The sequence below is a fragment of the Pelagivirga sediminicola genome, from assembly GCF_003072125.1.
GTDB classification, from domain to species: Bacteria; Pseudomonadota; Alphaproteobacteria; order Rhodobacterales; family Rhodobacteraceae; genus Roseovarius; species Roseovarius sediminicola.
Genome location: NZ_QCYH01000001.1, coordinates 453719 through 509586, shown reverse-complemented (window position 1 = coordinate 509586; position 55868 = coordinate 453719). Strand labels below are relative to the sequence as shown.

The window sequence follows — 55868 nt, the reverse complement described above, 5'->3', positions numbered from 1 at the left end:
AGCGGCCATGTTGTCGGCGTTCTGTCCGAGCGCGACATCGTGCGCACGCTGGGACAGCGCGGGGCCGGGTGCCTGAACGACAAGGTCGATGAGATGATGACGACCGATCTGGTCTGCGCGACGCGGCAGGACACCGGCGAAAGCGTCCTGCAGCGCATGACGGACGGCCGTTTTCGCCACATGCCCGTGCTGGAGGACGGCAAGCTGATCGGCGTCATCACACTGGGCGACGTGGTCAAGGCGCGTCTGGCCGAACTGGCGATGGAGAACGAATCCATGCAAGGCATGATCATGGGCCGATAGGCCGGAACGCCCCCGGCAGATGGCACCGACCGTTGCACGCGCGAAACGGCTCGGCCCGCTCGCGCGCGCGGTGCCACATGCGGGCTTGCGCTCGATGGTATTGCCGTGCTGTCTGTCGGGAGCGAAACTTGGAGGGATGCGATGCGCATTGGCCTTTACCCCGGCACGTTCGATCCCATCACGTTGGGCCACATCGACATCATCCGCCGCGCCGCGACGCTGGTCGACAGGCTTGTCGTGGGGGTTGCGATCAATCGCGACAAGGGTCCGCTTTTCTCGCTGGAAGAGCGCGTCGCGATGATCGAGGCCGAGGCCGCGTGCCTTGCGCAGGCGGGCGGGGTCGAGATTACCGTGCATCCTTTCGAAAACCTGCTGATCGACTGCGCCCGTGACGTGGGCGCGCAGATCATCGTGCGCGGCCTGCGCGCCGTGGCCGATTTCGAGTATGAGTTCCAGATGGTCGGCATGAACCGCGCGCTCGACAGCAATATCGAAACGGTGTTCCTGATGGCCGATACCGGGCATCAGGCGATCGCGTCCAAGCTGGTCAAGGAGATCGCGCGGCTGGGCGGCGACGTGTCCACCTTCGTCACGCCCAATGTCAATACCGCGTTGCTGGACAAATTCGCCTGAACCGGGCGCGGCGGCTCACCGCCAGAAGGCCATCCACTCGATCAATTCGCCCAGTTTCGCCCCGACGAAGATCAGCCCGTCCCAGTCCTGCAGCCAGTAATCCAGACCCAGCGCCAGAACGATCAGCACGAACAGCCACAGCGCGATCCGGTCGGTCATGTGCAGTGCCTTTTTCTGCGCCCATAGCGGCCGTTGATGCGGCCCCGAACCGTGTGACATTCCGGGGCCGCATTGTGCAACATGGCGTGCAGGATCAGCCCAGCCGGCCCATCAGCGCGGCCACATCGGCCATGCGGCACGAAAAGCCCCACTCGTTGTCATACCATGCCAGAACCCGCACCAGCGTGCCGCCGATCACCTTGGTCTGATCGGGCGCGAAGATGCTGCTTTCCTCGGTATGGTTGAAATCGATGCTGACCTTGGGCGCGGGGTCATAGGCAAGGATGCCCTTCATCGGACCGGCGGCCGCTTCGGCCACGATGGCGTTGACGTCCTCTTCGGTCACGGATTTCGAGGCGACGAAAGTCAGGTCCACCGCCGATACGTTCGGCGTGGGCACGCGGATGGCCGAGCCGTCCAGCTTGCCCTTGAGCGCGGGCATCACCTCGGCCAGCGCCTTGGCCGCGCCGGTGGAGGTCGGGATCATCGACATGGCGGCAGCGCGCGCGCGATACAGGTCCTTGTGACGGCGGTCCAGCGTCGGCTGATCGCCCGTGTAGGCGTGGATCGTGGTCATGATGCCGCTCTCGATACCGATGCCGTCATGCAGCACCTTGGCCAGCGGGGCGAGGCAGTTGGTGGTGCAGGATCCGTTCGAGATCATCCGCTCGCCGGGCTGAAGATCGCCGTCATTGACGCCCATGACAACGGTGCGGTCCACGTTCTTGCCGGGCGCCGACAGCAGAACCTTGCCCGCGCCGCGCTCCAGATGCTTTTTCGCCTTCTCGCCGTCGTTGAAATTGCCGGTGCATTCCAGCACGACATCGACGCCGTCCCAGTCCAGCTCGTCCATGTCATAGGTCGAAAACATCTGGATCGCGCCCCGCCCCAAATCCATCGTCCCGTCGCCGGTGGTGACAGTGCCGGGAAACCGGCCATGCACGCTGTCATAGCGGATCAAATGCGCGGCGGTTTCCAGCGGGCCGGTCGCGTTCAGCTTGACGACCTTGATATCCTCGCGGCCCGTCTCGCTGATATGGGCGAGCGTGGCGCGGCCGATGCGGCCAAATCCGTTGATGCCGACAGTGATGGTCATGGGGAAGGCTCCTGACGATTGATGGCGTTGGGCCGGATATACGGTGCGCCGCGCGATGCCGAAAGATCAAAAACCCCTGATTTTCGGCTGTTAGCGCTATATGTCACGGATGCCCTTGTGCGCGGCGCGCGTTTCTCTACCTTTCCGGGGCCAAATACGGAGCGATCATATGAGCGGACTACTGGCCCTTCTGGACGATGTGGCGGCCATCGCCAAGGTGGCAGCGGCGTCGATCGACGATGTGGCCGCGCAGGCGACCAAGGCAGGGGCCAAGGCGGCCGGCGCCGCGATTGACGATGCGGCCGTCACGCCGAAATACATGCAGGGCTTTGATGCGGACCGCGAATTGCCGATCATCTGGCGTATTGCGCGCGGCTCGCTCTTCAACAAGCTGGTCTTCTTGCTGCCTGCCGGGCTGGCGCTGCGCGAATTCGCGCCGGGCGCGGTGACGCCGCTGCTGATGCTGGGGGGCTGCTATCTGTGCTTCGAGGGGGCTGAGAAAGTGGTCCATGCGCTGAAAGGCGACCATGAAGTCAAGAAAAAGGAGGTGGCCGCACAGAGCGGGCCCGCCCATCTGGAAGAGCAAAGGATCGCCGGCGCGATCAAGACCGATTTCATCCTGTCCGCCGAGATCATGACCATCGCACTGGCCGCGATTCCCGACGGTTCGATCTGGATGGAGGGGGCGACGCTGGCTGCGGTCGCGGTGATGATCACGGTCGCCGTTTATGGCGCGGTTGCGCTGATCGTGAAGGCGGATGATCTGGGCCTGCTGATGGCCGCCAAGGGGCGCCTGTCGGCGACGCGCGGCATCGGCCGGGCGCTGATCAAGGCGATGCCCAAGGTATTGGCCGCGTTGATGATTATCGGCACCGCCGCGATGCTGTGGGTCGGTGGCAACATCATTCTGCACGGGTTGGCGAATCTCGGCGTCGCGTGGCCCTACGATCAGATACACCATATTGCGGATGCAGCCACCCAGGCGCTGGACAGCGGTCGTGCGGCGGCGCAATGGACGCTGGTTGCGACGATGGACGGCGTTTTCGGTCTGGCGCTGGGGCTGGTTCTGATCCCGATCGGGACGCGAATCATCACGCCGATCTGGCAGCGCCTGAAGCGGCTCAATCCGGTGGTGTGACACGCCGATTTTCGCGAAAAATCACCGGGAGAAAATTCGCGAATTTTCATGTCCGGTGAGCGGCGGGAAGGCTGAAAATTCAGCCTTCCCGGGACGCTTACAGCAGGGACTTCACCTTGGCGGCGACGGCCTCGGCGGTGATGCCGAACTTCTCGTACAGCTCTTCGGCAGGGGCCGATGCGCCGAAGCCTTCCATGCCGACAAAGCCCGATTTCGCCTCGCGTCCGCGCTCGCCGCACAGCCAGCGGTCCCAACCCTGACGCGCGGCGGCCTCAACCGCGACGCGCACCGGACCGGCGGGCAGAACCTTGCGGCGGGCCGCCTCGTCCTGCGCCTCGAACAGCTCCCAGCAGGGCATGGAGACGACGCGCGTGCCGATGTCCTCGGCCTGAAGCAGATCGCGCGCCTGCATGGCGATTTCCACCTCCGAGCCGGTGGCCATGATGATCGCGCGGCGCTTGCCTTCGGCCTCGGCCAGAACATAGGCGCCTTGGGCCGTCAGGTTCTTGTTGCGATGCTCGACACGCAGCGTCGGCACGTTCTGGCGCGTCAGCGACAGGACCGAAGGCGTTTCTTTGGATGTCAGCGCCAGCTCCCACGCCTCGGCCGTCTCCACCGTATCACAGGGGCGGAAGACCCAGGTGTTGGGCGTTGCGCGGCTGATCGCCAGATGCTCGACCGGCTGGTGTGTCGGGCCATCCTCACCCAGTCCGATGCTGTCATGCGTCATCACGAACACGGTCGGAATCCGCATCAACGCGGCAAGGCGCATGGCGGGGCGGGCGTAGTCGGTAAAGCACATGAAGGTGCCGCCATAGGGCCGGATGCCGCCATGCAGCGCCATGCCGTTCATCGCGGCGGCCATGCCATGCTCGCGGATGCCCCAATAGACATACCGACCCTTGCGATTGTCGGTGTCAAACACGCCCAGATCGCCGGTTTTGGTATTGTTCGAGCCGGTGAGATCGGCTGAGCCGCCCACGGTTTCGGGCATGATCGGGTTGACGATTTCCAGCACCATCTCGCTGGATTTACGCGTGGCAACCTTGGGCGCCTCTTCGCTGATCTGCTTTTTCAGCGCCTTGATGCGCGCGCTCAGCGTTTTGGGTGCCTCGCGGTCAAAAATGCGGGTGAATTCCTTTTGCCGACGCTCGGACGCCTCGGCGAAACGGGACTCCCACGCCTCGCGCTCGGATTTGCCTTTAGCGCCAATTGCTTCCCACGCCTTCTTGATGTCACCGGGCACCTCGAACGGGCCGGTTGTCCAGCCATAGGCCGCTTTGGCGGCGGCCATCTGATCGGCGTCGGTCAGCGCGCCATGGCCCTTGGAGGTGTCCTGCGCCGCATGACCCAGCGCGATATGCGTCTTGCAGGCGATCATGGTGGGTTTCTTGGACGTTTTGGCCTTGGTGATCGCCTCGTCGATCTGCGCCGGGTCGTGCCCGTCGATCTCGATCACCTGCCAGTTTGCGGCGCGGAAGCGTTTCACCTGATCGGTACGGTCCGACAGCGACACCTTGCCGTCGATGGTGATGTCGTTGTTGTCCCAGAACACGATCAGCTTGCCCAGGGCGTGGCGCCCCGCCAACGTGATCGCCTCCTGGCTGATGCCTTCCATCAGGCAGCCGTCACCGGCGATGACATAGGTGTGGTGATCGACCAGCTTGCGGCCATAACGCGCGCGCAGCATTTCCTCGGCCATGGCAAAGCCGACCGAATTGGCGATGCCCTGGCCCAGCGGGCCGGTGGTGGTCTCGATCCCCTTGGCGTGGCCGTATTCGGGATGGCCCGCCGTGATCGCGCCCCATTGGCGGAAATTCTTGATCTGCTCCAGTGTCATGTCGGCATAGCCGGTCAGATGCAGCAGCGAATAAAGCAGCATCGAGCCGTGGCCTGCGCTGAGGATGAACCGGTCGCGATCCGGCCAATCGGGCGCGGAGGCATCGAATTTCAGGTGTTTTTCATAAAGGACCGTCGCAACATCGGCCATGCCCATCGGCATTCCCGAATGGCCCGAATTGGCCGCGTGGACAGCGTCCAGCGTCAGGGCGCGAATGGCGGTCGCTTTGGACCAGTGATCGGGGTTGGCGCGGGCGAGGGCAGCGAGATCCACGGGCAGGGGTATCCTTATGGCAGGGACGGATTGCCGTGGTTAAATACCAGCCCGCGCCCAAAGATCAAGCGCTGCCATGGCGGCCACTTGCCCGGACGTGGCAGGGGGCAGCCAATGCGCGCCATGAGGGGAAGCCTTTTTGCCAGCCATTCGTTACACTTGGGCGCACAAGGCAGGGAGCGCGATTCGCAGGCACGCCGCGCGCGCCCCGGAACCACAGATGAGGACATGCAAGGGATGAGCGATATCGACGCGATGCAGGGCCGGATCATGGCCGCGCTGGACCGGATCGGTCAAGGTCTGGACGGGCTGACCGTAGACACCGGCGATACCGAGATCGAGGGTCTGCGCCAGCAACTCGAGGACGAGGCGCTGGCCAATGCCCAACTGGAGGAGCGCGTCAAGAAGCTGAACGAGCGCGCCCGCGCCGCCGAGGAGGCAATGCGCGCCGCCGAGGAGGCCCGCACCGCCGAGACGTCGGGGCAGGCCGGCCGCGAGCAGGAGCGTGTGGCTGCGCTGAAGCGACTGGACGGCGAGCTTCAGTCGCTACGCGCGGCCAACCAGCAGTTGCGCGACAACAACAAGGCGCTGCGCGAGGCCAATGCCGAGGGCGTGGCCGAGCCGCACCTGATAAACAAGGCGATGATGGCCGAACTGGACGGCTTGCGCGCCGCCCGCGCCGCCGACCGCGCGGAAATGGACGTGCTGCTGGTCGAACTGGGCCAGATCACCAACGGTGCGGACGCCGCCGATGCCGCCGCGATGGAGGACAAGTGATGCCGGAAGTCGATATCGAAATCGGAGGTCGCACGTTCCAGGTCTCCTGCCAGCAGGGCGAGGAGCATTACCTGCATTCCGCCGCACGGATGCTGGACGACGAAGCCGCCGTTCTGGCCGCCCAGATCGGCCGCATCCCCGAGGCGCGCATGCTGCTGATGGCCGGGCTCATGCTGGCCGACAAGACCGCCGGGCTTCAGGACAAGCTGCGCGAGGCCGAGGACCAGATGGCCGAAAAGGATGCCGAGCTTGCGCGTCTGCGCGATGCCCCGGCGCCCGCGCCCGAGCGCGTCGAGGTGCCGGTGGTGCCCTCGTCGGTGACCGACACGCTTGCCGAAATCGCCGCCCGCGCCGAGGCGCTGGCCGAGACGATCGACGGAAAGAAGGCCGGATAGGGCGCCGCCCCGCTGGGCGAGGCGCTGTTTCGCGTCGGCATGAGGCAGCGGGCCTGCCTCATGCCGGGCGGAACTTCGGGCGGAACATAGACCGAACATCACTTTATCTTCGGCGGCGGTGCCGCTAAGGTCGCGCGCATGAGCAGTTTTGACGAATCCGACGCCTTCGAAGGCGCCTCGCTGTCCGCCCGCGCGATGGCCGCGCGTCCCGTGCCTTATCTGGACGGGCTGAACCCCGAACAGCGTCTTGCGGTCGAGACGATGGACGGCCCGGTTCTGATGCTCGCCGGGGCAGGGACGGGCAAGACCAAGGCGCTGACGACGCGCATCGTGCATCTGCTGAATACCGGCCGCGCCCAGCCGAACGAGGTGCTGGCCGTGACCTTCACCAACAAGGCCGCCCGCGAGATGAAGAACCGCGTCGGCGCGCTGCTGGGCCAATCCATCGAGGGGATGCCGTGGCTCGGCACGTTTCACTCGATCTGCGTCAAGCTCTTGCGCCGCCACGCCGAATTGATCGGGGTGGAGGGCAGCGACGTAACGCTGAAATCCAACTTCACCATCCTCGACACCGACGATCAGCTGCGCCTGCTGAAGCAACTGGTGCAGGCCGCCGGGATCGACGACAAACGCTGGCCCGCGCGCCAACTGGCCGGTGTGATCGACCATTGGAAAAACCGCGCCTGGACACCTTCCCGCGTGCCCGCGGGCGAGGCGGGGGCGTATAATGGCAAGGCGGTCGCGCTCTACAAGCAATACCAGCGCCGCCTGATCGAGCTGAATGCCGTCGATTTCGGCGATCTGCTGCTGCATGTGGTCAGTATCTTTCAGACCCATGACGACATCCTGCAAAGATACCAGCGCTGGTTCCGCTACATTCTGGTGGACGAGTATCAGGATACGAACGTCGCCCAGTATCTGTGGCTGCGCCTGCTTGCGGGCGGGCACCGGAACATCTGCTGCGTCGGCGATGACGACCAGTCCATCTATGGCTGGCGCGGCGCCGAAGTGGGCAACATCCTGCGGTTTGAGAAGGATTTTCCGGGCGCGCATGTCGTGCGGCTGGAGCAGAACTACCGCTCGACCCCGCATATCCTGGCCGCCGCATCCAGCGTGATCGCGGGCAATCAGGGGCGTCTGGGCAAGGAGCTGTGGACCGATGTGGAGGAAGGCGAAAAGGTTCGCCTGATCGGCCATTGGGACGGCGACGAGGAGGCCCGCTGGATCGGCGAGGAGATCGAGGCGATGCAGCGCGGCACGCGCAATCTGCGCCCCTACAGCCTTGATGAGATGGCGATTCTCGTGCGCGCCTCGCACCAGATGCGCGCCTTCGAGGATCGGTTTCTGACCATTGGCCTGCCATACCGCGTCATCGGCGGCCCGCGCTTCTACGAGCGGATGGAGATCCGCGATGCCATGGCCTATTTCCGCTGCGTCACGTCGCCCAGCGACGATCTGGCCTTCGAGCGGATCGTCAACACGCCCAAGCGCGGCCTTGGAGACAAGGCGCAGCAAAAGATCCAAGTGACGGCGCGCGAACACGGCGTGCCGCTGATCGAGGGCGCGCGGATCCTGCTGGAGCAGGGCGGGCTTGGCGGCAAGGGCGCCAAGGAGCTGGCGACGTTGCTGGACGGGCTTGCCCGCTGGGGCCGGATGACCGGCGACAAGGATGTCAGCCATGTGGAACTGGCCGGGATCATACTCGACGAATCCGGCTACACCGGGATGTGGCAGGACGACAAGACGCCGGAGGCGCCGGGGCGGCTGGAAAACCTCAAGGAACTGGTCAAGGCGCTGGAAAACTTCGAGAACCTCACAGGGTTTCTGGAGCATGTCAGCCTGATCATGGACAACGAGAGCGACAATGAAGGCGAGAAGGTGTCCATCATGACGCTGCACGCCGCCAAGGGGCTGGAATTTCCCGCGGTGTTCCTGCCGGGATGGGAGGATGGTCTTTTCCCCTCGCAGCGCTCGATGGACGAGAGCGGTCTCAAGGGCGTCGAGGAGGAGCGTCGCCTTGCCTATGTCGGCATCACCCGCGCCGAGGAGGTGTGCACCATCTCCTTCGCCGGCAATCGCCGCGTCTTTGGCCAGTGGCAATCCTCGCTGCCATCCCGTTTTATCGACGAATTGCCCGAGGCGCATGTCGAGGTGCTGACGCCGCCGGGCCTTTATGGCGGCGGCTATGGCGCCGCGGCGGGCGTGCCGAACAGCATCGACGCCAAGGTGGCCGAGGCGAATGTCTACAACTCGCCGGGCTGGAAGCGCATGCAGGCCCGCGCGGGCCAGCGCCCCACCGCGCAGCCGCGCGAATCGACGTCGCCGGTGATCGACATGGCCGCCGCCTCCTCGCATGTGGTGGGGGAAAGGGTGTTTCATCAAAAGTTCGGCTATGGCGAGATCATGGGCGTCGAGGGGGACAAGCTGGAGGTCGCCTTCGACAAGGCCGGCACGAAGAAGGTCGTCGCGCGTTTTGTCAGCGGCGCGGATGATGTGCCGTTCTGACGCGCGGGCGCCTGCGTTTCCTGCCGCAACATCCCCCGCGGAGCGCCGCGAGATTTCTTGCCGCAGCGCCGCGATGAATCATTGCGCGCCCCGCCGCGTTGCGCCAATCTGAACGTCCATGGTGCCGCCCCGCTTGGTGGAGAATTGGGAAGCCGGTGCAAATCCGGCACTGCCCCCGCAACGGTAAGGGTGGGCGATACGGCATGATGCCACTGGGCCGATGGCCTGGGAAGGATGCCGGATCACGGGCCGCCGCGCCCAGCCCCTCAAGTCCGGAAACCAGCCCTGGACAAACGTCAAGCCGCGGGGGGCGGTGCGGGCGCTGTTGGCGGCTCTTGCACCACGGCCTTGCGCATCCCTTCGCCCCATCCGGCCCGGGGTGCGGCCGGGGAGTGAAGATGAATGACTGCCATACAGATCCTGATGGGACTGGAGCGAAGCGATGCCGCCGGGCGCGAGGCCGATGCCGCGGCGCGCATGGGTTTTCTGGAATGGGCCTTTGCTCTTCCGGGCGAGGCAACCCCCGAAGCGGCGCGCGCCGCGCATGGCTCCTGCACGGCCTGCCGCCCGGCCAGCGCTGCCGCGCAAGCCTTTGTTGCCTATCTGCAGCAGGCCGGATGCAGGATGCACCGCCCCGTGCGGCGGGGGCGGGCGGCACGGCTGCATTGAGCGGGTGACGAGAGGGATGGTAGGCCCGGCAGGACTTGAACCCGCAACCAAAGCGTTATGAGCGCTCTGCTCTAACCAGTTGAGCTACAGGCCCTCCCATGCCTCGCGTCCTACGCTGAGCGACGCGGGCGCGTCAAGGCTTTGAGATTGCGAAACCCGCGATGATCGGCTAACCCGCGCAGGATATTCAGGGAGTGCCGCGATGACCGAGTCCAAGAATGGTGTGAGCTATGCCGATGCCGGCGTTGATATCGACGCGGGCAATGCGCTGGTCGAGCGGATCAAGCCCGCGGCCAAACGCACGGCGCGCCCCGGCGTGATGTCGGGTCTCGGCGGCTTTGGCGCGCTGTTCGATCTGAAGGCGGCGGGCTATCACGATCCGGTTCTGGTGGCCGCGACCGACGGTGTCGGCACCAAGCTGCGCATCGCGATCGACACGGGTAACGTGGACGGCGTGGGCATCGACCTTGTGGCGATGTGCGTCAACGACCTGGTTTGCCAAGGCGCGGAGCCGTTGTTTTTCCTGGATTATTTCGCTACCGGCAAGCTGGACACCGATCAGGCGGCGCGCATCATCGAGGGGATCGCGACGGGCTGCGAGCGCTCCGGCGCGGCGCTGATCGGCGGCGAGACGGCGGAGATGCCGGGCATGTATCCTGCGGGCGATTTCGATCTGGCGGGCTTTGCCGTCGGCGCGATGGAGCGTGGCAGCGCGCTTCCCGAAGGTGTGGCCGAGGGCGATGTGCTGCTGGGCCTTGCCAGCGACGGGGTGCATTCCAACGGCTACAGCCTCGTGCGCAAGCTGGTCGATATGTCCGGTCTGGGTTGGGACGCCGATTGCCCGTGGGCAGAGGGCACGCTGGGCGAGGTTCTGTTGGCGCCGACGCGGCTCTATGTCAGGCCCGCCTTGGCGGCGATCCGCGCGGGCGGGGTACATGCGCTGGCCCATATCACCGGCGGCGGCCTGACCGAGAACCTGCCGCGCGTGCTGCCCGAGGGGCTTGGCGCCGACATCGATCTGGGCGCGTGGGATTTGCCCGGTGTCTTCGACTGGCTGCAAAAAACCGGCGGTATGGAACAGTCCGAGCTGCTCAAGACCTTCAACTGCGGCATCGGCATGATCGTGAGCGTGGATAGCGCCCGGGCCGATGCGCTGGCCGATCTGTTCGCCGAGCAGGGCGAGACGGTGCACCGCATCGGCCGCGTGACCAAGGGCGCCGGTGTCCGCTATGGCGGCGCGCTGGCGTGAGCAGGCGGGTCGCCATCCTGCTGTCCGGCAGCGGCTCCAACATGGTCGCGCTTCTGGACAGCATGACCGGCGATCACCCGGCGCGCCCGGCACTGGTGCTGTCGAACCGGGCGGACGCGGGCGGGCTGCAAAAGGCCGCGGCGCGCGGCGTTCCGACCGAGGTGGTCGATCACCGCCCGCACGGCCCGGACCGCGCCGCGTTCGAGGAGACGCTGCACGCGCGCCTCATGGATTACCGGCCCGACATCATCTGCCTTGCGGGATTCATGCGCGTTCTGACCGAAGGTTTCGTCGCGCGCTGGCAGGGGCGGATGATCAATATCCACCCCTCGCTTTTGCCCAGGTATCGCGGGCTCGATACGCATGCCCGCGCGCTCGCCGCAGGCGATGCCGAGGCCGGCTGCACCGTACACGAGGTCACGGCCGCGCTGGATGACGGTCCGATCCTCGGCCAGGCGCGCGTGCCTGTCGTTGACGGCGATACGCCTGAAACGCTGGCCGCGCGCGTGTTGCAGATGGAGCATCGCCTCTATCCTGCCGTCCTGCGCCGGTTCGCGTCCGGTGACCGCAGCCCGGTGTGGCTGCCGTGAGCGCGCGGCGCATCCAAACCCGTTTCAATCTCCGCCGCATTGCCGTATAGCGGCGCAGCCGACATCAGCGAAAGAAGCATTTCCCTTGATCCAGACCATCACCACCACGGACGCCCTGATCGAATTCTGCACCCGCGCCGCCCAGCATCCCTATGTCACCGTCGACACCGAGTTCCTGCGCGAGCGCACCTATTATTCCAAGCTGTGCCTCGTGCAACTGGCCTATCCGGGCGAGGGCGACGAAACCGCGGTTCTGGTCGATCCCCTGGCCGATGGTCTGTCGCTGGAGCCGCTCTATGCGCTCTTCCGCAACGAGGATGTGGTCAAGGTTTTCCACGCCGCGCGGCAGGATCTGGAGATCTTCTATGTCGATGCGGGGCTGATCCCCACGCCGCTTTTCGACACGCAGGTCGCCGCGATGGTCTGCGGCTTTGGCGAGCAGGCGGGATATGAAACGCTGGTCAAGCGCATCGCCAAGGCGCAGGTCGACAAATCCTCGCGCTTCACCGACTGGTCGCGCCGCCCCCTGAGCGATGCGCAGAAGAAATACGCGCTGGCGGATGTGACCCATCTGCGCAAGGTCTACGAGTATCTTGCGCGCGAGCTGGCCAAGAGCGGGCGCGACAAATGGGTGGCCGAGGAATTGGCCGTGCTGACCAGCCCCGAGACCTACATCACCCGTCCCGAAGACGCATGGCAGCGCATCAAGACGCGCAACAATTCCGGCAGGTATCTTGCCATATTGCGCGAATTGGCCAGCTTTCGCGAAAAATACGCGCAGATGCGCAATGTCCCGCGCAGCCGGGTCTACAAGGACGATGCGTTGGCGGAACTCGCCGCGACCAAACCCGCCAGCGTCGAGGATCTGGGGCGCTCGCGCCTGCTGCTGCGCGAGGCGCGCAAGGGCGACATCGCCGATGGCATCCTGAAGGCCGTGGCCGATGGACAGGCCGCCGCGCCGGAGGATCAGCCCGAACCTGACCTGAGCCGCGACAAGATGCAGGTGAACCCGGCGATCGCCGATCTTCTGCGCGTGCTGCTGAAGGGCGTGGCGGATCGCGAAGGGGTGGCGTCGAAATTGATCGCCACCGCGTCCGACCTGGACGCTATCGCGGCCGGCCAGCGCGACCTGCCCGCGCTCAGCGGATGGCGCCGCGATGTCTTCGGCGCCGAAGCGCTGCGGCTTTGCGACGGAAAGATCGCGCTGCGCGTCAAGGGCAGCACGATCGAAACGGTCGCGCTTTAGCGCGTCGCCCTCAGCGGCGCGATGTGGCGGTGGTGGTCTGGCTCAGAACCGTCACGCCGCGCAGCCCGGACAGGGTCTGGCGGCTGACGAACTGCCCGGCATTGACGCGGCGCGTCTGCTCGGGGCCTTGTGGCGTGTCGGCGCGCTGAATGGCGCGCATCGTGTAGGTCAGCACGCCATCCACGGGCACGCCGCCATTTTCCGGCCAAAGGCGCACATCAAAGGCGCCCTGGCGCAGCGATAGCCCGGTGGCCTTGACGATTGCGCCGCCTGCCGAGGGCTCGACCACGACATTCTCGACCGCATAGATCGGGGTGCCGACATATCTTTCGGCCTCCGATCTGCGCCGGAAGATACTGTCGCTTTGCTCGGGGATGAGCGGATTGGCAGCGGCCGTGCCCGCAGGCGCCGCGCGCTCCACGGTGCGGCTCGGGCCGAACCAGTTTGCCGGATTTGCCCGCGACTCGCGCAGGCCCGAGCATCCGGCCAGTGTCAGGCTGGAAATCGTCAGAAGTGTTACCAGACCGCGCATCGGCAAAAGCCCCTTTTGGCCATTATATTCGGCCCGGACCCTAGCAGGCCGCGCGCCCCGAGTGCAAGGCGGCGCAGCGCGGCGGGGTGGACGTTTGTGCCCTGCGCCGCTACCTGATCTGCACGCAGCAAGTCAAAGGACGTACCATGGCCCAACCCCAATTCGAAGAGATCGTCGAGGATTTCGAGTTTCTGGACGACTGGGAAGACCGCTATCGCCACGTGATCGAACAGGGCAAGGCGATGGAGCCGCTGGACGCCGCGCTGAAAGTGCCCGCAACAAAGGTCGAAGGCTGCGCCAGCCAGGTCTGGCTGCATCCGCAGATCGAGGGCGGCACGTTCCGCTTTGACGGGGACAGCGATGCGCTGATCGTGCGCGGCCTCATCGCGGTTCTGCGCGCGCTTTATAATGATCTGCCCGTGGCCGAAGTGCCCGCGGTCGATGCGGGCGGCGAGCTGGCGCGGCTTGGCCTGACCGATCACCTGTCGGCGCAGCGCTCGAACGGGCTGCGCGCGATGATCGAGCGGATCAGGCTGGTCGCATCGCAAGCGTCGTGAGCGCGGCCACCGGCGGGATATGGGTATTTGTCCCAAGAAAAAGCCGGGAATCGCGCCACGGCCTTCATCTTGGCAAAAATACTCGAAATCCGCCGCTTAAGCGAACCTGTCGGCAAAGCTGGTGCGGAACAGGTGGCTGAGCCCGTCCAGCGGTGCCTCGGATTTGCCGATGCGCACCGTGTCTCCGGTGAATTTGCCGACGCTGGTGACGGTGACGCCCGCGCGGCCCGCCTCGGACATCAGCGCCTCGGCCTGATCGAAGTTGCACGCGATGAGATAGCGCGCCTGATCCTCGCCAAAAAGCGTTGCGGTATCGGCCTCGTCCAGCTGCACGCCGACGCCCGCGGCCTCGGCCATCTCAAACGCGGCAAGGGCAAGCCCCCCGTCGCTGAGGTCCGTGCAGGCGCGGATGAGGCTGTGATTTGCGCGGATGAAGCCGCCATTGCGCCGCTCGGCCTCCAGATCCACCGGGGGGGCGTCGCCCTCGATGCGGTTGAATACTTCGGCCAGGAGGGCGGACTGGCCCAGATGGCCGTGCGTGTCGCCGACCATGAGGGCCACGTGCCCGTCGCGGGCCTGGCCGATGATCGCCTCATCCTCATGCGCGATCAGGCCTACGGCACCGATGGTCGGGGTCGGCAGGATCGCCGAGCCGTCGGTCTCGTTGTAGAGCGACACGTTGCCTGACACGATCGGCATGTCCAGCGCCTCGACAGCGGCGCCGATCCCCTTGATCGCGCTGACCAACTGGCCCATGATTTCGGGCTTTTCGGGATTGCCGAAATTGAGGTTGTCGGTGCTGGCAAGAGGCTTCGCGCCCAAGGCGGAAAGGTTGCGATAGGCCTCGGCCACGGCCTGCTTGCCGCCCATCTCGGGATTGACCTGCACGTAGCGAGGCGTGACGTCCGAGGTGAAGGCCAGCAGTTTGGGCGTGCCATGCACGCGGATCAGACCGGCGCCAAGGCCGGGGCCCCGCACGGTATCGGCCATGACCATCGTGTCATATTGCTCGTACACCCATTCGCGGCTGCAATAATTGGGCGAGGATATCAGCGCGCGCAGCGCGTCGATGGGGTCGATCTGCGGCACGGAGCTTGCATCCAGCGCGTCCGGCGCGGGCGTCTCCACCCAGGGGCGGTCATATTCGGGGGCGGTGCCCGACAGCGCCGCCAGCGGCAGATCGGCCTTGACCACGTTATTGTGCATGATCAGGAACCGGTCCTCGGCGATCGTTTCGCCCACGATGGCGAAATCGAGGTCCCATTTTTCGAACACGGCGCGGGCCTCGGCCTCCAGCGACGGCTCCAGCACCATCAGCATGCGTTCCTGGGATTCAGACAGCATCATCTCGTAGGCGGTCATGCCGTCCTCGCGCTGCGGCACGGCCTCGAGGTTCAGGCGCACGCCGAGGCCGCCCTTGTCGCCCATTTCCACGGCCGAGCAGGTGAGGCCCGCCGCGCCCATGTCCTGGATCGAGATGACGGCGCCGGTCGCCATCAGCTCCAGCGTCGCTTCCATCAGGCGCTTTTCGGTGAAAGGGTCGCCCACCTGCACGGTCGGGCGCTTGTCCTCGATGGAATCGTCGAACTCGGCCGAGGCCATGGTCGCGCCGCCCACGCCGTCGCGGCCGGTCTTGGCGCCGAGATAGACAACCGGGCGGCCGACGCCAGAGGCGGCGGAGTAGAAAATCTTGTCAGTGTCGGCGAGGCCCGCGGCGAACGCGTTGACGAGGCAGTTGCCGTTATAGGCCGCGTCGAACCGCAGCTCGCCGCCGACGGTGGGCACGCCGAACGCGTTGCCATAGCCGCCGATCCCCTCGACGACGCCATGCACCAGCTGGCGGGTCTTGTGGTGATCCGGCTCGCCGAAGCTGAGCGAGTTCATCGCCGCAATCGGGCGCGCGCCCATGGTGAAAACGTCGCGCAGGATGCCGCCCACGCCGGTCGCCGCGCCCTGATAGGGTTCGATATAGGACGGGTGGTTGTGCGACTCCATCTTGAAGACGACGCATTGGCCGTCGCCGATATCGACGATGCCGGCATTCTCGCCGGGCCCGCAAATGACCTGCGGGCCGGTGGTGGGCAGGGTGCGAAGCCATTTCTTGGAGGATTTATAGCTGCAATGCTCGTTCCACATGGCCGAGAAGATGCCGAGTTCCGTAAAGGTCGGCTCGCGGCCGATGATGTCGAGGATGCGCTCATACTCGTCCGGTTTCAGCCCGTGGCTGGCGATCAGGTCGGGGGTGATGTCCGGCTCGTTCATGGTGCAAGATTCCTTCGGGCTGCTGGCTTGGCGCCTCTTTATGCCATTGCGCGCGAGGGGGGAAGGGGCAGGGGCCTTGACGCCGCAGGATGTGGCGCGTCCAATACCGCCCAGATGAGGGAGGCGCATCATGCAACTCGACGAAAACCCGTGGCGCGGCAAGGGCCTGCCGGATCCGGCGCTGGAGGGCATCCCATGGCCCAGCGTCGATGCCGAGGCGCCGCGCGCCTTGCTTGCGCGCTGCCCGGCGGCGGGGGCGACGCCGCTGGTGCGGGCCGAGGGCTATGGCCCGCCCGTCTGGGTCAAGGACGAGCGGGCGCGCATGAACCTTGGCAGTTTCAAGGCCTTGGGCGCCGCCTATGTGATCGCCCACGAGGCGGCGCAGGTCGGCGGCGAGGATATGATGCGCAGCCTGGAGGGGCGCACATATGTCACGGCCAGCGCCGGCAATCATGGGCTTTCGGTGGCCGCGGGTGCGGCGCTGTTCGGCGCGCGGGCGGTGATCTATCTGGCCGAGCCGGTGCCGGAGAGTTTCGCGGATCGCCTGCGCGCGCGCGGCGCCGAGGTGGTGCGCGCGGGTCGGCATTACGAGGCCAGCATGGACGCCGCGTCCAGGGCGGCCGCCGATAACGGCTGGACGCTGCTGTCGGACAGCTCATGGCCGGGCTATACCGATCTGCCGCATCGCCTGATGGAAGGGTATCTGGCGCTGGCCCATGAGGCGACCGAGCAGATGCCGGATGTGCCGACCCATATCCTGCTGCAGGCCGGCGTGGGCGGGTTGGCGGGCGCTTGCGCGGCCTATTTCCGCAATGTCTGGGGCGATGTGCCCACCATTGTCGTGGTCGAGCCGGAGGCGGCCCCGGCGCTGCATGCCTGCATCAAGGCGGGCAAGTTCGTCAGCACGTCGGGGCCGGTGTCGAACATGGGCCGTCTGGACTGCAAGGAGGCGTCGCTGATCGCGCTGAAGGGGCTGGCGCGCGATGCGGATGCCTTTGCCCTGATTTCCGATCACGAGGCATCGGCCGCGCTGGCCGAACTGGCCGAGATCGGGCTGGAGACATCCGAATCGGGCGGCGCGGGCCTTGCGGCGCTCAGCCATATGGGCCTGGCCAATGACGCGCGCGTTCTGTGCATCCTCAGCGAAGGACCGGCCGAGTGACACGCGGCTTTGCGCCCGGCGAGTTTCAGGCGCGGGTGGCCGCCGCGCAGGCCCGGATGGCGGCGGCGGGCCTTGGCGCGCTGCTGCTGACGACCGAGCCGGATGTGCGCTATTTCACCGGCTTTCTGACGCGCTTCTGGGAAAGCCCCAGCCGCCCGTGGTTCCTGGTGCTGCCCGCATCGGGCGCGCCGATCGCGGTGATTCCCAGCATCGGTGCGGCGCTGATGGCGCAGACATGGATCGAAGATATCCGCGTCTGGCCCGCGCCTGACCCCGAGGATGACGGCATCAGCCTGCTGGCCGCCACCTTGCGCGAGGTCGGCGGGCAGGTGGGCGTCCCGTCAGGCCCTGAGAGTTACCTGCGCATGCCGCTGAACGCATTTGCCGAGGTGAAGGCCGCCAGCGGGCTGCACTTCGCCCGAGATCATGGCATTGTTGCCGCCCTGCGCGCGGTCAAGTCCGAGGCGGAGATCGCCAAGATCGCCCATGCCTGCGCCATCGCGGGCCGTGCCTTTGACCGGGTGGGCGAGATTGCCCGCGAAGGCGTGCCGCTGAGCGCCGTCTTTCGCGATTTTCAGCGACTTTTGCTTCAGGAGGGCGCCGATCTGGTTGCCTATATCGCGGGCGGCGCGGGGCCAGACGGGTATGGCGACGTGATCTCGCCTGCGACCGATGCGCCGCTGGCGCGGGGCGATGTCCTGATGCTGGACACGGGCGCGGTATGGGACGGGTATTTTTGCGATTTCGATCGCAATTATGCAGTCGGCGCCGCGTCTGGCAACGCCGCGCTGGCCCATGCGCAACTGGCCGAAGCGGTGGAGACCGGATGCGCGGCCGCGCGGCCCGGCGCGCGCGCTTGCGATGTCCATGCCGCGATGGCTGCGATCATCGGGGCGGGCGAGGGGGCAGGGCGTTTGGGGCATGGTCTGGGGATGCAGCTAACCGAGGGGCTGTCGCTGATCCCGCAGGACCGGACCGTGCTGGAGCCGGGCATGGTGATCACGCTGGAGCCGGGAGTGACCACCGGGCCGGGCACGATCGTGGTCGCCGAAGAGAATATCGTGATCCGGGACGGCGCGGCGCAGCGGCTGACCCGGTTTGCAGGCCCTGCGCTGCCGGCTGTGTAGGGCCCGCGAAAATTCGCGAATTTTCGGCGCTAGGACGCGGGTGCTGCGCCCTTTTCCTCGGCCTTGGCGCGGTTCCAGAGCGCGTCCATCTCGGCCAGATCGCTTTGCTCCGGCGTCTTTCCTTGCGCGGCCAGAAGCGATTCGATCCGGGCGAAGCGGCGCGTGAATTTGGCATTGGCGCGGCGCAGGGCGGCTTCGGGATCGATCTTCATGTGCCGCGCGAGGTTGGCCATGACGAAGAGCAGATCGCCGAACTCCTCCTCGGCATGGAGGGCATCACCGCTGGCCTGCGCCTCGGCCAGTTCGGCCATCTCCTCGGCGATCTTGTCCAGAACGCCCTTGGTGCCGGGCCAGTCAAAGCCCACCCGCGCGGCGCGCTTTTGCAGCTTGATCGCGCGCAGAAGGGCCGGCAGGCCGAGCGCCACCCCGTCGAGCGTGCCGGTCTCGGCCCGCGCGGCGCGCTCGGCGGCCTTTACCATCTCCCAGTCGCGGGTTTGCTGCGCCGCCGTCTTGTCGCGGCTCTCATCGCCGAAAACATGCGGATGGCGCGCCACCATCTTGTCCGCGATGCCGTTCGCCACATCGGCAAAGTCGAAAAGGCCGCGATCCTGCGCGATCTGCGCGTGAAACACGACCTGAAGCAGCAGGTCGCCGAGCTCGCCGCGCAGATCGGACCAGTCGGCGCGCTCGATGGCGTCCGCGACCTCATAGGCCTCCTCGATCGAGTACTTCGCGATGGAGGCAAAATCCTGCTCGATATCCCAGGGGCAGCCGGTGTCCGGATCGCGCAGCGCGCGCATGATCTGCAACAGGCGGGGCAGGCCGCCCTCGGGATCGTGGATCAGGCTGTGGCTCATCTTGGTCTCCTTGGCAGCATTGACTTGCACCCGGCCGGGTTTCTCCGTCAGGGTAGCGCCGGAACGCAAGCCGGACAGGGATCGCACGATGGGACTGGAAGACGCAAGCAGCACGGTGGACGAGGCATTCACCCGCAAGGATAACCGCGGCCTCAGCTTCGAGAATACCTTCGGCGGGGCGACATCGTTCCTGCGGCGCCGCTATACCAAGGACCTGGCGGGGGTGGATATCGCGGTGACAGGCGTGCCCTTCGATCAGGCGGTGACGAACCGGACGGGCACGCGGCTGGGCCCCCGCGCGATCCGCGAGGCGAGCGCGCTGCAGACCGCCGATGCGCCCTATGGCTGGGGCTATGACCCGATGGAGGCGTTGAACATCGTCGATTACGGCGATCTGGCCTTTGACTACGCGATGGTGCCGGAGTTTCCGGGGCTTTTGACGGCGCATGTCAAAGGCATACTCGATGCGGGCGCGGCCAGCGTCGTGCTGGGCGGCGATCATTATATCAGCTTTCCGATTCTCAAGGCCTACGCCGAGAAATATGGCCCGATGGCCTTGCTGCATTTCGATGCGCACACGGACACGTGGCAGGACGACAATTTCGAGCGGATCGACCACGGAACGATGTTCTACAAGGCGATCAAGCTGGGGCTGATCGACCCCGCGCGCTCGGTCCAGGTGGGCATTCGCACGACGGTGCCGGACGCGATGGGGATGAACATCATCGACGCGCGCGAGGTGCATGAAGGCGGCACGGCGGCGGCGGTGTCGAAGATCAAGGGCATCCTTGGCGATGCGCCGGTTTACCTGAGTTTCGACATCGACGCGCTGGACCCGGCCTTTGCGCCCGGCACCGGCACGCCGGTCTGGGGCGGGCTGACCAGCGCGCAGGCGTCGATCATGCTGCGCGATCTGGCGGGGATCGACCTGAAGGGGGGCGATATCGTCGAGGTGTCGCCGCCCTTTGACACCAGCGGCGCCACGGCAATTGCGGGGGCGCATGTTGCCACGGCGATCATCTGCCTGCTGGGGTGGAACAGCCACGGCGGCGGCGTCTGATGATGGCGTGGGATCTGAGTATTTTTCGCCAAGATGAAGGGGTCCGGGCATGAAGTGGATCGGCATCGGTGCGGGGCTGCTGGTTCTTGTGGTGCTCTCGGGAATGGCCTGGATCAGGCTGGCGCCGGATGACGCGGAGCGCTGGCACCGCTTGCCCGCCAGCGTATCGGATGCGGACATGGAGGGCGGCGTGATGCGCGTCCTGCCGGGCGATCTGGCGGAGTTGGACCGGATCATCCGCGCCGAGCCGCGCACCCGTGTACTGGCCGGATCCGTGGCCGAGGGGATGGTGACCTATGTCACGCGCTCGCGCGTCTTTGGATTTCCCGATTATACGACCGTGGCGCAGCGCGGCGGCGATCTGGTGCTGCATGCGCGGCTGCGCTATGGCAAGTCGGATATGGGCGTGAACAAGGCGCGCGTGGAGCGGTGGCTGGACGCGCTGCGGCAGGGATGACGCCGCGCGCGTGCCCTTGACCAAATCCCCCGGATGAAGGACATGGGCGCTCATGGTGCCATTGGACAGACTGGAACAGATTGCGCAGCGTTTCGAGTTTCTCGAAGCGAAGATGTCGGCGGGCGGCGGCGACATTGCCGCGCTTGGCCGCGAATATGCCGAACTGCGCCCCGTGGTCGAGCAAATCCGCGAATACAAGGCGCTGATCGCGGATATCGACGGGGCGCGTGCGCTGCTGGATGATCCGGAGATGCGCGCGCTGGCACGCGACGAGCTGGAGACGCTGGAGGCGCAGTTGCCCGAGGCCGAGGCGGCCTTGCAACTGAGCCTTTTGCCAAAAGACGAGGCCGATGCCCGCCCGGCCATGATCGAGATACGCCCCGGCACCGGCGGCGACGAGGCGGCGCTTTTCGCGGGCGATCTGCTGCGCATGTATCAGCGCTATGCCGAGGGGCGCGGCTGGACCATGGATCTGATCGAGATGCAGCAGACCGAGCTGGGCGGGATCAAGGAGGTGGTCGCGCATATCAAGGGCAACCATGTCTTCGCCCGGCTGAAGTTCGAAAGCGGCGTTCACCGGGTTCAGCGCGTGCCCGAAACCGAAAGCGGCGGGCGCATCCATACCAGCGCGGCCACTGTTGCGGTGCTGCCTGAAGCCGAGGATGTGGACATCAAGATTGATGCGAACGATTTGCGCATCGACACGATGCGCAGCTCCGGCGCGGGCGGACAGCACGTGAACACAACCGATTCGGCCGTGCGGATCACGCATGTTCCCACCGGGATCGTCGTCACCAGCAGCGAGAAGTCGCAGCACCGAAACCGGGAAATTGCCATGCAGGTGCTGAAGGCGCGGCTTTACGACGCCGAGCGGCAGCGCGTGGACAGCGCGCGCAGCGCCGACCGCGCCGCGCAGGTCGGCAGCGGCGACCGGAGCGAGCGGATACGGACCTATAATTTCCCCCAGGGGCGGATGACGGATCACCGGATCAACCTGACGCTCTACAAGCTGGACCAAGTCATGGCCGGAGATCTGGACGAGGTGATCGATGCGCTGACCGCCGATGCGCAGGCGCGGATGCTGGCCGAGATGGGCGCGTGAGCGCCGCGCTGGTCGACCTGCTGCGCAACGCCACGGAAGAGTTGAGCGATGCCGGGATCGAGGGCGCGGCGCGCGATGCGCGGCTGCTGCTGGCGCATGCCGCGGGGCTGAGCGCGGCGCGGCTGGGCGCGGAGCTCGGCGAAGCGGCCGCGCCGGAAGTGGCCGCGCGATTTCAGCAGATGATCGGACGGCGTCTTGCGCGCGCTCCGGTCTCGCACATCACTGGCAAGCGGTTCTTTTTCAACCACGAATTCATCGTGACGCCCGACGTTCTGGACCCGCGGCCCGAGACCGAGACGCTCGTTTTGGCCGCGCTTGAAGGGCCCGTTCGCCGCGTTCTGGACCTCGGCACGGGGTCTGGCGTGATCTTGCTGTCGGTGCTGGGCGCGCGGGAGGATGCCAGCGGGCTGGGCACGGATCTGTCGCCCGCGGCGCTGGGCGTGGCGCGGCAGAATGCGGCGCGGCTGGGCGTGGAGGCGCGCTGCGCCTTTCGCGTGTCGGACTGGTTCGCGCAGGTGGAGGGGCAGTTTGACCTGATCGTGTCGAACCCGCCCTATATCGCGCTGGACGAGATGGAGGATCTGGCGCCGGAACTGGCGCATGAGCCGCGCATGGCCCTGACCGACGGCGCAGGCGGCCTGACCGCCTATCGCGCGATCACGCGCGATGCGGGCCGGTTCCTGACACCCGGCGGGCGGCTGATGGTCGAGATCGGTTGGCGCCAAGGGGCGGATGTGGCGGCGATGATGCGCGCCGCCGGGCTGCGCGATGTGGCAATCTTGCCGGATATGGATGGGCGCGATCGGGTGGTTCTGGGGCGGTCTGCGACGTGATTCAGGCGCGCATGCGTGGCAATTATCCGCTTTTTCCAGCATAAAAGGGCCTAATTCGCGCTTTTTCTCTTGTGCGGGCCGCTTTGGCATGATTACTGGAAGTGTCGACGCGGTGGATACCCGGCCTGATGGGTGGTCCCGCTCGACGCCAAGCCAACATAACCGACACCCGGTTCCATTTCATAGGCGCATCGGGCGCCCCTCGGGTTCACCACGGTTCTTAAAACAAGGCTGGACAGCAGTTATATGAGATCTTCGAAGTCACGTTCGCGCAACAAGCCGAACAGAAATCGCTCGAATTCGGTGGGCAACGTGGTCAACCGCGTTTTCGACAGCTCGGGCCCCGAGGGCAAGGTGCGCGGAACACCGCAGCAGATCATCGAGAAATACAATCAGCTGGCACGCGATGCGCAGCTGTCCAATGATCGTGTCGCGGCCGAGAACTTTCAGCAGCACGCCGAACATTACCTGCGCTTGCTGGGCGAGGCGCAGAAGGAAATCGACGCCAAGCGCGAGCAGCAGGAACGCGAGAACCGCGACCGTCAGGCGGAGCGCGATCGCGAGCGCCCGCAGCGCGAGTCCGATGACGAGCGCGGCACCGATCCGGCAAATGCACCGCAGCCCGGCACGTCGGGTGACAGGGACGCGGGCAAGCACGACACAGCGCCGGGCGACGGCGATGAGGGCAGCACCCTTGTCGAGACGCCGGAAAGCAAGCCCAAGCGCGCGCCGCGCAAGCCGCGCCGTGCAGCATCGCAAGACGGCGACGACAGCGGTAGCGCTGGCGCTGCGTCCGATCAGCCTGCCGCACCCAAGGCCCGCGCCCCGCGCAAGTCCAAGGCCAAGCAGGACACGCAGACTGCGCCCGACGGCGCCCCCTCGGACACCGCGGCGGAGTGATCGCTGTTTGACCGGTGCATTCATTTGATGCTGGCTGAAGGTTTCAGCCGGAGCGACCGGGCGTGGCATGGGCTGCGCCCGGTTTTTTGCGGGCCGTGAATGCACGCATGGCGGGATGAGCCTGCGCACTAGATCGGCGCCGCGATGAGGGCACGCCAAAAAAAAGGCCGAGCACTAAGCTCGGCCATAGTCCAACAGGGAGGTATGAAGGAAACGCCGTAGCGGTGTTGCCTTCAAAGCAGCAGTTAGTGCTTGATTCCCTGCCAATCAAGAGAAATGAATGAAATATCAGACATGGCCGCTATGCAAAAAACGCATAGCATTGGGGCGCGTCACGTAATCTTATGTTCTTTCAGGTTTTTCCTGTAAGAAAAAATTTCTTCCTGTACGAAATCACGGAAGGCGGCGATCCGTTGGGAATGGCGCAGCTCTTCGGGGTAGGCCAGATAAACGGGCACCTCGACCGACTCAACCTCGGGTAGCACGCGGACGAGATTCGGAAAATCAAATGTCAGGTAGTCGGGCAGGATGCCGATTCCCAGGTTGTGAATGACCCCCTGCAGCACGCCGAAATAGTTGTTGACGTGCAGCATCGACTGGATGTCGTTGGCCATCAGCTCCTGAACCAGATAGCTGGCCGCGCTCACCTGCGCGGAATTGACGTTCTGGCAGATCAGGCGATGGTCTGCCAGATCCTCGACCGTTTTGGGGATGCCGCGCTGCGCCAGATAGGCGGGCGAGGCGAACAGGGCGATGTGAACGCTCATCAGACGCTTGCGGATCAGGTCGGCCTGGCTTGGCTCTTTCATGCGGATGGCCACATCGGCCTCCCGCATGGGCAGATCCAGAACGCGCTCTTCCAGCATCAGATCGATCTTGAGGTCGGGGTATTTCTCGTAAAGCTTGGCCAGCCGCGGCGCCAGCCAGAGCGTGCCGAAACCGATGGTCGTGGTCACCCGCAATTCGCCGAATACCTCGTCCTCGCTGTCGCGGATGCGCGCGGTCGCGGTATTGAGCCGCTTCATCATGGCGCGCGTGGCATCGAACAAAAGCTCGCCCTGCTCGGTCAGGATCAGGCCGCGGGCGTGGCGGTGAAACAATGTGGTGTCGAGCGACTCCTCCAGCGCGCGGACCTGTCGCGACACCGCCGATTGCGACAGGTGGAGCAGATCCCCGGCATGGGTCAGGCTGCCTGCATCGGCGACGGCGTGAAAAATCCTGAGCTTGTCCCAATCCATACCGTGCAATCCGCCTGTGATGTTCAAAATCCAGCCTTAGCAAATAAACGGGCAGGGTGCACCGATTGATCGCCGGGGTCGGCAAATATGTAATCTGCTGTGCGATATGGCAAACGGTGACGCGGCCAGCTAAAAGCGCGGTGAGAAAAACGAAGGGGCAGGCAGATGGCCGTAGGCATTTTCGACAGCGGGCTGGGCGGACTGACCGTATTGCAGGCGGTAATGACGCGACTGCCCGATCAGCCGCTGGTGTATCTGGGCGACAACGCGAACGCGCCTTACGGGGTGCGCACGCCTGACGACATCTTGTCGCTGACGCGCGCCGGGGTGCAGCGGCTGTGGGATCGGGGCTGCGATCTGGTCGTGCTGGCGTGCAATACCGCCTCGGCCGCGGCGCTGCGGCGCATGCAGGAGGATGGCGTGCCGCAGGGCAAGCGGGTGCTCGGCGTGTTCGTGCCGCTGATCGAGGCGTTGACGGAGCGCGAATGGGGCGACAACTCCCCTCCGCGCGAAGTGGCGCTGCGCCACGTGGCGCTGTTTGCCACGCCTGCGACGGTCAGCAGCCGCGCCTTCCAGCGCGAGCTGGCGTTTCGCGCCATTGGCGTCGATGTGGAGGCGCAGGCCTGCGGCGGCGTGGTGGACGCGATTGAGGATGGCGACATGATCTTGGCCGAAGCGCTGGTGCGCAGCCATGTCGAGGCGCTGCGCCGCAAGATGCCGCAGCCGCAGGCGGCCGTTCTGGGCTGTACCCATTATCCGCTGTTGCAGGATGCCTTTGCCGCGGCGCTGGGGCCGGATGTCACGGTCTATTCGCAGCCCGCCCTCGTGGCGCAAAGCCTGACGCATTATCTTGGCCGCCATCCCGCCATGGCCGGGACGGGCGGCGGGATCGAGTATCTGACCACGGGCGATGCCGCGCGCGTGTCGGACCGTGCCACGCAGTTTCTGCAGCGGCAGGTGACGTTTCTTCCGGCCTGAACACTTGCGCCTCTCTGCCGCATGGCGCGGCGCCCCCCTATGGCCTAGAAGGCCCACAAGACAAGGTACGACATGACGCATGACATCGCCATTCTGGGCGCTTCGGGCTATACCGGAGCAGAGCTGGTCCGCCTGATCGCGACGCATCCGGGGATGCGCATCAAGGCGCTTGGCGCCAATTCCAAGGCCGGGCAATCCATGGCCGAGGTGTTCCCGCATCTGCGCCATCTGGATCTGCCGGACCTCGTCACGATTGACGAGATCGACTTTTCCGCCATCGATCTGTGCTTTTGCGCGCTGCCCCACGCCACCAGCCAGGAGGTGATCGCAAGCCTGCCGAAAGACCTGAAGATCGTCGATCTCAGCGCCGATTTCCGCCTGCGCGATCCGGCTGTGTACGAAAAGTGGTATGGTAACAAGCACGCCGCGCTGGATTGCCAGTCCGAGGCTGTCTATGGCCTGACGGAATTCTACCGCGACGAGATCCGCAGCGCGCGTCTGGTGGCGGGCACCGGCTGCAACGCCGCCACGGGCCAATATGCGCTGCGTCCGCTGATCGCGGGCGGGCTCATTGATCTGGATGACATCATCATCGACCTCAAGACCGGGGTCAGCGGCGCGGGCCGCAGCCTGAAGGAGAACCTGCTGCATGCCGAGTTGAGCGAGGGCACACATGCTTATGGCGTCGGCGGCACGCACCGTCATCTGGCCGAGTTCGATCAGGAATTCTCGGCCATCGCCGGGCGCCCCGTCCAGGTTCAGTTCACACCGCATTTATTGCCTGCAAACAGAGGGATATTGGCCACTGTTTATGTCAAGGGTGGGGCGGCAGAGATACATGGAGCGCTATCGCGGGCCTATGCGGAGGAGCCGTTCCTGCAGGTCTTGCCCTTCGGCCAGACCCCGAGCACGCGGCATATCCGGGGCAGCAATTTTTGCCACCTCGGCGTCAGCGGCGACCGAGTGCCGGGCCGAGCCATCGTGATCGCGGCGCTGGACAACCTGACCAAGGGCTCCAGCGGGCAGGCCTTGCAGAACGCCAATCTGATGTTAGGTGAAAATGAGACGACTGGCCTGATGCTGGCGCCGGTGTTTCCGTAGAAAACGACTTGAAGAATGTGAGGCAAGGCGATGAGATCGCTCAAGAAGAAACGCCGAATTCAGATCATTCTCGTGGCTGCGGTCGCGCTGGTGCTGTCCACCGCGCTGATCGGCTATGCGATGCGCGACGGGATCAACTTTTTCCGCTCGCCCAGCGAAGTGATGGCCGCGCCGCCAGCCCCCGGCGAGGTGTTCCGCATCGGCGGGCTGGTCGAGGCTGGTACCCTGGTGCGCGGCGCGGGATCGGAAATCCGCTTTGCCGTGACCGATGGCGGCGCGAGCGTCCCGGTCAGCTATGTCGGTGTTCTGCCTGATCTTTTCGACGAGGATCAGGGCATGGTCGGCCTTGGCAGCTATGACGGCACCACCTTCCGCGCGACCGAGATTCTGGCCAAGCATGATGAGACCTACATGCCCAAGGAAGTCGTCGATGCGCTGAAAGAGCAGGGCGTCTACCAGGCACCGGACGCGGATTAAGCGCAGCCTTAACCAATTGCACGCCACGGTTTGCCACGGCCGCAGATCCTCTTCGGCCCGTGAATGCAAAGGCTGTGGCATGGAACAAGTGCGCGAAATTGCTCGTGAAATCGTCGCCCGCGAGGGCGGCTTCGTCAATGATCCGGACGATCCGGGCGGGGCTACGAAATATGGTGTCACGGTTCACACGATGCGCCGGTTGGGGCTGGATCCCACCGGGGACGGGAAAATCGATGCCGAGGACGTGCACCGCCTTACCGCCGCCGAGGCCGAAGATATCTTTGTGCAACATTACTACCAGCGGCCGGGTATCGGCCGGCTGCCGCAGATCCTGCGCGCCAGCGTCTTTGACATGTATGTCAATGCCGGGGCGAACGCGGTGAAAATCCTGCAGCGGCTCTTGGGTCAGATGGGCCAACAGGTGCAGGTCGACGGCCTGATCGGCCCGCAAACCGTGGCCGCCGCGGACGCTGCCGCAGGCGCCGCTCCGGGTCATTTGGCCGATGCCTATGCGATTGCGCGGCGCAACTATTACCTGCGCCTTGCCGATCGCCGCCCCGCCAGCCGCAAATACGCGCGCAGCCGCGCCGGCACCAAGGGCGGCTGGATCCTGCGCGCCGAGGCGTTCATGTCGCCGCGCTATCACATGACGGACGCGGAATTTGCCGCGCGGGTGGCGCGATGGGATTGATCGGCAAGATTTTCGCAACGCTTTTTGGCGACAACCGCAACGTGATCGCCCGCACCGCCGAGGTTTTCCGCGAAAACGCCGAGGCCGGTGCCGCCCGCCAGTCGGCCGAGCGCGGCGCGGCGCTCAGCCAGTTCGAAAAGGAGTTCGCGGCCGCGCGGGCGTCCGGGTTCGACAGGTTCATGGACGGCGTCAACCGCCTGCCGCGCCCGGCGCTCGCGCTGGGAACGCTGGGCCTGTTCATCGCGGCGATGGTCGATCCTGTGTGGTTCGCCGCGCGCATGCAGGGCATCGCGCTGGTGCCCGAGCCGCTTTGGTGGCTTCTGGGCGTGATCGTGTCATTCTATTTTGGCGCGCGTCATCAATACAAGGGCCAGAACTTCCAGCGCTCGATCGTGCAAAGCGCCGCGCGTGCGCCGCAGATTGCGGCCAGCATCGCGGCGCTGGAAAGCGCACATGCCAGCCAGACCGGCACCGCGCAGGATGACGATCTGTCCGCGCTCGCAGACCGCGAAGAGGCCAATCCGGCCCTGCAGGCATGGCGCGCGCGCACGTATCGCCGGGACCGCTGAGGCGCCCGCGACAATCTGAACCGCCCCGCGCGCCCGAATCCCTTGGTCGCGGGGCGGTTCGCGGGTTATATGACCCCCATGATTACAGAACTTGGCCATTTCGCCCTTATTCTTGCCTTCGCGGTCGCCTGCGTTCAGGCCATCGTTCCGCTGATCGGCGCGCATAAGCGCTGGAGCGGCTGGATGGCCGTGGGCGACACGGCGGCGGGGCTTCAATTTCTGCTGATCACGCTGTCTTTTGCCGCGCTGACGCAGGCTTTCGTGACCTCCGATTTCTCGCTGCGACTCGTGACGCTCAACAGCCATTCGGCCAAGCCGATGCTTTACAAGATCACCGGAGTGTGGGGCAATCACGAAGGCTCGATGCTGCTCTGGGTGCTGATCGTTGCGCTTTTCGGTGCGGCGGCGGCGTGGTTCGGGGGCAATCTGCCGCCCAGTCTGCGCGCGCGCGTGCTGTCGGTGCAGGGCATGATCGGCGTGGCGTTCCTGGCCTTCATCCTCTTCACGTCCAACCCGTTTCTGCGCCTTGCGATGCCGCCGCTGGACGGGCAGGACCTGAACCCGCTCCTGCAGGATCCCGGCCTCGCGTTTCATCCGCCGTTTCTCTATGCGGGCTATGTTGGGCTATCCATGACGTTCAGCTTTGCCATTGCGGCGCTGATCGAGGGGCGCGTCGATGCGGCTTGGGGCCGCTGGGTGCGGCCCTATACGCTGGCGGCGTGGATTTTCCTGACCATCGGGATCGCCCTGGGCAGCTGGTGGGCCTATTACGAGCTGGGCTGGGGCGGTTTCTGGTTCTGGGACCCGGTGGAAAACGCCAGCTTCATGCCGTGGCTGATCGCCGCCGCGCTCCTGCATTCGGCCATCGTGGTGGAAAAGCGCGAAAGCCTGAAAAGCTGGACGATTTTGCTGGCCATCATCGCCTTTGGTTTCTCGATGATCGGCGCGTTCATCACGCGTTCGGGCGTGCTGACGTCGGTGCATGCCTTCGCCAATGATCCCGAACGGGGCATGTTCCTGCTGGGGATCACGGCGATGTTCATGATGGGCGGCCTGACGATGTTCGCGGCGCGCGCCAATGTGATGCAGGCGCGCGGGGTCTTTTCGCTCAGCAGCCGGGAATCGATGCTGCTGGTCAACAACGTGCTTTTGGGCGTAGCGGCCTTCGTGGTGTTTGTCGGCACGATCTGGCCGCTCGTCTCCGAGATGTTCTTTGACCGCAAGCTGTCGGTGGGCGCGCCGTTCTTCGACAAGGCGTTCACGCCGTTCATGATCCTTCTGGCCCTTGCGCTGCCGGTTGGCGCCATGATGCCCTGGAAGCGCGGCCAGATGCGCCGCGCCTTGCGCAAACTTGCGCCCGCGGCGGTTCTGGCGCTGGCGGTGCTGGGCCTTGCCTGGACCGTTCAGGGCGGGCGCAGCCTGCTGGGGCCGGTCGGCCTCGCCCTGGGTGCGTGGCTGGTGGCGGGCTCTGCCACTGATCTTTGGTCGCGCACCGGGGCGGGCACCGCGGCGGGGCGTCTGGGCCGTCTGCTGCGCCTGCCGCGCGCGGATTGGGGCAAGGCAGTCGCCCATGCGGGGCTGGGCGTCACCATGGCCGGGATCGCCGGCGTGCTGGCATGGCAGACCGAGGATATCCGCGTGGTCGATATCGGCGACAGTTTCGAGCTGTCGGGATATACGATCACGCTGGCCGATGTGCGGCGCGAGAATGGCCCGAACTATGGCGCGACCATTGCCGATGTCACTCTTGCGCGCGCAGGCAACGTCATCGGGACGCTGCGGCCTGAAAAACGGTACTATCCGGTTGCCGACATGCCGACGACCGAGGCCGCGATCAACAACGGGTTTCTGCGCGACATCTATGTCGTCATCGGCGATCCGCAGGATGGCGGCGGCTGGGCGATGCGCAGCTATTACAAGCCGCTTGCTAACTGGATCTGGGGCGGCGCGATGCTCATGGCGCTGGGTGGCGGCCTGTCGCTGAGCGATCGCCGCTACCGCGTGGCGGCAGGGGCGCGCAAGGTGGCGCCGGGTGCCCGCGTAGCCGCAGAATGAGGCGTTTTGCGCTGATCCTGTGCCTGCTGGCCAGCCCGCTGGCGGCGGTGCAGCCCGATGAGATGCTGGACGATCCGGCGCTGGAGTCGCGGGCGCGCGAGATCTCGCAAGGGCTGCGATGCCTGGTTTGCCAGAATGAGAATATCGACGATTCGAACGCGTCGCTCGCGCGTGATCTGCGCATTCTGGTGCGTGACCGCCTGACCGCCGGTGACACCGACGCCGAGGTCGTGGATTTCATTGTCGATCGCTATGGCGAATATGTCCTGCTGCAGCCGCGCGCGACGGGCAGCACGTTGGCGCTGTGGCTGGCGGGCCCCGCGATGCTGTTGCTGGGCGCGGGCGTGGCCCTTGCCTATGCGCGGAAACGCGGCCGCGCCGCCCCGCCCGAGGCCGACCTGAGCGAGGACGAAGCCGCGCGCCTGCGCGACATCATGGACGGATGACGGACCTATGAAGGATTACACCACCATCGCGCTGGATATCGCAGATGACATCGCGGTGCTGCGCCTGAACCGTCCGGACCGGATGAACGCGCTCAACACCCTGATGCGCGCCGAGATTGCGGACGCCGCGACGTTCGCTGCGCAAAACGCGCGGGTTCTGGTGCTCACCGGCAACGGCAAGGCATTTTGCGCGGGCCAGGACCTGAGCGACGAGGGCACGGCCGCCGCGCTGGATCTGGAGCGTGTGCTGCGCGACGAATACCTGCCCATGCTGCGCGCCGTCGGCGAATGCACCATACCCACGATTGCCGCCGTAAACGGCCCGGCGGCGGGGGCGGGCGCCAATCTTGCGCTCTGCGCTGACGTGGTCATCGCTGCGGAAAGCGCTTATTTCATGCAGGCCTTCACCCGTATCGGCCTGATGCCCGATGCGGGCGGCACCTATTGGCTGCCCCGGCAGATCGGCGCGGCCAAGGCCATGGGTGCTGCGCTTTTTGCCGAGCCGATCAGCGCGAATGACGCGGCAAGCTGGGGCATGATCTGGGAGGCGGTGCCGGACATGGAGTTCGATGCCCGCTGGCGCGACCGCGCGGCGCATCTGGCCAGCGGGCCCACCGAGAGTTATCGGCATCTCAAGACGGCGATCCGCAGCAGTTGGGACAACGGTCATGAGGCGCAGCTGGATCTGGAGGCGCGGCTGCAGGGTGCCTGCGGCCAGACGCGCGATTTTCAGGAAGGCGTCGTCGCGTTTCAGGAAAAGCGCCCTCCGCGCTTCGAGGGGCGCTGACGGCAAGGCCGGTTAGTGCAGACCGCGGAGACCCGAACAAAAGGGGCGCATCCATTCCGGATGCGCCCCTTCTTGCTGCTTGGTTCCCGCGCGTCAGCGGTTTTCGATGTCGACGTAGTCACGCTTCGGCGCACCGACATAGAGCTGGCGGGGGCGGCCGATTTTCAGCTGCGGATCGGCGATCATTTCCTTCCACTGGGAAATCCAGCCGACGGTGCGCGAGACGGCAAAGATTGCCGTGAACATCGACGTGGGAAAGCCCATCGCCTCAAGGATGATGCCCGAATAGAAATCGACGTTGGGAAAAAGCTTTTTCTCGGCGAAATAGGGATCGGCGAGCGCCTGCTTCTCCAACTCCTTGGCGACCTGCAAAGTCGGATTGTCGTCGATCCCCATCAGATCGAGAACCTCATCGGCCGATTGCTTCATCACCGTCGCGCGTGGATCGAAATTCTTGTAGACGCGATGGCCGAAGCCCATCAGACGGAAGGGATCATTCTTGTCCTTGGCGCGGGCGATGTATTCGGGAATACGCTCGACCGTGCCGATTTCGCGCAGCATCTCAAGGCACGCCTGATTGGCGCCGCCATGGGCCGGGCCCCAAAGGCAGGCGATGCCGGCCGCGATGCAGGCAAACGGGTTCGCCCCCGAAGACGAGGCCAGACGCACCGTCGAGGTCGAGGCGTTCTGCTCGTGATCGGCATGCAGGGTGAAAATCCGGTCCATCGCGCGGCTGAGGATCGGATTTACCTCGTAATCGTCGGAGGGCACCGCAAAGCACATGCGCAGGAAGTTGGACGCGTAATCCAGATCATTGCGCGGATACATGAAGGGCTGGCCGATCGTGTATTTATACGCCATCGCCGCGATGGTCGGCATCTTGGCGATCATGCGCACCGAGGCAACCTCGCGCTGCCAAGGGTCGGTGATGTCGGTGCTGTCGTGATAGAACGCGCTCAGCGCCCCGACCACACCCACCATGATCGCCATGGGCGGCGCATCGCGGCGGAACCCGCGAAAGAGGAAATGCATCTGCTCGTGCAGCATCGTGTGATTGGTCACGCGGCTTTCGAAATCCTCCAGCTGCGCGGCGGACGGAAGCTCGCCGTAGAGCAGCAGGTAGCACACTTCGAGATAGTGCGATTTGCTCGCCAATTGATCGATCGGATAGCCGCGATGCAACAGCTCGCCCTTTTCGCCATCGATGAAGGTGATGGTGCTGTCGCAACTGGCCGTCGACGTGAATCCGGGATCATAGGTAAACACACCCGCCTGGCCATAGAGCTTGCGAATGTCGATCACGTCCGGCCCCAACGTGGGCGAAAAGATCGGCAGCTCATGCTCCTTGCCGTTCAGCGAAAGGGTTGCGGATTTCTTGTCGTCGGCCATCAGGCAGTCTCCTTGTTGCAGCCCGGGCACCGCGAGGCAGCACAGGCTGGATAATCCATCGGCCTTATGAGGCGGTTAATCTCCGCCTTGGCCTGCATCCGTCAAGCGGCCCAGCGTTTCGGCCTGCCCGAGCACCAGCATCATGTCGAATACACTAGGCGTCGCACTGCGTCCTGCAAGGGCCGCCCTGAGCGGCCCCGCAAGCTTACCGAACTTGGTGCCGCGAGCGTCGGCGAATTGCGTCATCAACTCTTCAAGGCTTTCGCGGTTCCACGTAGCATTTTGCAGTTGCGGCGTCAATTCTCTCAGCATACCGCGGGATACCGTATCCAGCTGCGCGGCGGCCTTCTCGTCCGGCGAAATGGGGCGGCTTGTCAGGATAAACTGTGCCTTGTCAAGCAGTTCTGGAAAGGTGCGCGCGCGCTCCTTGAGGCAATACATCCCCTCCAGCATCAGCTCCGATTGCGCGGGCGTCAGGGCGGGCTGGCCTGTCACGCGCAGAAAATCGGACAATTCATGCAGCAGCGCAGCATCATCCGCGGCCGCCATATGCTGACCGCAGATATTCTCGAGTTTCTTGAAGTCGAACCGCGCCGCGGACTTGCCGATTCCCCCCAGATCGAACCACTCCTGCGCCTGCGCGTCGGTAAAGAATTCATCGTCCCCATGGCTCCAACCAAGCCGGGCAAGGTAGTTGCGCATGCCCGCTGCGGGATAGCCCATCTGCCGGTATTCTTGCGTTCCCAAAGCCCCGTGACGCTTGCTCAGCTTCTTGCCGTCGGGGCCGTGAATCAGCGGAATGTGGGCATAGATGGGCAGGGGCCAGCCCATCGCGCGATAGATCAGCATCTGGCGCGCGGCGTTGTTCAGGTGGTCGTCGCCCCGGATGACATGCGTGACGCACATGTCATGGTCATCCACCGCGACCGCCAGCATGTAAACGGGCGTCCCGTCCGAGCGCAGAAGCACCATGTCGTCCAGTTGATCGTTGCGGATCGTCACATCGCCCTGCACGGCGTCCTGGATCACCGTCGCGCCGTCGCGGGGCGCCTTGATGCGGATCACATAAGGCAGATCCGGATGCGTTTCGGGCGCCGCGTCGCGCCACGGGCTGGCATAGAGCGTCGAGCGGCCCTCGGCCTTGGCCGCATCGCGGAAGGCCTGAATTTCGTCCTGCGTGGCAAAGCACTTGTAGGCCGTCCCCGCCTCCAGCATCTGCTGGGCGACCTCGGCATGGCGCGCTGCGCGTTCGAACTGGCTGACCGCCGCGCCATCGTGGTCAAGCCCCAGCCACGCCATGCCGTCCAGAATGGCCTGCGTGGCCTCGGGGCTCGAACGCGCGCGGTCCGTGTCCTCGATCCGAAGCAGGAACCGGCCACCGCGGCCGCGTGCATAGAGCCAGTTGAACAGGGCCGTGCGTGCCCCGCCAATATGCAGATACCCGGTGGGCGACGGGGCGAAACGGGTCACGACCTGTTGGGACATGGGGGTGATTAACCTTTCGGTAACGATGTGGGGGCTAGGATGGCGCCTGTCTAGCGGCCCACCAAAGGGGAAACAAGTGGCGGCGGTCTGGGGCTATCTTGCACGCGCGCTCCTTTTGCAGCGGGGTCATCTCTTTGGCTGGGCGCCGGTCTGTCTGGGCACGGGGATCGGGATCTATTTCCTGCTGAAGATCGAATTGCCGCTGCTTGCCTATGGCGGGCTGGCGCTGCTGATCCTCGCGTGCCTCGGCCTCGCGCGCCTTTTGGGGCAGGCGGCGGCGCCGCTGGCCATCGGCGCGGCGCTGATCCTTTCGGGGGTCATTCTGGCCGGCGCGCGGGCGCATTCCGTCGGCGGCCCCGTCCTGACATGGCGGTATTACGGGCCCATCGAAGGGCGCGTCGTGGGGATTGACAGATCGGCGTCGGACGCGGTGCGCGTCACGCTCGACCAGGTCAGGCTGCGCGATGTGTCGCCGCAGCGCACGCCGGACCGTGTGCGCCTGTCGCTTCACTCAAAGCTCGCGGGCGCCGAGCCGTTGCCGGGGCTGACCTTGGGCGCGACGGGCCATCTGTCACCGCCCTCCGGCCCGGTCGAGCCTGGCGGTTTCGATTTCCAGCGCCACGCCTGGTTCCAGAGGCTGGGCGCGGTCGGCTACACGCGCGTGCCGCTCGTGGCCCTCGCGCCTGCCGATGGGGCGCAGCCGATGTTCGCCATCCGCATGGCGCTCTCTGCGCATGTGCAGGCCAAGCTTCCGGGCGAGACGGGCGCCTTTGCCGCCGCCATCATGACCGGGGACCGCTCCGGCATGGGGCAGGAGACGCTGCAGGCGCTGCGCGTGTCGAACCTTGCCCACCTGCTTGCCATTTCCGGCCTGCATATGGGGCTGTTGACAGCGTTTGTCTTTGCGACCTTGCGCTACGCGATCGCGCTTGTGCCATGGCTTGCCCTGCGCGCCCCGGCCAAGCCGCTGGCGGCCGCGCTGGCGCTTGCCGTCGCGGTGTTCTATCTGGGGCTCTCGGGCGGCAGCATCGCGACCGAACGCGCGTTCATCATGGTCGCCGTGATGCTGGTGGCGGTAATGCTGGGCCGCCGCGCGCTGAGCCTCAGGGCGGTCGCGCTGGCGGCGCTGATCGTGCTTTGCCTGCGGCCCGAGGCGCTGCTCGGCCCCGGATTTCAGATGTCGTTTTCGGCAACAACAGCACTCATCGCGGTTTTCGGCTGGATCCAGAAAGTCGATCTGCCGAAGGCGCCGCGCTGGTTGCGCCCGGCCGCCGCCGTTTTCATCTCATCGCTGGTGGCAGGGCTGGCAACGGCGCCCTTCGCGGCGGCGCATTTCAACCAGATCGCGCATTACGGCCTGATCGCGAACCTGGCCAGCGTTCCGCTGATGGGGGCGTTGGTCATGCCGGCCGCGGTCCTGTCGGTCTGTCTGCTGCCGTTCGGGCTGGAGGGGATCGGATTATGGGTCATGGGGCTGGGGCTGGACTGGATCTTGGGCGTCGCACGCTGGATCTCGGCGCTGGACGGCGCGCGCGGGATGGTTGTCAGCCCGGATGCCTGGACACTGCCGTTGCTCAGCCTGGGCACATTGACGCTTATCCTGTGGCAGGGACGGGCCCGCATCGTGGGCGTCGTTCCCATGCTGATCGCGGCTTTGCTATGGTCGCAGGCCCGCAGGCCCGATGTGCTGATTTCCGACACCGGCGGGCTGGTTGGCGTGATGACACCAGCGGGCCGCGCACTCAGCACGCCGCGCGGCGATGGTTTCATCGCGCAAAACTGGCTGGAGAATGATGGTGACGTCGCCGCGCAGGAGATCGCGGCAGAGCGCTGGACGATTGGGGGGACCGGGCCGGGGGATACCATCATCACCGCCGCCCGAGGCAAGCGAGGCGCAGCTGCGATCACTGGTTGCGGCGCGATGGAATGGCTGGTCCTTAACATCGATCCACCCGATTCGCTGAGTATTGATCCGGGATGCGTGGTTCTTGACCCGGAAAGGCTCCGGCATACAGGCGCCATCGCGGTCTATGCGCAGGGGCCTGATGCCGCGCCTCGCATCGTGACAACGCGGCAAAGCCGTGGCGCACGGCTGTGGACCGCGCGCTGAGCCTGAGCGTTCAATAGGTGCGGATCAATCCCACTAGACGTCCCTGAACCTTGACCTTGTCGTCGGGCAGAAGCCGCGTCTCGTAGGCCGGATTGGCCGCCTCCAGCGCGATGGCGCCGCCGCGGCGGAAGAACCGCTTCAGCGTCGCTTCCTGATCCTCGACCAGGGCCACGACGATATCGCCGTTATCGGCGGTCGAGGTTTCGCGGATCACGACGATATCTCCGTCATTGATACCGGCATCGATCATCGAATCGCCCTTGACCTCCAGCGCGTAATGCTCGCCCGGCCCGCTGACCATGCCGCCCGGAACGGCCACATTGTGCGAAGCATGCTGAATGGCTTCGATCGGCACGCCCGCAGCGATCCGGCCCATAACCGGCAACTCAAGCGCATCAACGCTTGTCACCGCCTGCGCCGCGGCGGGCGGTCCGGCATCGGGGCGATCGCCGTCAATCACGCGCGCGGCAAAGCCATGCGTCGACGTCCCGCCAAGCGATTCCGGCAGCTTGACGATTTCCAATGCACGCGCCCGATGGGCAAGCCGCCGGATGAAACCACGTTCCTCCAGTGCCGTGATCAGCCGGTGAATGCCGGACTTTGACCGCAGGTCCAGCGCCTCTTTCATCTCGTCGAAACTGGGCGGGACGCCATCACGTTGAACGCGTTTGTTGATGTAATCCAGCAAATCAAGCTGCTTTCTGGTCAACATGCCGTCTGTCCCTCCCGGTTTCATGTATCCGGTTTTGTTCTACCCATGTTCTTGTTTTGTGTCAACAGACAAGGCCGGGTCAGCTCAAATATGCATGCATTTGACCATTTCGCCAACGCCGCGCGCGGGGTCGTGCGGCGGGCGGATCATCAGGATGTCGGCGCGCGCCAGAACGCCCAGAAGCGCACTGTCCTGTGACGCGGCGGGCGCGGCGACACCGTTCGCAAGCGACGCACGCATGTAATGCGCGCGCGGCCCGTTCTGCGGCAGCTCGACGCCCAGCGGCGCATCGAAGCTGGGCGCCGCGCCTGCGCCCAGACCTTGCATCGCCCGCAGCATCGGCAAGATGAAGACATGCCCGCAAACCATTGCCGATACTGGATTTCCCGGAAGGCCCACCATGACCGAGCCTTCCATCCGCCCGGCCATCAGCGGCTTGCCCGGTCGCATCGCGATCTTGTAGAAAGACCGCTCCAGCCCCATCGTGGCGGCAACATCGCCGACCAGATCGTGATCGCCGACAGACGCGCCGCCGATGGTCAGGATCAGATCGGCGCCGCGCGCCTGATGAAACGCCGTCTGAAGCGATTCGATATTGTCGCGCGCAATCGGCAGGAGACGGGCAACCGCGCCATGTGCCTCGACCAGCGCCGCAAGGCCGAAGCTGTTGGAGGCGATGATCTGATCGGGGCCGGGCTCCTCACCGGGCATGACCAATTCGTCCCCGGTGGCGATAATGGCAACGGTCGGGCGGCGGGTGACCGGCAACTCGGCGATGTTCATAGCGGCCAGCAGGGCGATGTCATGCGCGCCAAGACGCCTTGGGGCCTCCATGCGCGCGCCGGCGGCGAAATCTGCGGCGGCAGGGCGCACGTGGGGGCCGGTATCGATGGATTGGCCGAGGGTGATGACATCGCCGCTCGCCGTGACGTCCTCCTGAATGACGACGCGGTCCGCCCCATCGGGCAGCGGCGCGCCGGTGAAGATACGCACCGCCTGGCCGGGCGCGAGCCTGCCCGGGAACCGATGGCCCGCCGCCGCCTCGCCGACAAGCCGAAAGGATGCGCCGGGCGCCACCTCGGCGCTGCGCACCGCGTATCCGTCCATCGCGGAGGCGTCGAAGGGCGGCTGATCGCGCAAGGCGCGAACGTCCTCGGCCAGAACGCGGCCCGCTGCGGCGCGCAAGGTCACCGTCTCGGACGGAGAGGGGGACACCAGATCAAAAAGCAGAGCCAATGCGTCATCGACGGAAATCATATCGGCCTTGCCCTCTCTGCTGCGCCGGGCGCCACTGCGGGGATGCGTGTGATCCGCATTCAAACCGCCTCGTAACGTCCGGATTTTCCGCCATCTTTCAGGACAACGCGCAGGCCGTCGATCTGCATTGCACGATCCACGGCCTTGGCCATGTCATAGATCGTCAGCGCCGCGATTCCGGCGGCGGTCAGCGCCTCCATCTCGACGCCCGTGCGCCCCGTGGTCTTGACCGTCGCCTCGACCCGGACGCCCGGCAGATCGGGGTCCAGCGTCAGATCCACCGCAACCTTGGCAATCGGCAACGGATGGCAAAGCGGGATCAGGTCCGGCGTCCGCTTTGCCCCCATGATCCCGGCAAGCCGCGCGACCGACAGGACGTCACCCTTCTTGGCGCGTCCTTGTGAAATGATATCAAAGGTTTCCGGCGCCATGCTGATGTGGCAGGCGGCGGTGGCGATGCGGTCCGTTTCGGCCTTGGCCGACACGTCGACCATATGTGCATCGCCCTTGCCGTCGAAATGGGTCAGCCCGGACATTCACATCCCCCCGGCGGTCAGCGGATTGCTGAGGATCATGCGCGTCGCGCTGGCCACGTCATCGGCGCGCATGAGCGTCTCGCCGATCAGGAAGCAACGGGCGCCGTAACGGGCGATGTCGGCCAGATCCTCGCGCGTCTCAAGACCGCTTTCGCAGATGATGATGCGGCCTTCGGGCACGTATCTTGCAAGGGTGCGCGAGGTGTCGAGCGTGGTCTCGAACGTGTTCAGATCGCGGTTGTTGATGCCGATCAGCCTGGATTTCAGCGCCTCCGCGCGGGTCAGCTCATCCTGGTTGTGCACCTCGATGATGGCGTCCATGCCCCACTCGGCGGCGGCCTTTTCCAGTGCCGCGGCCTCGCCATCCGAGAGACAAGCCATGATGATCAGGATGCAATCGGCCCCCAGCGCCCGCGCCTCGGCGACCTGGTAGGGATCGAACATGAAATCCTTGCGCAGCACCGGCAGATCGCAAGCGTCGCGGGCCTGTGTCAAATATTCGTTCGCGCCCTGAAAGCTGGGCGTGTCGGTCAGCACAGAAAGGCAGGTGGCGCCGCCTTCGGCGTAAGCTTCGGCCAGTGCGACGGGGTCGAAATCCTCGCGGATGAGGCCCTTGGACGGGCTGGCCTTCTTGATCTCGGCAATCAGACCATAGCCTTGGATGGACGCCTGCAGGAGCGCGTCCTTGAACGGGCGCACCGGGGGGGCGGTGCGGGCTTTTTCGTCCATGGCGTCGGGCGATGTTTTGGCCTTGGCGGCGGCAATCTCCTCCAGTTTATAGCTTTTGATCTTGTCCAGTATCGTGGGGTTGCTCATGATGCCTCCGAAGTGATTTTCGCAAGTGTTTTCAGACGCCTGCCTGCCTCGCCGCTGTCGATGCTCTCGCGCGCCATATCGGCGCCCTCGCGCAGGTCCGCGGCGCGTCCGGCGACCACCAGCGCCGCGGCGGAGTTCAGCAGGACCGCGTCGCGATAGGCGCCCGGCGCGCCGTCCAGCAATGCGCGCACGGCGCCTGCGTTCTCTTGCGGGGTGCCGCCCAGAATATCCTCGAACGGGTGCAGCGGCAGGCCCGCATCTTCGGGACTGATCTCGAACTCGGCGATGGTGCCGTCCTCTTCGAGCGCGGCAACCCAGCTGTGCCCGCTGATCGCCAGCTCGTCGGTGCCGTCGCTGCCATGCACCAGCCATGCGCGGGTCGAGCCCAGCTGCAGCAGCGTCTCGGCCATCGGGCGAATGAGATCGCGGCGGTAGGCGCCGGTCAGCTGACGCGCGACGCCCGCCGGATTGGTCAGCGGCCCGAGAATGTTGAAGATCGTGCGCGTGCCCAGCTCGGCGCGGGACGGGCCGACATGCGCCATCGCGGGATGGTGCATGGGCGCCATCATGAAGGCGATGCCGGCCTCTTGCAGAGATTTTTCAACAACTTGCGTGCCAATCATCACGTTGACGCCCATCTGCGTCAGCGCATCCGCCGCACCCGATTTCGAGCTGAGGTTGCGATTGCCATGCTTGGCCACGCAGACGCCCGCACCTGCCACGACAAAGGCCGTCGCGGTCGAGATGTTCAGCGTGCCCTTGCCATCGCCGCCCGTGCCGACGATGTCGATGGCACCCTGCGGCGCGCGAACCTTGTTGCATTTGGCGCGCATGACGGCGGCGGCGGCGGCGTATTCATCCACCGTCTCGCCGCGCGTGCGCAGCGCCATCAGAAAGCCGCCGATCTGGCTGGGCGTCGCCTCGCCGGCGAAAAGGATGGCGAACGCGGCCTCGGCCTCGGTCCGCGTCAGGGGGCGGTCGGCGGCGGCGTCGATCAGCGGCTTGAGGGCATCGCTCATGCGGCAACCTTCATCATGTCGAGAAAATTCTTCAGCAGGGCATGGCCGTGCTGCGAGGCGATGGATTCGGGGTGAAACTGCACGCCTTCGATCGGGAGCTCGCGGTGGCGCAGGCCCATGATCGTGCCGTCAGCCAGATGCGCCGTCACCTCCAGGCAATCGGGCAGGCTGTCGCGCTCGACCACGAGGCTGTGATAGCGCGTCGCCTCGAACGGCGAGGGCAGGCCAGCAAAGACGCCCTGGCCTTCGTGATGCATCTGTCCCATCTTGCCATGCACGATTTCCGAATGGCGCACGACGTGCCCGCCAAAGGCCTGGCCGATGGTCTGATGGCCCAGGCACACCCCCAGAAGCGGGATGCCCGCATCGGCCGCCGCCAGCGTCAGATCAAGGCAGATGCCGGCCTGATCGGGATCGCACGGGCCGGGCGACAGCAGGATGCCGGCAGGTTTCAGCGCCAGCGCGGCGCCCACGTCCAGCGCATCGTTGCGGCGCACCACCACATCGGCACCCAGTTCCCCGACATAATGCACCAGATTATAGGTGAAACTGTCATAATTATCGATGAGCAGCAGCATCTTGGCCCGTCCGTGTTAACAATGACCCCAAGATCGTGCCGCATCCCTTCATTGGGGGTGGAGGCCGGGGGGCCGGTCGCGATATACTTGTTCAGGCTTGGCCCCTAGGGTCAAGGGGCCGAAGGCGGGAAACGCCGGGCGAAAGGGACATGAAGAGGGAGCAGTGCGCATGGCGGTTCGGTTTTTGTCGGGGCTTGTGACCGGAACGGTTGTATCGGGTCTGGCGCTGGGGGCCGTTTCGGTCGCGGCGCCGCCCCAGGCGGCGCGCGGGCCCGACACCGCGGCGCTGGAAGTGCCGGGCGCATCGGGTTTCAATCAGGCCCGCGACGATACCGCCGCGCGGCTGCCGGGGCTGCAATCGGCGCCGAATGTCGCGGGCGATACCCCGCTCGTCGGCGCGCCCGCCCCGGACGATCTGAGCCAAGTGGCCGAGGGCGCGACCCAGCCGGGCGCGCGTCCTGAATTCGGCGAGGCTCAGGCGGATCTGGGGGCGCCGCAGCCCGGCGCCGAGGACAGCGGGATGCCCGCACCCCCCGCCGGTCAATCCGGTGATGACGTGGATTTGGCAAGCCAAAGCGCGGGCGCCCCGGCTGACCTGTCGATTTCCGCCGATCCCGCGCAGCCCGGCCAGCCCGAGGTCGAGCAGGGCGCGGCATATTCCGCAGCGCCCAGCACACCGGACGAGACGGATATGCCAACGCCGGGCGAAGATGCGGTTATCGACGAAAGCGCCGCTGAGGAAAATGCTGCCGAGCAAAGCGCTGTAGAAGACAGTCCTGACGAAATTCCGACGGAGCAACGCGCCGCCGAGAGCGGCGCTGCCGAGGAGGGCGTTTCAGACGACAGCGCCGGTAATGCGGCCCCTGATGCGGCCGCCGAGGAGGAGTCGGCCCCATCCAGCACCATCGGCAACATCGCGGACGGCGTCGAGACCGGCCGCCTGCCATCGGTCGGCAGCGCCCCGGCGACGGATGACGCATCCGGGGCAGACGATATCGCGGATGCGCCGCCGCCGCCCGCGATCACGGCCTTCGCCGCGCCTTTCGACAATCCCGAAGGCAAGCCGCTGATGTCCATCGTGCTGATCGACGACGGCAGCAGCCCGATCGGTCTGGAGGCGCTGGATGCGTTCCCCTATCCGCTGAGCTTTGCGGTCAACGCGGCGATGCCGGGCGCACCCGAGGCGATGCGCCGCTACCGCGATGCGGGTTTCGAGGTGCTGGCAATCACCGACCTGCCCGCCGGGGCCACAGCGCGCGACACGGAAACCACGATGCAGACAGTCGCGGCGGCCGTGCCCGAGGCGGTCGCGGTGCTGGAAGGCACGGGCGAGGGGCTGCAGATCAGCCGCGAGGCCAGCGAGCAGCTGGCGCCGATCCTGCTGGAAAGCGGGCAGGGGCTGGTGCTTTATTCCAAGGGGCTGGAGACGGCGCCCAAGCTGATTTCGCGGCAGGGTGTACCCGTCGGCACGATTTTCCGCGACTTCGACGCCAACGACCAGAGCGCGACGGTCATCCGCCGCTTTCTCGATCAGGCCGCGTTCAAGGCCGGACGGGACGAGGGCGGCGTCATCATGCTGGGCCGGCTGCGGCCCGATACGATCAGCGCGCTGCTGCTCTGGGGGCTGCAGGACCGCGCCAGCCGCGTGGCGCTGGCGCCGGTGTCGGCCGTCCTGACGCAGGGCGAGTGACGGCGCGGCGACGCCTCACGCCTCGCGCCAGCTGCCAAGGGCCAGACCATCCAGCGACCAGTCGCCGATGCGCCAGCGCACAAGGCGCAGCGTGGGATGCCCCACATGCGCCGTCATGCGCCGCACCTGCCGGTTGCGCCCTTCGGTGATCGTCAGCTCGATCCATGTATCGGGCACGGATTTGCGAAACCGGATGGGCGGATCGCGCAGCCACAGATCCGGCGGGGCGATGCGCCGCGCCTCGGCGGGCAAGGTCGGTCCGTCCTTCAGCGTGATGCCCCGGCGCAGCGCGTCAATGGCTGCGTCATCGGGCGATCCCTCGACCTGAACCAGATAGGTCTTGGGTTTTTTATATCTGGGATCGGCAATGCGCGCCTGAAGCTTGCCGTCATCCGTGAGCAGAAGCAGGCCCTCGCTGTCACGGTCCAGCCGCCCGGCGGGATAGACACCGGGCACGTCGATATATTCCGACAAGGTGGGCCTGCCGCTGCCTTCGTCGCTGAACTGGCACAGCACGCCATGCGGTTTGTTGAACAGGATCAGTCGCGCCATGCGCAATCATGCCAAGTTTGAGCGAAAATTGAAGTCCCGATTTTCCGCGAAACTCCGGCGTGCATCAGCTGTTTCCGTCACCGCCGAATCGCGCGGCATCCGCGGCGGCGCGGCGGATTGCGCGGGATTTATGGACGGTTTCCATATATTCCGCCTCCGGGTCACTGTCATGCACAACGCCGCCGCCGGCCTGGATGTAAAGGCTGCCGTCCTTGACCACCGCCGTGCGCAGCGCGATGCAGATATCCATATCGCCTCCCGCGCTGAAATATCCGACGCCGCCGCCGTAAACGCCGCGCTTTTCCGGCTCCAGCTCGTCGATGATCTGCATCGCGCGCACCTTCGGCGCGCCCGAGACGGTCCCCGCGGGCAATCCGGCCAGAAGCGCGCCGAGCGCGTCCTGATCCTCGGCCAGTTCGCCCACGACGTTGCTGACGATATGCATTACGTGGCTATAGCGCTCGATGATGAATTCTTCGGTCGGGCGCACGGTGCCGATCTTGCACACGCGGCCCGCATCGTTGCGGCCCAGATCCAGCAGCATCAGATGCTCGGCCAGTTCCTTGGCATCCGACATGAGATCGGCCTCGTTCGCGCGGTCCTCTTCGGGCGTGGCGCCGCGCGGGCGGGTGCCTGCGATTGGGCGGATCGTGACCTCGTTGCCAAAGACGCGCACCAGGATTTCGGGGCTGGCGCCGATCACCTGGAAACCGCCGAAGTTGAAATAGAACATGAAGGGCGACGGGTTCGTGCGGCGCAAGCTGCGGTAGAGCGCGAAAGGCGGCTGGCGGAACGGCTGCGTCCAGCGCTGGCTGGGCACGACCTGAAAGATGTCACCGGCCTTGATATACTCCTTGGCGCGTCCGACGGCGTCCTTGTAGCCGTCCCGCGTGAAGTTCGACGTCACCTCGCCCTCATCGGCGGCATTGCCCAGCCCGCGGCTGGCCTGCGGCAACGCGCGCTCCAGATCGCGCACGGCGTCCATGACGCGCTCGGCGGCCTGCGCATAGGCGGCGCGCGCCGACTGCCCGCTGCCCGCCCAGGCGGGCGCAACGACGATCACCTCGCCCTTGACGCCGTCCAGAACGGCGATGACCGACGGGCGCAGCATCACCGCATCGGGCAGGCCCAGCGGATCGGGATTCACGTTCGGCAGATGCTCGACCAGGCGGATCATGTCATAGCCCAGATAGCCGAACAGCCCGGCGCTGGCGGCGGGCAGATCTTCGGGCAGGTCGATCCGGCTCTCGGCGATCAGGGCGCGCAGATTGTCCAGCGGCTCGCCGTTCTCGGCCTCCCACGCGTCCGGATCGAACCGTGCGGCGCGGTTGATGCGGCTGGCCTTGCCGTGACATTGCCAGATCAGATCCGGCTTCATCCCGATGATCGAATAGCGCCCGCGCACCTCGCCGCCGGTCACCGATTCCAGCATGAAGGCGTCCGTCGCGGCGCCTGTCAGCTTCAGCATCAGCGATACCGGCGTATCCAGATCCGCCGCCAGCCGCGTATAGACGATCTGGCTGGCCCCGGCATCGAGGCCGGCGGCGAAATCATCAAAGGACGGTGTCAGATCCATGGCGCGGCGCCCCTATTGAAAGTTGGCGTGCACGGCATTGATCGCCTGCTGGTCCAGCGTGATGCCCGAGCGTGCGCGAATGTCGTTGGCCAGGGCCTGATAAAGATCCTGCGCGATATCATTGGCCGCCGAATCGCGCAGGGTCTGGCGGATCTGCGCGTATTCACCATCGGCGGTGTCCGGGTCCGCATCCGGCAGCGCGATCTCGTCCAGGCGGTAGATGAACAGCCGTTCGTCGCCCGCAAGAGTGGCGACATCGCCTTCGTCCATGTCGAAAAGGGCAGGGATGAAGCCCGGCGGCGTGCCTTCCTGAAAGCCTTGGCGCGTCAGGCCTTCGGCGGTCTTGGACACAAGCCCCTGCTCCTCGAAGCTGGCGCCGCCGCGAATGGCCTCGACGGCCGGCTCGGCCTGCGCGCGCAGCGCCTCGATCAGCGCGTCCTGCGCCCAAGCGGCCGCGACCTCCTGCTGGACGTCCTCCATCGGCTGCACGGTCGGCTCCACGATTTCGTCAAGGCGCAGCGCGAAGATGCCGCCATCGTCCAGCGTTTTCACTTCTGGGAAATCGCCGTCCTGAACCGCCTGCGCGGCGCTGCGGAAATCGCCGTAGGCGGCAATGCCTTCCTTGAGGGCGGGATGCCAATCGACCGTGCCGATCTCCATCTGCGTCTCGTCCGCGAGCTCTTCGATCGTGGCGCCGCCGGCCAGAAGATCGTTGATCGCCTCGATGGCGCCTTCCACGACGCGCGCGGCGCGATCGCCGGCCAATTCGTCGCGCAGCTGCGGCTCGGCCTCCTCGAAGCTGGTGTTCTGTGCCTGCAGAACCGCGTTGACGCGGAACAGCGCCGGGCCAAGATCGGTCTGCTCAGGGCCGACGACATCGCCCGCGGTGACGGCAAAGACCGCATCGCCCGCGCCGCCCAGATCGGATTTCTCGACATCGCCCAGATCCACATCCTGCAGACTCAGCCCGCGCTCTGCCACCAGATCGTCAAAGCCGGCCTCGCCGCTGTCCACCTTGGCGCGCGCCGCGTCTGCCGCCTCGGCATCTGGAAACACAAGCCGCTCGGCAAGGCGGCGCTCGGGCTTCTGAAACTCGTCCAGACGGGCGTCATAGGCCTCGCGCAGGGCGTCCTGCGACACCTCGACATCGTCGATGATCATCGCGGGCGTCATCCAGGCATAGGTGATGCGCTTGACCTCGGGCGTGGTAAAGCTGGGCAGGTTCGCCTGATAGAACGCCTCCAGATCCGCGTCCGTCGGCACGGGCAGGCCGGTGGTCAGATCGGCGCGGGTCAGCGCGGCGTAAGTCACGCTGCGCTCTTCGGCGATGTAGCTCAGCAGCGTATCGGTATAGGCCGCGGGCGTGCTGACGCCCGAGATGACGGCGCCCTGGACCAGCGTGCCCGCGGTCTCGTCGCGCACGTCCTTTTCGAACTCCGCCTCGCTCAGCCCCGCGCGTTCCAGAGCATAGCTGTATCCCGCGCGGTCAAAGGCGCCATCAACCCCTTGAAATCCGGGGATTTCCTTGATCTGGCGCGCCAGCGTCTCGTCGCCCACGGAAATGCCCATGCGCGCGGTCTCGTCCTCCAGCGCGGCCTGCGCGACAAGGCGCGACAGCACGCGCTGCGGCATGCCCTGCGCCTCGGCCTGGGCAAAGCTGACCGGCGCGCCCGTCTCTGCGGTGGCGGCGTTCACCTCGGCGCGCAGGGCGCGGGAATACTCGGTGACACTGATTTCAGTGTCGCCGACCACGCCGATGCGGCTGATCCCGCCGCTGAAATTGGTCACGCTGAAACCGCCGAGCCCGAGGATGAGCAGGCCCATCAGGATCCACATTGCGGATTTGGAAATGCTGCTTGATCGCATGGTCTGTGGCGCCCTCGGCTTGGGGAAAATAACGGCTTTGGCGACTGTCTATGCGCTTGGACCCTTGGGGGCAAGGGGCCAGCCCGGCCCGTCCAGCGCCGCCAGCCGGTCCATGAGCGTCCCGATTCCGGCGCGGTCCACATTGGCAAAGGCGATGCGGAAATGCCGCGCGCCAGAGGCATCGCCCTCGGGCGTGAACATCGTGCCCGGCAGCAGCAGAACGCCCGCGTCCCGCACCAGCCGCGGGGCCAGCGCGTCCGAGCTTTCGGCAAAGGGATGCGCAAGATAGGCAAAATAGGCGCCCGCGCCCTTCAACTCCCATCCTTGGGCGGCAAGGCGGGGCATATGATCCGCGATTGCCGCGCGGCGATCGAGGATTTCGGCCCGCTCGCCCGCCAGCCATTGCGCAAGGTTCCGCATCCCCCAAAGCGCGCCGATCTGGCCCAGCTGGTTGGGGCAGATCGCGACGCAGTCGAGGAATTTCTCGGCCTCCGCCAGCCGCGCGGGCGACGCGACCAGCGCGCCGACGCGGTGGCCGGTCAGCCGGTAGGCCTTGGAGAAGGAATAAAGCTGGATCAGCGTGTCGTTCCAATCGGGATCGGTGAACAGATCATGCGGCGCGCCTGTGCGCGCGTCGAAATCGCGGTAGGTCTCATCGATGATCAGCACAATGCCGCGCTGGCGCGCCAGATCAAAGAAGGCGCGCACCAGATCGCTTGGATATTCCACGCCGCCGGGATTGTTGGGCGTGACCAGCACGATGGCGCGGGTGCGCGGCGTGATCAGCGACGCCGCCTGCTCGGGGTCGGGCAGAAGGCCGGCACCGGCGGGCAGGGGCACGGCGTGCAGGCCGGTCATGTCGCACCACATTTTATGGTTGAAATACCACGGCGTCGGGAGGATGACCTCGTCCCCCTCATCGCACAGCGCGGCAAGCGCGGCGCAGAAGGCCTGATTGCAGCCCGACGTGATGGCAACATTCCGCGCGCCGATCCGCCCGCCATAGGCCGCGCTCCACTGCGCGGCGACTTCGGCGCGCAGATCGTCCCGGCCCAGAACCGCGCCGTAAAGATGCGCGTCCGTTTCGTTCATTGCGGCGCCCGCGATGGCGGCGCGCAGGCCTTCGGGGGGGATTTGGGCGGGCGCCGCCTGACTGACATTGATCAGCGGGCGCTCTGCGGCAAAGGTGACCCCCTCCAGCCAGCGGCGGGCCTGCATCACCGGCGGGGCAAAGGCGTGGGATGTGCGCGTCATGGTCATGCTCTTTCACGTGCCGCGATAGGGCTGGACATATTGCAGCGCCAGATCCCAGGGAAAGAAGATCCACGTGTCCTGGCTGACCTCGGTGACGAAGCTGTCGACGCGGTCCTTGGCCATGGGTTTTGCATAAACGGTGGCGATATGCGCCTTGGGCATATGCGCGCGCACCACGTCCAGCGTGCGGCCCGTATCGACCAGATCGTCGACCACCAGAATACCGGTGCCGTCGCCGATGATCTCCATGTCCGGCGATTTCAGGATATGCGCCGCGCCTTGCGTCTGGTGGTCATAGCTCTTGACGCTGATCGTATCGACGGTGCGGATATCCAGCTCGCGCGCGACGATCATCGCGGGGGCCATGCCGCCGCGCGTGATGGCCACGACCGCGCGCCACGCGCCCGCGTCCGGCCCCTTGCCGTCCAGCCGCCATGCCAGCGCCCGCGCGTCGCGGTGCAGCTGGTCCCAGCTGACGTGAAAGCCTTTCTCGTGCGGCAGAGGCTCTTGCATGGGGGCTCCTTTGGGTCAGATCGCGATGCGGGCGGCCATGGCGCCCAAGAGGATCGCGGCGCCCCGGTCGAATTTAGATTTCAGGCGGATATATCCCGCGCGCATCGGCGCGGTGGTCAGGATCATGGTGGCCATGGCGTACCATGCCAGCTCCAGCGCCAGATGGTTGGTCAGGATCAGCGCGGAGGTGGTCCAGCCCAGATCGGCGGGCAGGATGGTGGAAAAGATCGAGCCGATGAAAAACACCAGCTTGGGGTTGGCCAGATTGGTGATCAGGCCCAGCCGGAAGCCCTGCGCGATGCCGGGCAGGGCGGTGTCCACCGGGCTGTCCGCCCCGCGCCAAAGGCCGATGGCGAGCCAGATCAGATAGGCGGCGCCGGCCAGTTTCAGCGCGGTATAGGCGGCGGGAACGGCGGCGAAGATGGCGCTGAGGCCCAGCATCGCCAGCGCAGACCACGCAATAGCGGCCAGCGACAGGCCCAGCCCGGTCATGAACCCGGCGCGCCGCCCGCCGATAAAGGACGAGCGGATCATCGCGATGAACGCAGGTCCGGGGCTGGCAAGGGCGCCAAGGATGGCCGCGTTGAAAAGCAGGAGCGTGGCCGCGTCCATGCTGCGCGCCTCAGGTGGCGTCGATATCAGGCGCGTCGACCGCCTTCATGCCGACCACGTGATAGCCCGCATCGACATGCAGGTTCTCGCCCGTCGTGCCGCTGCCCAGATCGCTGAGCAGGAACAAGGCGGCCTTGCCGACATCGTCGATGGTGACGTTGCGGCGCAGGGGCGAGTTCAGCTCGTTCCATTTCAGGATATAGCGGAAATCGCCGATACCGCTGGCGGCCAGCGTCTTGATCGGGCCGGCAGAGATGGCGTTGACGCGGATGCCGTCCTTGCCCAGATCCTCGGCGAGGTATTTGACCGACGCCTCCAGCGCGGCCTTGGCGATGCCCATGACGTTGTAATGCGGCATCACCTGCTCGGCGCCGTAATAGGTGAGGGTCAGCATGGCGCTGCCGTCCCCCATCAGCTTTTCGGCGCGCTTGGCCACGGCGGTGAAGCTGTAGCAGCTGACATCCATCGTGTTCAGGAAATTCTCGCGGCTGGTGTCGATATAGCGGCCGCGCAATTCGTTCTTGTCGGAAAAGCCGATGGCGTGGACCAGGAAATCAATCTTGCCCCAGACGCGCTCGACCTCGGCAAAGGCCGCGTCGATTGACGCCGGATCGGACACGTTGCAATCGATCATAACGTCCGAGCCCAGCGATTTCGCCAGCGGCTCGACCCGTTTCTTGAATGCGTCGCCCATGTAGGTAAATGCCAGCTCGGCGCCCGCGTCGGCGCAGGCCTGCGCGATGCCCCAGGCGATGGATTTGTCATTGGCAAGGCCCATGATCAGCCCGCGCTTGCCCGCCATAAGAGTGTTTGACATGTCCATTTCCTGCCGCAAATTCGATATGTCCCTGACCTTTATGCGATTGGCCGGAGTGCATCAAGTGTTGCCGTGCGGACTTGTCGCACCCCGCGCGCGCCTCATCTCGCCGCGCTGCGGCGTGATGTGCCGTTGCACATGGGCGCCTTGCGGGCCACATTGCGCGCGCGGCACTGCAAAGGGGCGACAGGAAATGAGTGACAGGACCGGAATTTTCAAAGGCGACGATCCGTTCCAGATCGCGCGCGACTGGCTGGCCGAGGCCGAGACCAGCGAGCCGAACGATCCCAATGCGATCGCGCTGGCCACGGTGGATGCGGATGGCCTGCCCAACATGCGCATGGTGCTGCTGAAGGAAATCGCGAACGATGGTTTCGTCTTCTACACCAATTACGACAGCGCCAAGGGGCAGGAGCTGGCCGCCACCGGCAAGGCCGGGTTTGTCATGCACTGGAAGAGCCTGCGCCGCCAGGTCCGCGTGCGCGGCACCGTCTTGCGGCAGGACGGGCCTGAGGCGGATGCCTATTATGCCTCGCGCTCGCTGAAAAGCCGGCTGGGCGCCTGGGCGTCGCAGCAGTCGCGCCCGCTGTCCAGCCGCGGCGCATTGATGGCCGAGGTCGCCAAGGTCTCGGCCCGCCACGGACTGAACCCGCCGCGCCCGCCCTTCTGGGGCGGCTTCAAGATCACCCCGGTCGAGATCGAGTTCTGGGCCGATGGCGATTACCGCCTGCATGACCGGTTCCGCTGGCGCCGGTCCGGCCCCCAGGCGGCTTGGGAGATCGCGCGCCTCAATCCCTGAGCGCAGCGGGCGCAAAATTCGGCGTGGCTGTCGCGACGTCATGCGTGACGTCGGCCATATTTGGCCGGTGGCGCGTATGGGGGCGATGGACGCGGCGCATTGTGCGCTATAGTAAGCATTGCACAAAACCAAGGAGTTTTGAGGTATCAGCGCACGAAGAGGTATCATGGCCGAGCGGGTCCGGGGGCGTGTAAAGTGGTTTGATCCCGTCAAGGGATTTGGATTCGTGCTGTCTGAAAGTGGTGGCAGCGACATCTTGCTGCACGCTAATGTCCTGCGCAATTTCGGTCAAAGCTCGGTCGCCGATGATGCGATCATCGAGCTGGACGTGCAGCAGACCGACCGCGGGATTCAGGCCACGGCCGTCTACCACATCGATCCACCACGTGCAGACGACGCGCCCGGTCTGGCGGATTTTGACGACATCGATCCCGAAATCCTGCGCGCCGCCCCGCTGCTGCCTGCGCGGGTCAAATGGTTTGACAAGGCAAAGGGATTCGGATTTGCCAATACATTCGGCGAGCCTGGCGACGTGTTCATTCATGTCGAGATCCTGCGCCGCTCCGGTCTGGCCGATCTGCAACCGGGCGAGGCGCTGGCGATCCGGGTGATCGAGGGCAAGCGCGGGCGCATGGCGACCGAAGTGAACGGATGGGAGACGGCACTCAAATGAAACGTTTTCTCGGGGCGCTCGCCCTCGGTGCGCTGGCTGCGGGCGCCGCGCTGGCCGAGCCTGCCTGCCGCGACGACGAGGTTCTGCTGCGCGGCGACTGGGGGCAGGCGCGCTTTACCATCGAGCTGGCCGATGACGAGGCCGAGCGCGCGCAGGGCTTGATGCACCGCGAATCCCTGCCGCAGGGCGCCGGGATGCTGTTCGTCTACCCGGAGGCGCGCAGCGTCGGGTTCTGGATGAAGAACACGCTGATCCCGCTCGACATGATCTTCATCGACGCGACCGGCACGGTGGCGCGGGTTCACTCCAACGCGACGCCCGGCGATCTGAACCCGATCATGGGCGGCTCGGACGTCAAGGCGGTGCTGGAAATCAACGGCGGCTTGGCCGAGCGCATGGGAATCGCCCCCGGCACCCAGCTGCGCCATCCGGCCTTCGCCGCAGAGCGCGCCGGCTGGGGCTGCTGAGCGCGGCCGCCAGCCTGCGGCGCGGATTTGCCGCCCCTCGGCGCAGAAACACGGCTTTGGGGCTTTTCCTTTGGCGCGAATATGCGTAATGGGTGCGCCATGGTTCGGGGCGTGGCGCAGTCTGGTAGCGCACCTGTTTTGGGTACAGGGGGTCGTGAGTTCGAATCTCGCCGCCCCGACCATTTCCACCCAAGCGCACATATTTCCCATGATCCGCAGTTTGCGACACGCGCGCGCCCGCCCGCGGCGGCAGCATTACGCTTGTCTGTGGCTTGTTTGCACAGCGCGGCGGCGGGCAGCGAAAAATAATTTCATGCGCAGGCTGCCATCCCGGAGCGCCGCCTGCGGCGGGGGATAACCCGCCCGTCGCGCTGACGTCGCGGCATGTAACCCCGCCAAAAATCAGCGCAATCGAAACCCTCGGCCCCATTGCGGCCGCTAGCCTGCCGCTTGTGGATTATGCTGTGCATGAATCGGGCGGCGCGCCGCGAGAGCGCGGGCGGCGCAAAGGTCAACTCAAAAGCGACCGGATTTACCTTAATTTTCCGTTGACGCCTTGGGGCGAAATGCGTCAGGTTGTGCAGGCCGGGCGCGGGGCCACAAGATGTAGTGGCCTGCGCGCGCGGTGGACCATTCTCAGGACAGCGCCGGATAACCGGGCTACCAGCGCGCATTTCATCTTGGTGTCGCGGCGTGTGCGGGTGAGATGTGTCCACGGCAAGAATGAACGCATGGGCGCGGAACGGCGTGGCCGGCACGGATGAAAACAGCAAAATTCCCCATCGGGCGAGAGGCAGTGACATGAAAATCGACAGAAAATTCACGAAGGCAGGCCAGGACGCATATGCGGAGCTGGAGTTCGTCACGACCTCCTCCGAGATCCGCAATCCGAACGGCACTTCGGTCTTCAAGCTGGATAATGTCGAGGTGCCCGCCGGTTGGAGCCAGGTCGCAAGCGACGTGATCGCGCAGAAGTATTTCCGCAAGGCAGGCGTTCCCGTGCGGCTGAAAAAGGTCAAGGAAAAGGGGGTTCCGGAATTCCTGTGGCGCTCGGTCCCCGATGGCAAGGACGTGGAAACCACCGGCGAGACCTCCGCGCGGCAGGTGTTTGACCGTCTTGCGGGCGCCTGGGCCTATTGGGGCTGGAAGGGCGGCTATTTCACCGACGAATCGGACGCGCAGGCCTATTTCGACGAGATGCGCGTGATGCTGGCCCGCCAGATGGGCGCGCCCAACAGCCCGCAATGGTTCAACACCGGCCTGCACTGGGCCTACGGGATCGACGGGCCGGGGCAGGGGCACTACTATGTCGACTACCAGACCGGCAAGCTGACCAAGTCCACCAGCGCCTATGAGCATCCGCAGCCGCATGCCTGCTTCATCCAGTCCGTTGCCGACGATCTGGTCGGCGATGGCGGTATCATGGATCTGTGGGTGCGCGAGGCGCGGCTGTTCAAGTATGGCTCGGGCACCGGCACCAACTTCTCCTCCCTGCGCGCGGCGAACGAGCCGCTGTCGGGCGGCGGCAAATCCTCGGGCCTGATGGGCTTCCTCAAGATCGGTGACCGCGCGGCGGGCGCGATCAAGTCGGGCGGCACCACGCGCCGCGCGGCGAAGATGGTCATCTGCGACGCCGACCATCCCGATATCGAGGAATTCATCAACTGGAAGGTCAAGGAAGAGCAGAAGGTCGCCAGCATCGTCGCAGGCAGTAAAATGCACGAGGCCAAGCTGAACGACATCTTCGCCGCGATCCGCGCCTGGGATGGCAGCCTGGAGGATTCGGTCGATCCCAAGAAGAACGCAGGGCTGAAGGAGGCCATCCACGGCGCCAAGAAATGCGCGATCCCCGAAACCTACGTCAAGCGCGTGCTGGACTACGCCAAGCAGGGCTATGACAGCATCGAGTTCCCGACCTACGACACCGATTGGGACAGCGAGGCCTACGCCTCCGTCTCGGGCCAGAACTCCAACAACTCGATCCGCGTCACCGATGCGTTCCTGAAGGCCGTCAAGGACGATGCCGACTGGGCGCTGCTGAACCGCACCGACGGATCGGTTGCCAAGACGATCAAGGCGCGCGATCTGTGGGAAGATGTCGGCCACGCCGCATGGGCCTGCGCCGATCCGGGCATCCAGTATCACGACACCGTCAACGCGTGGCATACCTGCCCCGAGGATGGCGAGATCCGCGGCTCGAACCCATGCTCGGAATACATGTTCCTGGACGACACCGCCTGCAACCTTGCCTCGATGAACCTGCTGAAATTCTACGACGATGGCCGGTTTGACGCCGAAGCCTACATGCACGCCTCGCGCCTGTGGACCGTCACGCTGGAGATTTCAGTGATGATGGCGCAGTTCCCGTCCAAGGAGATCGCGCAGCGCAGCTATGATTTCCGCACGCTGGGTCTGGGATACGCCAATATCGGCGGGCTGCTGATGAATATGGGCCTGGGCTATGACTCGGGTGAGGGCCGCGCGCTGGCCGGTGCGCTGAGCGCGATCATGACCGGGGTCAGCTACGCCACATCCGCCGAAATAGCGGGCGAGCTGGGCGCCTTCGCCGGCTACAAGCGCAACGCGGATCACATGCTGCGGGTCATCCGCAACCACCGCACTGCCGCCTATGGCAAATCAGACGGGTACGAGGCGCTGGCGGTCAAACCCGTCCCGCTCGACCATGCCGGGTGCCCCGACAGCCGACTGGTCGAACTGGCCATGTCCAGCTGGGACGAGGCGCTGCGCCTGGGCGAGATGCACGGATACCGCAACGCGCAGAGCACCGTCATCGCGCCCACCGGCACGATCGGTCTGGTCATGGATTGCGACACGACAGGGATCGAGCCGGACTTCGCGCTGGTCAAGTTCAAGAAGCTTGCGGGCGGCGGATATTTCAAGATCATCAACCAATCGGTGCCTGCCGCCCTCGAAATGCTGGGCTATGGCAGCGCGCAGATCGAAGAGATCATCAGCTATGCCGTCGGCCACGGCACCATCGGCAACGCGCCGGGGATCAACCACACCTCGCTGATCGGTCACGGCTTTGGCCCGAACGAGCTGGCCAAGGTGGACGCGGCGCT

General features: G+C 65.6%; 54 protein-coding genes, 2 tRNA genes and 1 riboswitch (2 of these 57 running past the window's edge). Of the genes, 33 read left to right on the top strand and 23 right to left on the bottom strand.

Annotated elements, in window-relative coordinates:
- Both DC366_RS02380 and coaD read left to right on the top strand, forming a co-directional pair.
- A protein-coding gene (locus DC366_RS02380; protein WP_108690560.1) for a CBS domain-containing protein crosses the window boundary here: on the top strand, positions 1-303 show its 3' portion. Its footprint begins 132 nt before the window's first position; 303 of the gene's 435 nt are visible here — the last part of the coding sequence; its start codon lies beyond the left edge, outside the window; its stop codon occupies positions 301-303.
- Positions 304-444: 141 nt separating this feature from the next.
- Positions 445-936, top strand: a complete 492-nt coding sequence (gene coaD / locus DC366_RS02375; RefSeq protein WP_108690559.1) for a pantetheine-phosphate adenylyltransferase — start codon at positions 445-447, stop codon at positions 934-936.
- 15 nt (positions 937-951) lie between these two features.
- Here coaD and DC366_RS19785 read toward each other — a convergent pair whose 3' ends face one another.
- Together DC366_RS19785 and gap are read right to left on the bottom strand one after the other, a co-directional pair.
- Positions 952-1095: a hypothetical protein gene (locus tag DC366_RS19785; RefSeq protein ID WP_165802827.1), complete on the bottom strand. Its 144-nt coding sequence runs from the start codon at positions 1093-1095 to the stop codon at positions 952-954.
- A 94-nt stretch (positions 1096-1189) separates the two neighbouring features.
- On the bottom strand, positions 1190-2191 hold the full coding sequence (gene gap / locus DC366_RS02370) for a type I glyceraldehyde-3-phosphate dehydrogenase (protein WP_108690558.1): 1002 nt from the start codon (positions 2189-2191) through the stop codon (positions 1190-1192).
- 169 nt (positions 2192-2360) lie between these two features.
- On the opposite strand from gap, the gene DC366_RS02365 reads away from it, so the two are divergent.
- Positions 2361-3329, top strand: coding sequence for a DUF808 domain-containing protein (locus tag DC366_RS02365; RefSeq protein ID WP_108690557.1), 969 nt, complete (start codon positions 2361-2363; stop codon positions 3327-3329).
- Positions 3330-3426: 97 nt separating this feature from the next.
- Here the strand turns inward: DC366_RS02365 and tkt are convergent, their stop codons facing one another.
- A complete protein-coding gene (tkt, locus tag DC366_RS02360; protein WP_108690556.1) occupies positions 3427-5442 on the bottom strand; it encodes a transketolase in 2016 nt (671 codons plus the stop codon).
- 237 nt (positions 5443-5679) lie between these two features.
- On the opposite strand from tkt, the gene DC366_RS02355 reads away from it, so the two are divergent.
- The 4 genes from DC366_RS02355 to DC366_RS02340 all read left to right on the top strand — a co-directional run bounded on the left by DC366_RS02355 (position 5680) and on the right by DC366_RS02340 (position 9788).
- Entirely contained in the window at positions 5680-6219 is a 540-nt protein-coding gene (locus tag DC366_RS02355) for a hypothetical protein (protein ID WP_108690555.1), read from the top strand.
- Positions 6219-6614 (top strand): cell division protein ZapA, encoded by a 396-nt coding sequence (locus DC366_RS02350; RefSeq protein ID WP_108690554.1) that lies wholly within the window; start codon positions 6219-6221, stop codon positions 6612-6614. Before DC366_RS02355 ends, DC366_RS02350 begins: the two co-directional genes overlap by 1 nt.
- Positions 6615-6752: 138 nt before the next feature.
- Positions 6753-9119: an ATP-dependent helicase gene (locus DC366_RS02345; RefSeq protein WP_108690553.1), complete on the top strand. Its 2367-nt coding sequence runs from the start codon at positions 6753-6755 to the stop codon at positions 9117-9119.
- A 102-nt stretch (positions 9120-9221) separates the two neighbouring features.
- A riboswitch (cobalamin riboswitch) is annotated at positions 9222-9421 on the top strand.
- A gap of 100 nt (positions 9422-9521) precedes the next feature.
- Positions 9522-9788, top strand: a complete 267-nt coding sequence (locus DC366_RS02340) for a hypothetical protein (RefSeq protein ID WP_108690552.1) — start codon at positions 9522-9524, stop codon at positions 9786-9788.
- Positions 9789-9805: 17 nt separating this feature from the next.
- Here the strand turns inward: DC366_RS02340 and DC366_RS02335 are convergent.
- Positions 9806-9882, bottom strand: a tRNA-Ile gene (locus DC366_RS02335).
- Positions 9883-9990: 108 nt separating this feature from the next.
- Between DC366_RS02335 and purM the strand changes: the two genes are divergently transcribed.
- From purM to rnd, 3 genes are all read left to right on the top strand, one after another.
- Positions 9991-11037 (top strand): phosphoribosylformylglycinamidine cyclo-ligase, encoded by a 1047-nt coding sequence (purM, locus tag DC366_RS02330; protein WP_108690551.1) that lies wholly within the window; start codon positions 9991-9993, stop codon positions 11035-11037.
- Positions 11034-11627 (top strand): phosphoribosylglycinamide formyltransferase, encoded by a 594-nt coding sequence (purN, locus tag DC366_RS02325; protein ID WP_108690550.1) that lies wholly within the window; start codon positions 11034-11036, stop codon positions 11625-11627. The genes purM and purN overlap by 4 nt, the downstream gene beginning before the upstream one ends.
- 88 nt (positions 11628-11715) lie before the next feature.
- Complete coding sequence (rnd, locus tag DC366_RS02320; RefSeq protein ID WP_108690823.1) at positions 11716-12873, top strand: ribonuclease D; 1158 nt, start codon at positions 11716-11718, stop codon at positions 12871-12873.
- A gap of 10 nt (positions 12874-12883) precedes the next feature.
- Here the strand turns inward: rnd and DC366_RS02315 are convergent, their stop codons facing one another.
- The gene (locus tag DC366_RS02315) at positions 12884-13405 is read right to left on the bottom strand and encodes a hypothetical protein (RefSeq protein ID WP_108690549.1); all 522 of its coding nucleotides are present in this window, start codon (positions 13403-13405) and stop codon (positions 12884-12886) included.
- Positions 13406-13551: 146 nt separating this feature from the next.
- On the opposite strand from DC366_RS02315, the gene DC366_RS02310 reads away from it, so the two are divergent.
- Complete coding sequence (locus tag DC366_RS02310; protein ID WP_108690548.1) at positions 13552-13962, top strand: SufE family protein; 411 nt, start codon at positions 13552-13554, stop codon at positions 13960-13962.
- A 96-nt stretch (positions 13963-14058) separates the two neighbouring features.
- On the opposite strand, the gene purL is transcribed toward DC366_RS02310, so the two are convergent.
- Positions 14059-16224 (bottom strand): phosphoribosylformylglycinamidine synthase subunit PurL, encoded by a 2166-nt coding sequence (purL, locus tag DC366_RS02305; RefSeq protein ID WP_108690547.1) that lies wholly within the window; start codon positions 16222-16224, stop codon positions 14059-14061.
- A gap of 130 nt (positions 16225-16354) precedes the next feature.
- Here purL and DC366_RS02300 point away from each other — a divergent pair, with 130 nt between their 5' ends.
- Positions 16355-17386: a pyridoxal-phosphate dependent enzyme gene (locus DC366_RS02300; protein WP_108690546.1), complete on the top strand. Its 1032-nt coding sequence runs from the start codon at positions 16355-16357 to the stop codon at positions 17384-17386.
- Complete coding sequence (locus tag DC366_RS02295; protein WP_108690545.1) at positions 17383-18513, top strand: M24 family metallopeptidase; 1131 nt, start codon at positions 17383-17385, stop codon at positions 18511-18513. Before DC366_RS02300 ends, DC366_RS02295 begins: the two co-directional genes overlap by 4 nt.
- Before the next feature lie 29 nt (positions 18514-18542).
- Here the strand turns inward: DC366_RS02295 and mazG are convergent, their stop codons facing one another.
- Entirely contained in the window at positions 18543-19370 is an 828-nt protein-coding gene (gene mazG / locus DC366_RS02290) for a nucleoside triphosphate pyrophosphohydrolase (protein ID WP_108690544.1), read from the bottom strand.
- 88 nt (positions 19371-19458) lie between these two features.
- Between mazG and speB the strand changes: the two genes are divergently transcribed.
- The 5 genes from speB (at position 19459) to DC366_RS02265 (ending at position 23722) form a co-directional block, all read left to right on the top strand.
- Entirely contained in the window at positions 19459-20430 is a 972-nt protein-coding gene (gene speB, locus DC366_RS02285; protein ID WP_108690543.1) for an agmatinase, read from the top strand.
- Positions 20431-20479: 49 nt separating this feature from the next.
- Positions 20480-20887, top strand: a complete 408-nt coding sequence (locus tag DC366_RS02280) for a DUF1499 domain-containing protein (protein ID WP_108690542.1) — start codon at positions 20480-20482, stop codon at positions 20885-20887.
- A gap of 52 nt (positions 20888-20939) precedes the next feature.
- Complete coding sequence (gene prfA / locus DC366_RS02275; RefSeq protein ID WP_108690541.1) at positions 20940-21989, top strand: peptide chain release factor 1; 1050 nt, start codon at positions 20940-20942, stop codon at positions 21987-21989.
- Positions 21986-22822 carry a peptide chain release factor N(5)-glutamine methyltransferase gene (prmC, locus tag DC366_RS02270; RefSeq protein WP_108690540.1) on the top strand — a complete coding sequence of 279 codons (837 nt, stop codon included), beginning with the start codon at positions 21986-21988 and terminating at the stop codon, positions 22820-22822. The genes prfA and prmC overlap by 4 nt, the downstream gene beginning before the upstream one ends.
- A gap of 246 nt (positions 22823-23068) precedes the next feature.
- Positions 23069-23722, top strand: coding sequence for a DUF4167 domain-containing protein (locus DC366_RS02265; RefSeq protein WP_108690539.1), 654 nt, complete (start codon positions 23069-23071; stop codon positions 23720-23722).
- A 332-nt stretch (positions 23723-24054) separates the two neighbouring features.
- Here DC366_RS02265 and DC366_RS02260 read toward each other — a convergent pair whose 3' ends face one another.
- On the bottom strand, positions 24055-24960 hold the full coding sequence (locus tag DC366_RS02260) for a LysR family transcriptional regulator (RefSeq protein ID WP_108690538.1): 906 nt from the start codon (positions 24958-24960) through the stop codon (positions 24055-24057).
- Positions 24961-25125: 165 nt separating this feature from the next.
- Here DC366_RS02260 and DC366_RS02255 point away from each other — a divergent pair, with 165 nt between their 5' ends.
- The 8 genes from DC366_RS02255 to DC366_RS02220 all read left to right on the top strand — a co-directional run bounded on the left by DC366_RS02255 (position 25126) and on the right by DC366_RS02220 (position 32064).
- Entirely contained in the window at positions 25126-25938 is an 813-nt protein-coding gene (locus tag DC366_RS02255; protein ID WP_108690537.1) for a glutamate racemase, read from the top strand.
- A gap of 72 nt (positions 25939-26010) precedes the next feature.
- On the top strand, positions 26011-27039 hold the full coding sequence (gene argC / locus DC366_RS02250) for an N-acetyl-gamma-glutamyl-phosphate reductase (RefSeq protein ID WP_108690536.1): 1029 nt from the start codon (positions 26011-26013) through the stop codon (positions 27037-27039).
- A gap of 30 nt (positions 27040-27069) precedes the next feature.
- Positions 27070-27516: a cytochrome c maturation protein CcmE gene (gene ccmE, locus DC366_RS02245; RefSeq protein ID WP_108690535.1), complete on the top strand. Its 447-nt coding sequence runs from the start codon at positions 27070-27072 to the stop codon at positions 27514-27516.
- A 79-nt stretch (positions 27517-27595) separates the two neighbouring features.
- A complete protein-coding gene (locus DC366_RS02240; RefSeq protein WP_108690534.1) occupies positions 27596-28207 on the top strand; it encodes a holin-associated N-acetylmuramidase in 612 nt (203 codons plus the stop codon).
- Positions 28198-28776, top strand: a complete 579-nt coding sequence (locus tag DC366_RS02235) for a holin family protein (protein WP_108690533.1) — start codon at positions 28198-28200, stop codon at positions 28774-28776. The genes DC366_RS02240 and DC366_RS02235 overlap by 10 nt, the downstream gene beginning before the upstream one ends.
- Positions 28777-28854: 78 nt before the next feature.
- On the top strand, positions 28855-30831 hold the full coding sequence (locus tag DC366_RS02230) for a heme lyase CcmF/NrfE family subunit (RefSeq protein ID WP_108690532.1): 1977 nt from the start codon (positions 28855-28857) through the stop codon (positions 30829-30831).
- Complete coding sequence (locus tag DC366_RS02225; RefSeq protein WP_108690531.1) at positions 30828-31277, top strand: cytochrome c-type biogenesis protein; 450 nt, start codon at positions 30828-30830, stop codon at positions 31275-31277. Before DC366_RS02230 ends, DC366_RS02225 begins: the two co-directional genes overlap by 4 nt.
- Positions 31278-31284: 7 nt before the next feature.
- Positions 31285-32064: an enoyl-CoA hydratase-related protein gene (locus DC366_RS02220; protein WP_108690530.1), complete on the top strand. Its 780-nt coding sequence runs from the start codon at positions 31285-31287 to the stop codon at positions 32062-32064.
- Positions 32065-32157: 93 nt separating this feature from the next.
- On the opposite strand, the gene gltA is transcribed toward DC366_RS02220, so the two are convergent.
- Positions 32158-33453 carry a citrate synthase gene (gene gltA / locus DC366_RS02215; RefSeq protein ID WP_108690529.1) on the bottom strand — a complete coding sequence of 432 codons (1296 nt, stop codon included), beginning with the start codon at positions 33451-33453 and terminating at the stop codon, positions 32158-32160.
- 75 nt (positions 33454-33528) lie between these two features.
- Positions 33529-34938 carry a glutamate--tRNA ligase gene (gene gltX / locus DC366_RS02210; protein WP_108690528.1) on the bottom strand — a complete coding sequence of 470 codons (1410 nt, stop codon included), beginning with the start codon at positions 34936-34938 and terminating at the stop codon, positions 33529-33531.
- Positions 34939-35014: 76 nt separating this feature from the next.
- On the opposite strand from gltX, the gene DC366_RS02205 reads away from it, so the two are divergent.
- Complete coding sequence (locus DC366_RS02205) at positions 35015-37048, top strand: ComEC/Rec2 family competence protein (RefSeq protein ID WP_243405006.1); 2034 nt, start codon at positions 35015-35017, stop codon at positions 37046-37048.
- A gap of 10 nt (positions 37049-37058) precedes the next feature.
- Here the strand turns inward: DC366_RS02205 and lexA are convergent, their stop codons facing one another.
- From lexA to DC366_RS02175, 6 genes are all read right to left on the bottom strand, one after another.
- Complete coding sequence (gene lexA, locus DC366_RS02200; protein WP_108690526.1) at positions 37059-37760, bottom strand: transcriptional repressor LexA; 702 nt, start codon at positions 37758-37760, stop codon at positions 37059-37061.
- An 84-nt stretch (positions 37761-37844) separates the two neighbouring features.
- Complete coding sequence (locus DC366_RS02195) at positions 37845-39017, bottom strand: molybdopterin molybdotransferase MoeA (RefSeq protein WP_108690822.1); 1173 nt, start codon at positions 39015-39017, stop codon at positions 37845-37847.
- 59 nt (positions 39018-39076) lie between these two features.
- The gene (gene moaC / locus DC366_RS02190; RefSeq protein WP_108690525.1) at positions 39077-39553 is read right to left on the bottom strand and encodes a cyclic pyranopterin monophosphate synthase MoaC; all 477 of its coding nucleotides are present in this window, start codon (positions 39551-39553) and stop codon (positions 39077-39079) included.
- The gene (gene trpC / locus DC366_RS02185; RefSeq protein WP_108690524.1) at positions 39554-40369 is read right to left on the bottom strand and encodes an indole-3-glycerol phosphate synthase TrpC; all 816 of its coding nucleotides are present in this window, start codon (positions 40367-40369) and stop codon (positions 39554-39556) included.
- On the bottom strand, positions 40366-41388 hold the full coding sequence (trpD, locus tag DC366_RS02180) for an anthranilate phosphoribosyltransferase (protein ID WP_108690523.1): 1023 nt from the start codon (positions 41386-41388) through the stop codon (positions 40366-40368). The genes trpC and trpD overlap by 4 nt, the downstream gene beginning before the upstream one ends.
- On the bottom strand, positions 41385-41966 hold the full coding sequence (locus tag DC366_RS02175; RefSeq protein ID WP_108690522.1) for an anthranilate synthase component II: 582 nt from the start codon (positions 41964-41966) through the stop codon (positions 41385-41387). Before DC366_RS02175 ends, trpD begins: the two co-directional genes overlap by 4 nt.
- 169 nt (positions 41967-42135) lie before the next feature.
- Between DC366_RS02175 and DC366_RS02170 the strand changes: the two genes are divergently transcribed.
- The gene (locus DC366_RS02170) at positions 42136-43656 is read left to right on the top strand and encodes a divergent polysaccharide deacteylase family protein (RefSeq protein WP_108690521.1); all 1521 of its coding nucleotides are present in this window, start codon (positions 42136-42138) and stop codon (positions 43654-43656) included.
- Positions 43657-43671: 15 nt separating this feature from the next.
- Here the strand turns inward: DC366_RS02170 and DC366_RS02165 are convergent, their stop codons facing one another.
- The 7 genes from DC366_RS02165 to fabI form a co-directional block, all read right to left on the bottom strand.
- A complete protein-coding gene (locus DC366_RS02165; RefSeq protein ID WP_108690520.1) occupies positions 43672-44208 on the bottom strand; it encodes an rRNA large subunit pseudouridine synthase E in 537 nt (178 codons plus the stop codon).
- A 64-nt stretch (positions 44209-44272) separates the two neighbouring features.
- Positions 44273-45784, bottom strand: coding sequence for an anthranilate synthase component I (gene trpE, locus DC366_RS02160; RefSeq protein ID WP_108690519.1), 1512 nt, complete (start codon positions 45782-45784; stop codon positions 44273-44275).
- A 12-nt stretch (positions 45785-45796) separates the two neighbouring features.
- The gene (locus DC366_RS02155; RefSeq protein ID WP_108690518.1) at positions 45797-47650 is read right to left on the bottom strand and encodes a peptidylprolyl isomerase; all 1854 of its coding nucleotides are present in this window, start codon (positions 47648-47650) and stop codon (positions 45797-45799) included.
- A gap of 48 nt (positions 47651-47698) precedes the next feature.
- Positions 47699-48910 carry an aminotransferase gene (locus DC366_RS02150; RefSeq protein WP_108690517.1) on the bottom strand — a complete coding sequence of 404 codons (1212 nt, stop codon included), beginning with the start codon at positions 48908-48910 and terminating at the stop codon, positions 47699-47701.
- Positions 48911-48916: 6 nt separating this feature from the next.
- On the bottom strand, positions 48917-49417 hold the full coding sequence (gene gpt / locus DC366_RS02145) for a xanthine phosphoribosyltransferase (protein ID WP_108690516.1): 501 nt from the start codon (positions 49415-49417) through the stop codon (positions 48917-48919).
- Positions 49418-49432: 15 nt separating this feature from the next.
- Positions 49433-50029, bottom strand: a complete 597-nt coding sequence (locus DC366_RS02140; protein ID WP_108690515.1) for a LysE family translocator — start codon at positions 50027-50029, stop codon at positions 49433-49435.
- Between the two features lie 10 nt (positions 50030-50039).
- Positions 50040-50846: an enoyl-ACP reductase FabI gene (gene fabI, locus DC366_RS02135; protein ID WP_108690821.1), complete on the bottom strand. Its 807-nt coding sequence runs from the start codon at positions 50844-50846 to the stop codon at positions 50040-50042.
- Positions 50847-51039: 193 nt separating this feature from the next.
- On the opposite strand from fabI, the gene pdxH reads away from it, so the two are divergent.
- The 5 genes from pdxH to DC366_RS02110 all read left to right on the top strand — a co-directional run.
- Entirely contained in the window at positions 51040-51645 is a 606-nt protein-coding gene (pdxH, locus tag DC366_RS02130; protein WP_108690514.1) for a pyridoxamine 5'-phosphate oxidase, read from the top strand.
- Positions 51646-51811: 166 nt separating this feature from the next.
- Positions 51812-52318 (top strand): cold-shock protein, encoded by a 507-nt coding sequence (locus DC366_RS02125; protein WP_108690513.1) that lies wholly within the window; start codon positions 51812-51814, stop codon positions 52316-52318.
- Positions 52315-52785 (top strand): DUF192 domain-containing protein, encoded by a 471-nt coding sequence (locus tag DC366_RS02120; RefSeq protein WP_108690512.1) that lies wholly within the window; start codon positions 52315-52317, stop codon positions 52783-52785. The genes DC366_RS02125 and DC366_RS02120 overlap by 4 nt, the downstream gene beginning before the upstream one ends.
- Before the next feature lie 105 nt (positions 52786-52890).
- Positions 52891-52967: transfer RNA gene (locus DC366_RS02115), tRNA-Pro, on the top strand.
- A gap of 619 nt (positions 52968-53586) precedes the next feature.
- Positions 53587-55868, top strand: the 5' portion of a protein-coding gene (locus tag DC366_RS02110; RefSeq protein ID WP_108690511.1) for a vitamin B12-dependent ribonucleotide reductase. 1399 nt of this gene lie beyond the right edge of the window; 2282 of the gene's 3681 nt are visible here — the first part of the coding sequence; it begins with the start codon at positions 53587-53589; its stop codon lies beyond the right edge, outside the window.

Bases quoted from the DNA above. Each gene is read 5' to 3' on its own strand.
- argC (WP_108690536.1), top strand. From the start codon at position 26,011: ATGACGCATGACATCGCCATTCTGGGCGCTTCGGGCTATACCGGAGCA.
- lexA (WP_108690526.1), bottom strand. From the start codon at position 37,760: ATGTTGACCAGAAAGCAGCTTGATTTGCTGGATTACATCAACAAACGC.
- DC366_RS02345 (WP_108690553.1), top strand. From the start codon at position 6,753: ATGAGCAGTTTTGACGAATCCGACGCCTTCGAAGGCGCCTCGCTGTCC.
- DC366_RS02150 (WP_108690517.1), bottom strand. From the start codon at position 48,910: ATGACCATGACGCGCACATCCCACGCCTTTGCCCCGCCGGTGATGCAG.
- DC366_RS02355 (WP_108690555.1), top strand. From the start codon at position 5,680: ATGAGCGATATCGACGCGATGCAGGGCCGGATCATGGCCGCGCTGGAC.
- DC366_RS02310 (WP_108690548.1), top strand. From the start codon at position 13,552: ATGGCCCAACCCCAATTCGAAGAGATCGTCGAGGATTTCGAGTTTCTG.
- DC366_RS02235 (WP_108690533.1), top strand. From the start codon at position 28,198: ATGGGATTGATCGGCAAGATTTTCGCAACGCTTTTTGGCGACAACCGC.
- ccmE (WP_108690535.1), top strand. From the start codon at position 27,070: ATGAGATCGCTCAAGAAGAAACGCCGAATTCAGATCATTCTCGTGGCT.
- prfA (WP_108690541.1), top strand. From the start codon at position 20,940: ATGGTGCCATTGGACAGACTGGAACAGATTGCGCAGCGTTTCGAGTTT.
- gap (WP_108690558.1), bottom strand. From the start codon at position 2,191: ATGACCATCACTGTCGGCATCAACGGATTTGGCCGCATCGGCCGCGCC.
- DC366_RS02255 (WP_108690537.1), top strand. From the start codon at position 25,126: ATGGCCGTAGGCATTTTCGACAGCGGGCTGGGCGGACTGACCGTATTG.
- DC366_RS02155 (WP_108690518.1), bottom strand. From the start codon at position 47,650: ATGCGATCAAGCAGCATTTCCAAATCCGCAATGTGGATCCTGATGGGC.
- DC366_RS19785 (WP_165802827.1), bottom strand. From the start codon at position 1,095: ATGACCGACCGGATCGCGCTGTGGCTGTTCGTGCTGATCGTTCTGGCG.
- coaD (WP_108690559.1), top strand. From the start codon at position 445: ATGCGCATTGGCCTTTACCCCGGCACGTTCGATCCCATCACGTTGGGC.
- DC366_RS02165 (WP_108690520.1), bottom strand. From the start codon at position 44,208: ATGGCGCGACTGATCCTGTTCAACAAACCGCATGGCGTGCTGTGCCAG.
- pdxH (WP_108690514.1), top strand. From the start codon at position 51,040: ATGAGTGACAGGACCGGAATTTTCAAAGGCGACGATCCGTTCCAGATC.
- DC366_RS02220 (WP_108690530.1), top strand. From the start codon at position 31,285: ATGAAGGATTACACCACCATCGCGCTGGATATCGCAGATGACATCGCG.
- moaC (WP_108690525.1), bottom strand. From the start codon at position 39,553: ATGTCCGGGCTGACCCATTTCGACGGCAAGGGCGATGCACATATGGTC.
- DC366_RS02340 (WP_108690552.1), top strand. From the start codon at position 9,522: ATGACTGCCATACAGATCCTGATGGGACTGGAGCGAAGCGATGCCGCC.
- gltA (WP_108690529.1), bottom strand. From the start codon at position 33,453: ATGGCCGACGACAAGAAATCCGCAACCCTTTCGCTGAACGGCAAGGAG.
- gltX (WP_108690528.1), bottom strand. From the start codon at position 34,938: ATGTCCCAACAGGTCGTGACCCGTTTCGCCCCGTCGCCCACCGGGTAT.
- DC366_RS02315 (WP_108690549.1), bottom strand. From the start codon at position 13,405: ATGCGCGGTCTGGTAACACTTCTGACGATTTCCAGCCTGACACTGGCC.
- trpD (WP_108690523.1), bottom strand. From the start codon at position 41,388: ATGAGCGATGCCCTCAAGCCGCTGATCGACGCCGCCGCCGACCGCCCC.
- DC366_RS02280 (WP_108690542.1), top strand. From the start codon at position 20,480: ATGAAGTGGATCGGCATCGGTGCGGGGCTGCTGGTTCTTGTGGTGCTC.
- speB (WP_108690543.1), top strand. From the start codon at position 19,459: ATGGGACTGGAAGACGCAAGCAGCACGGTGGACGAGGCATTCACCCGC.
- DC366_RS02170 (WP_108690521.1), top strand. From the start codon at position 42,136: ATGGCGGTTCGGTTTTTGTCGGGGCTTGTGACCGGAACGGTTGTATCG.
- mazG (WP_108690544.1), bottom strand. From the start codon at position 19,370: ATGAGCCACAGCCTGATCCACGATCCCGAGGGCGGCCTGCCCCGCCTG.
- fabI (WP_108690821.1), bottom strand. From the start codon at position 50,846: ATGTCAAACACTCTTATGGCGGGCAAGCGCGGGCTGATCATGGGCCTT.
- DC366_RS02230 (WP_108690532.1), top strand. From the start codon at position 28,855: ATGATTACAGAACTTGGCCATTTCGCCCTTATTCTTGCCTTCGCGGTC.
- DC366_RS02175 (WP_108690522.1), bottom strand. From the start codon at position 41,966: ATGCTGCTGCTCATCGATAATTATGACAGTTTCACCTATAATCTGGTG.
- purM (WP_108690551.1), top strand. From the start codon at position 9,991: ATGACCGAGTCCAAGAATGGTGTGAGCTATGCCGATGCCGGCGTTGAT.
- trpE (WP_108690519.1), bottom strand. From the start codon at position 45,784: ATGGATCTGACACCGTCCTTTGATGATTTCGCCGCCGGCCTCGATGCC.
- DC366_RS02240 (WP_108690534.1), top strand. From the start codon at position 27,596: ATGGAACAAGTGCGCGAAATTGCTCGTGAAATCGTCGCCCGCGAGGGC.
- trpC (WP_108690524.1), bottom strand. From the start codon at position 40,369: ATGAGCAACCCCACGATACTGGACAAGATCAAAAGCTATAAACTGGAG.
- DC366_RS02225 (WP_108690531.1), top strand. From the start codon at position 30,828: ATGAGGCGTTTTGCGCTGATCCTGTGCCTGCTGGCCAGCCCGCTGGCG.
- gpt (WP_108690516.1), bottom strand. From the start codon at position 49,417: ATGCAAGAGCCTCTGCCGCACGAGAAAGGCTTTCACGTCAGCTGGGAC.
- DC366_RS02120 (WP_108690512.1), top strand. From the start codon at position 52,315: ATGAAACGTTTTCTCGGGGCGCTCGCCCTCGGTGCGCTGGCTGCGGGC.
- purL (WP_108690547.1), bottom strand. From the start codon at position 16,224: ATGAACGAGCCGGACATCACCCCCGACCTGATCGCCAGCCACGGGCTG.
- DC366_RS02365 (WP_108690557.1), top strand. From the start codon at position 2,361: ATGAGCGGACTACTGGCCCTTCTGGACGATGTGGCGGCCATCGCCAAG.
- DC366_RS02300 (WP_108690546.1), top strand. From the start codon at position 16,355: ATGCAACTCGACGAAAACCCGTGGCGCGGCAAGGGCCTGCCGGATCCG.
- DC366_RS02125 (WP_108690513.1), top strand. From the start codon at position 51,812: ATGGCCGAGCGGGTCCGGGGGCGTGTAAAGTGGTTTGATCCCGTCAAG.
- DC366_RS02265 (WP_108690539.1), top strand. From the start codon at position 23,069: ATGAGATCTTCGAAGTCACGTTCGCGCAACAAGCCGAACAGAAATCGC.
- DC366_RS02350 (WP_108690554.1), top strand. From the start codon at position 6,219: ATGCCGGAAGTCGATATCGAAATCGGAGGTCGCACGTTCCAGGTCTCC.
- DC366_RS02140 (WP_108690515.1), bottom strand. From the start codon at position 50,029: ATGGACGCGGCCACGCTCCTGCTTTTCAACGCGGCCATCCTTGGCGCC.
- DC366_RS02195 (WP_108690822.1), bottom strand. From the start codon at position 39,017: ATGATTTCCGTCGATGACGCATTGGCTCTGCTTTTTGATCTGGTGTCC.
- DC366_RS02260 (WP_108690538.1), bottom strand. From the start codon at position 24,960: ATGGATTGGGACAAGCTCAGGATTTTTCACGCCGTCGCCGATGCAGGC.